General features: G+C 37.7%; 44 protein-coding genes, 1 rRNA gene and 2 riboswitches. Of the genes, 42 read left to right on the top strand and 3 right to left on the bottom strand.

What is annotated here, in order from left to right:
• The 17 genes from rrf to purD form a co-directional block, all read left to right on the top strand.
• Positions 1-107, top strand: a 5S ribosomal RNA gene (gene rrf, locus EDD72_RS09615); the annotation flags it as partial.
• A gap of 398 nt (positions 108-505) precedes the next feature.
• A riboswitch (purine riboswitch) is annotated at positions 506-603 on the top strand.
• 137 nt (positions 604-740) lie between these two features.
• The gene (locus EDD72_RS09610) at positions 741-1,334 is read left to right on the top strand and encodes a xanthine phosphoribosyltransferase (protein WP_207893688.1); all 594 of its coding nucleotides are present in this window, start codon (positions 741-743) and stop codon (positions 1,332-1,334) included.
• Between the two features lie 41 nt (positions 1,335-1,375).
• Positions 1,376-2,680 carry a nucleobase:cation symporter-2 family protein gene (locus EDD72_RS09605; protein ID WP_132769750.1) on the top strand — a complete coding sequence of 435 codons (1,305 nt, stop codon included), beginning with the start codon at positions 1,376-1,378 and terminating at the stop codon, positions 2,678-2,680.
• A 74-nt stretch (positions 2,681-2,754) separates the two neighbouring features.
• On the top strand, positions 2,755-3,927 hold the full coding sequence (locus EDD72_RS09600; RefSeq protein ID WP_132769748.1) for an amidohydrolase: 1,173 nt from the start codon (positions 2,755-2,757) through the stop codon (positions 3,925-3,927).
• 293 nt (positions 3,928-4,220) lie between these two features.
• Positions 4,221-5,093: an NAD(P)-dependent oxidoreductase gene (locus EDD72_RS09595; protein ID WP_132769746.1), complete on the top strand. Its 873-nt coding sequence runs from the start codon at positions 4,221-4,223 to the stop codon at positions 5,091-5,093.
• Between the two features lie 107 nt (positions 5,094-5,200).
• Positions 5,201-5,302: riboswitch (purine riboswitch) on the top strand.
• Positions 5,303-5,516: 214 nt separating this feature from the next.
• Positions 5,517-6,020, top strand: coding sequence for a 5-(carboxyamino)imidazole ribonucleotide mutase (gene purE, locus EDD72_RS09590; protein WP_243643819.1), 504 nt, complete (start codon positions 5,517-5,519; stop codon positions 6,018-6,020).
• Positions 6,008-7,153 carry a 5-(carboxyamino)imidazole ribonucleotide synthase gene (purK, locus tag EDD72_RS09585; RefSeq protein WP_069798900.1) on the top strand — a complete coding sequence of 382 codons (1,146 nt, stop codon included), beginning with the start codon at positions 6,008-6,010 and terminating at the stop codon, positions 7,151-7,153. The genes purE and purK overlap by 13 nt, the downstream gene beginning before the upstream one ends.
• A 51-nt stretch (positions 7,154-7,204) precedes the next feature.
• The gene (purB, locus tag EDD72_RS09580) at positions 7,205-8,503 is read left to right on the top strand and encodes an adenylosuccinate lyase (RefSeq protein ID WP_069798902.1); all 1,299 of its coding nucleotides are present in this window, start codon (positions 7,205-7,207) and stop codon (positions 8,501-8,503) included.
• An 88-nt stretch (positions 8,504-8,591) separates the two neighbouring features.
• Positions 8,592-9,311 carry a phosphoribosylaminoimidazolesuccinocarboxamide synthase gene (gene purC / locus EDD72_RS09575; RefSeq protein WP_069798904.1) on the top strand — a complete coding sequence of 240 codons (720 nt, stop codon included), beginning with the start codon at positions 8,592-8,594 and terminating at the stop codon, positions 9,309-9,311.
• Entirely contained in the window at positions 9,304-9,558 is a 255-nt protein-coding gene (gene purS, locus EDD72_RS09570) for a phosphoribosylformylglycinamidine synthase subunit PurS (RefSeq protein ID WP_132769744.1), read from the top strand. The genes purC and purS overlap by 8 nt, the downstream gene beginning before the upstream one ends.
• Positions 9,555-10,232, top strand: coding sequence for a phosphoribosylformylglycinamidine synthase subunit PurQ (gene purQ / locus EDD72_RS09565; RefSeq protein WP_132769742.1), 678 nt, complete (start codon positions 9,555-9,557; stop codon positions 10,230-10,232). Before purS ends, purQ begins: the two co-directional genes overlap by 4 nt.
• Complete coding sequence (gene purL / locus EDD72_RS09560) at positions 10,222-12,450, top strand: phosphoribosylformylglycinamidine synthase subunit PurL (RefSeq protein WP_132769740.1); 2,229 nt, start codon at positions 10,222-10,224, stop codon at positions 12,448-12,450. Before purQ ends, purL begins: the two co-directional genes overlap by 11 nt.
• Complete coding sequence (gene purF, locus EDD72_RS09555) at positions 12,435-13,874, top strand: amidophosphoribosyltransferase (RefSeq protein ID WP_132769738.1); 1,440 nt, start codon at positions 12,435-12,437, stop codon at positions 13,872-13,874. The genes purL and purF overlap by 16 nt, the downstream gene beginning before the upstream one ends.
• Positions 13,874-14,917: a phosphoribosylformylglycinamidine cyclo-ligase gene (gene purM / locus EDD72_RS09550; protein WP_132769736.1), complete on the top strand. Its 1,044-nt coding sequence runs from the start codon at positions 13,874-13,876 to the stop codon at positions 14,915-14,917. The genes purF and purM overlap by 1 nt, the downstream gene beginning before the upstream one ends.
• Positions 14,914-15,507 carry a phosphoribosylglycinamide formyltransferase gene (purN, locus tag EDD72_RS09545; protein ID WP_132769734.1) on the top strand — a complete coding sequence of 198 codons (594 nt, stop codon included), beginning with the start codon at positions 14,914-14,916 and terminating at the stop codon, positions 15,505-15,507. Before purM ends, purN begins: the two co-directional genes overlap by 4 nt.
• A gap of 19 nt (positions 15,508-15,526) precedes the next feature.
• The gene (gene purH, locus EDD72_RS09540) at positions 15,527-17,062 is read left to right on the top strand and encodes a bifunctional phosphoribosylaminoimidazolecarboxamide formyltransferase/IMP cyclohydrolase (RefSeq protein WP_132769732.1); all 1,536 of its coding nucleotides are present in this window, start codon (positions 15,527-15,529) and stop codon (positions 17,060-17,062) included.
• 91 nt (positions 17,063-17,153) lie between these two features.
• Complete coding sequence (gene purD, locus EDD72_RS09535) at positions 17,154-18,422, top strand: phosphoribosylamine--glycine ligase (RefSeq protein ID WP_132769719.1); 1,269 nt, start codon at positions 17,154-17,156, stop codon at positions 18,420-18,422.
• Between the two features lie 59 nt (positions 18,423-18,481).
• On the opposite strand, the gene EDD72_RS12960 is transcribed toward purD, so the two are convergent.
• Positions 18,482-18,616 carry a hypothetical protein gene (locus EDD72_RS12960; protein ID WP_279388100.1) on the bottom strand — a complete coding sequence of 45 codons (135 nt, stop codon included), beginning with the start codon at positions 18,614-18,616 and terminating at the stop codon, positions 18,482-18,484.
• 221 nt (positions 18,617-18,837) lie between these two features.
• On the opposite strand from EDD72_RS12960, the gene hcp reads away from it, so the two are divergent.
• The 13 genes from hcp (at position 18,838) to EDD72_RS09470 (ending at position 35,952) form a co-directional block, all read left to right on the top strand.
• Entirely contained in the window at positions 18,838-20,499 is a 1,662-nt protein-coding gene (hcp, locus tag EDD72_RS09530) for a hydroxylamine reductase (protein WP_207893690.1), read from the top strand.
• A 274-nt stretch (positions 20,500-20,773) separates the two neighbouring features.
• On the top strand, positions 20,774-21,790 hold the full coding sequence (locus EDD72_RS09525; RefSeq protein ID WP_165895039.1) for a DUF3048 domain-containing protein: 1,017 nt from the start codon (positions 20,774-20,776) through the stop codon (positions 21,788-21,790).
• 151 nt (positions 21,791-21,941) lie between these two features.
• Entirely contained in the window at positions 21,942-22,259 is a 318-nt protein-coding gene (locus EDD72_RS09520; RefSeq protein ID WP_132769713.1) for a YerC/YecD family TrpR-related protein, read from the top strand.
• 157 nt (positions 22,260-22,416) lie between these two features.
• A complete protein-coding gene (pcrB, locus tag EDD72_RS09515) occupies positions 22,417-23,130 on the top strand; it encodes a heptaprenylglyceryl phosphate synthase (protein WP_132769711.1) in 714 nt (237 codons plus the stop codon).
• Positions 23,120-24,358, top strand: a complete 1,239-nt coding sequence (locus EDD72_RS09510; protein WP_243643818.1) for a class I SAM-dependent rRNA methyltransferase — start codon at positions 23,120-23,122, stop codon at positions 24,356-24,358. The genes pcrB and EDD72_RS09510 overlap by 11 nt, the downstream gene beginning before the upstream one ends.
• Positions 24,359-24,858: 500 nt before the next feature.
• Positions 24,859-27,042, top strand: a complete 2,184-nt coding sequence (pcrA, locus tag EDD72_RS09505; RefSeq protein WP_132769754.1) for a DNA helicase PcrA — start codon at positions 24,859-24,861, stop codon at positions 27,040-27,042.
• A gap of 15 nt (positions 27,043-27,057) precedes the next feature.
• On the top strand, positions 27,058-29,076 hold the full coding sequence (gene ligA, locus EDD72_RS09500; protein ID WP_132769709.1) for an NAD-dependent DNA ligase LigA: 2,019 nt from the start codon (positions 27,058-27,060) through the stop codon (positions 29,074-29,076).
• Between the two features lie 205 nt (positions 29,077-29,281).
• Entirely contained in the window at positions 29,282-30,286 is a 1,005-nt protein-coding gene (locus EDD72_RS09495; RefSeq protein ID WP_207893687.1) for a DctP family TRAP transporter solute-binding subunit, read from the top strand.
• Between the two features lie 91 nt (positions 30,287-30,377).
• Complete coding sequence (locus EDD72_RS09490; RefSeq protein ID WP_132769704.1) at positions 30,378-31,424, top strand: TRAP transporter substrate-binding protein; 1,047 nt, start codon at positions 30,378-30,380, stop codon at positions 31,422-31,424.
• 61 nt (positions 31,425-31,485) lie between these two features.
• Positions 31,486-31,992: a TRAP transporter small permease gene (locus EDD72_RS09485; RefSeq protein WP_132769702.1), complete on the top strand. Its 507-nt coding sequence runs from the start codon at positions 31,486-31,488 to the stop codon at positions 31,990-31,992.
• Positions 31,985-33,403: a TRAP transporter large permease gene (locus tag EDD72_RS09480; RefSeq protein WP_207893686.1), complete on the top strand. Its 1,419-nt coding sequence runs from the start codon at positions 31,985-31,987 to the stop codon at positions 33,401-33,403. Before EDD72_RS09485 ends, EDD72_RS09480 begins: the two co-directional genes overlap by 8 nt.
• 242 nt (positions 33,404-33,645) lie before the next feature.
• Positions 33,646-35,253 carry an ATP-binding protein gene (locus tag EDD72_RS09475; RefSeq protein WP_165895038.1) on the top strand — a complete coding sequence of 536 codons (1,608 nt, stop codon included), beginning with the start codon at positions 33,646-33,648 and terminating at the stop codon, positions 35,251-35,253.
• Between the two features lie 24 nt (positions 35,254-35,277).
• Positions 35,278-35,952 carry a response regulator gene (locus tag EDD72_RS09470; protein WP_132769698.1) on the top strand — a complete coding sequence of 225 codons (675 nt, stop codon included), beginning with the start codon at positions 35,278-35,280 and terminating at the stop codon, positions 35,950-35,952.
• A gap of 56 nt (positions 35,953-36,008) precedes the next feature.
• Here EDD72_RS09470 and ytvI read toward each other — a convergent pair whose 3' ends face one another.
• Positions 36,009-37,073 (bottom strand): sporulation integral membrane protein YtvI, encoded by a 1,065-nt coding sequence (gene ytvI, locus EDD72_RS09465; protein WP_132769696.1) that lies wholly within the window; start codon positions 37,071-37,073, stop codon positions 36,009-36,011.
• Positions 37,074-37,173: 100 nt separating this feature from the next.
• On the opposite strand from ytvI, the gene EDD72_RS09460 reads away from it, so the two are divergent.
• Positions 37,174-38,241 carry a CamS family sex pheromone protein gene (locus EDD72_RS09460; RefSeq protein ID WP_165895037.1) on the top strand — a complete coding sequence of 356 codons (1,068 nt, stop codon included), beginning with the start codon at positions 37,174-37,176 and terminating at the stop codon, positions 38,239-38,241.
• A gap of 144 nt (positions 38,242-38,385) precedes the next feature.
• Here the strand turns inward: EDD72_RS09460 and EDD72_RS09455 are convergent, their stop codons facing one another.
• Positions 38,386-39,306, bottom strand: coding sequence for a proline dehydrogenase family protein (locus tag EDD72_RS09455; RefSeq protein WP_132769692.1), 921 nt, complete (start codon positions 39,304-39,306; stop codon positions 38,386-38,388).
• 180 nt (positions 39,307-39,486) lie between these two features.
• Here EDD72_RS09455 and EDD72_RS09450 point away from each other — a divergent pair, with 180 nt between their 5' ends.
• From EDD72_RS09450 to EDD72_RS09395, 11 genes are all read left to right on the top strand, one after another.
• Positions 39,487-41,079 (top strand): sigma-54 interaction domain-containing protein, encoded by a 1,593-nt coding sequence (locus EDD72_RS09450; RefSeq protein WP_132769690.1) that lies wholly within the window; start codon positions 39,487-39,489, stop codon positions 41,077-41,079.
• Between the two features lie 237 nt (positions 41,080-41,316).
• Entirely contained in the window at positions 41,317-42,864 is a 1,548-nt protein-coding gene (pruA, locus tag EDD72_RS09445; protein ID WP_132769688.1) for an L-glutamate gamma-semialdehyde dehydrogenase, read from the top strand.
• Positions 42,865-43,449: 585 nt separating this feature from the next.
• Positions 43,450-44,781, top strand: a complete 1,332-nt coding sequence (locus EDD72_RS09435; protein ID WP_132769686.1) for a TrkH family potassium uptake protein — start codon at positions 43,450-43,452, stop codon at positions 44,779-44,781.
• Between the two features lie 88 nt (positions 44,782-44,869).
• A complete protein-coding gene (gene gatC / locus EDD72_RS09430) occupies positions 44,870-45,160 on the top strand; it encodes an Asp-tRNA(Asn)/Glu-tRNA(Gln) amidotransferase subunit GatC (RefSeq protein WP_132769684.1) in 291 nt (96 codons plus the stop codon).
• A 15-nt stretch (positions 45,161-45,175) separates the two neighbouring features.
• Entirely contained in the window at positions 45,176-46,642 is a 1,467-nt protein-coding gene (gene gatA, locus EDD72_RS09425; RefSeq protein ID WP_132769681.1) for an Asp-tRNA(Asn)/Glu-tRNA(Gln) amidotransferase subunit GatA, read from the top strand.
• Between the two features lie 6 nt (positions 46,643-46,648).
• A complete protein-coding gene (gatB, locus tag EDD72_RS09420; RefSeq protein WP_132769679.1) occupies positions 46,649-48,082 on the top strand; it encodes an Asp-tRNA(Asn)/Glu-tRNA(Gln) amidotransferase subunit GatB in 1,434 nt (477 codons plus the stop codon).
• Between the two features lie 112 nt (positions 48,083-48,194).
• A complete protein-coding gene (locus tag EDD72_RS09415; protein ID WP_165895036.1) occupies positions 48,195-48,914 on the top strand; it encodes a sirohydrochlorin chelatase in 720 nt (239 codons plus the stop codon).
• 9 nt (positions 48,915-48,923) lie between these two features.
• Positions 48,924-49,823 carry a diacylglycerol kinase gene (locus EDD72_RS09410; RefSeq protein ID WP_132769675.1) on the top strand — a complete coding sequence of 300 codons (900 nt, stop codon included), beginning with the start codon at positions 48,924-48,926 and terminating at the stop codon, positions 49,821-49,823.
• Between the two features lie 127 nt (positions 49,824-49,950).
• Complete coding sequence (gene rlmD, locus EDD72_RS09405; RefSeq protein WP_132769673.1) at positions 49,951-51,336, top strand: 23S rRNA (uracil(1939)-C(5))-methyltransferase RlmD; 1,386 nt, start codon at positions 49,951-49,953, stop codon at positions 51,334-51,336.
• Positions 51,337-51,731: 395 nt separating this feature from the next.
• Entirely contained in the window at positions 51,732-52,061 is a 330-nt protein-coding gene (locus EDD72_RS09400; RefSeq protein ID WP_207893689.1) for a PadR family transcriptional regulator, read from the top strand.
• The gene (locus tag EDD72_RS09395; protein ID WP_013297370.1) at positions 52,054-52,716 is read left to right on the top strand and encodes a DUF1129 domain-containing protein; all 663 of its coding nucleotides are present in this window, start codon (positions 52,054-52,056) and stop codon (positions 52,714-52,716) included. Before EDD72_RS09400 ends, EDD72_RS09395 begins: the two co-directional genes overlap by 8 nt.
• The last annotated feature ends 383 nt before the right edge of the window (positions 52,717-53,099 follow it).

Here is a 53,099-nt window from a genome sequence, read left to right as displayed (position 1 = left end):
ATGGCGGAGGGGACACACGCGTACCCATCCCGAACACGACCGTTAAGCCCTCCAGCGCCGATGGTACTTGGACCGAAGGGTCTTGGGAGAGTAGGACGTTGCCAGGCAAATTTCAAATAATGAAAGGACTACCTTTCGGTAGTCCTTTTTTCATATTCAAAAGTAGATAATACCAAGTCGCAGAAGACGATCATTCGAAACAGGAACAAAAAATTAGTTCAATTACTCTAGCTGTTTCTTTGCTATACTGCTTGATTCTGTCTTTTTCATAATATTGCCTCTATATTATTAATACTAAATAATGAAAGAAGATAAATAGCCTTATTGAAGGTATTTAATGAGGATTAACTTTTCACAATACAGGTATATTGAATTGCCTGTATTTTTTTATTAGAATTACAATAATTACGAACATTAACTTATATATTATATAAAATTATTCGCATTTATTATCGAAATAGGAGTTTTCTTTTCTGAAAAAATAAAGTATAATTCGTCTTAAATAAAAAGTTAAATATTATACACTCATATAATTGAAGGATATGGCTTCAAGTTTCTACCGACCACCGTAAATGGTCGACTATGAGTGAGGGGATAAGTTTATCTGAAATTAGTATATTTTCAGGCTTACTTGTCTATTGTCTTCAGTGTAAAACTTGAATGACAGCTCACTCATTTTGCTGTTGTTCAAGTTTTTTGTGTTTATTATCGATCGATTATCGACAATGGGGGGAAAGTCATTGGAAAAGTTAAAGCAAAAAATTTTAAATGACGGTCGCGTATTATCCGAAAATGTCCTAAAAGTCGATTCTTTTCTCAACCATCAAGTAGATCCATTTTTAATGAAGGAAATCGGAGATGAATTTGCAAATAGGTTCAAAAACCAAGTGATAACTAAAGTTTTGACCTTAGAATCTTCAGGGATTGCACCAGCATTGATGACAGCTTTGGCATTAGGAGTACCACTTATTTTTGCAAGAAAAAAGAATTCCTTGACGCTGCAAAACCAAGATGTAGTGACTGCTGAGGTATTCTCTTACACGAAACAAGAGACCAACACGATCGCGGTTTCGAAAAAGTTCGTGAATGCTAATGACAAAGTGTTAATTATTGATGATTTTCTTGCAAACGGCGAGGCATCACTAGGGTTGATTCGACTTATTGAGCAGACAGGGGCAGAAGTGATTGGAGTTGGTATTGTTATCGAAAAGTCATTCCAAATTGGTCGTGAAAAGCTGGAAAATGCGGGATATCACGTTGAATCGTTAGCTCGAATTCTATCGCTAAAAAACCAACAGATTCAATTTGTTACTGAAGAAGTTCTTCAGAGATAACAAAATAATAATAAAAAATCAAATAGAAATGGGGAGAACCAATGAAACAGAATCCGATGAAAATTTTTTCTTTAGGTTTACAACATGTTCTGGCTATGTATGCCGGGGCAGTAATTGTGCCACTGATTGTTGGTGGTGCGTTGGGGCTAGATGGAAAACAATTAACTTATCTTGTCTCCATTGATTTATTAACAAGTGGTATTGCAACCTTATTACAAGTTTGGAAAAATCGCTACTTCGGAATTGGCTTACCTGTTGTTTTGGGTTGTACCTTCACTGCTGTAGGTCCAATGATCGCGATTGGTCAACAATATGGAATCTCAGCAGTTTATGGAGCGATTCTTATTTCTGGTTTATTTGTTATTCTAATCGCCAAATACTTTGGTTCATTTATCAAGTTGTTTCCACCAGTTGTTCAAGGCTCCGTTGTTACGATTATTGGAGTTACGTTAGTCCCTGTTGCCATTAATAATATGGCTGGTGGTGTCGGAAGTAAAGACTTTGGTAGTCCGATCAATTTATTGCTTTCATTTGGGGTTTTACTTTTTATTATTATGATGAACCGATTTTTTACAGGATTTGTTCGGGCGATTTCTATTCTCTTAGGAATTATTGGAGGAACGATCATTGCCTTCTTCCTTGGAATGATCAATTTTCATCCTGTGTATAATTCTGCTTGGTTTCATTTTGTTCAACCTTTTTATTTTGGGATGCCAACTTTTAAGCCGAGTGCTATCATTACGATGATACTCGTAGCGATTGTTAGTATGATTGAATCGACAGGTGTTTTTTTAGCCTTGGGGAAAATTACAGAACAAAAGATTGGTTCAGAAGATTTGGCTCGTGGTTATCGATCGGAGGGCTTGGCGATGATTCTTGGCAGTATTTTTAATGCTTTTCCATACACCACTTATTCTCAAAATGTAGGGCTAGTACAAATAACAGGTGTAAGAAAAAGAAATGTCATCGTCGTGACAGGCCTGATTTTAATTGGTTTAGGTCTCATCCCTAAAATCGGAGCATTAACAACATTGATTCCAACTCCTGTTTTAGGAGGTGCAATGTTACCAATGTTTGGAATGGTGATTGCATCTGGAATTAAAATTTTAAGTGAGGTAGATTTTAGTCGCCAAGAGAATCTATTTATTATCGCTAGCTCAGTTGGGATTGGTTTAGGAGTTACCGTTGTACCGAATTTATTTTCTTCACTACCAGAAGGTTTACGAATCTTAACGGATAATGGGATTGTTGCAGGAAGTCTTAGCGCAGTTTTTCTCAATCTTATCTTCAATATGGGAACAAAAAAATCGAAAGTTGCTTTTAGATCAGAAGTCGATGTTGCTTAATAGAAAGCAGGAATTTTCCCTTCGACAACGAATATATTTAGTAAATCGAAATATTCGTTCTAGGAGGAAACAAGATGATTGCGATTATTAATGCAAGAATTAATACCATTACAAAGGGAATCATTGATCGAGGAAGTATTCTAATTGAAAATGGAAAGATTAAGGCACTTGGTGAATCTTTAGTTATTCCAAATGAGGCAAAGATCATTAATGCAGCTAACAAATGGATAACTCCTGGGATTATCGATGCACATACACATTTAGGAGTTTTTGAAGAGACAATTGGCTGGGCTGGGGCTGATGCGAACGAAATGACCGATCCAGTTACTCCTCATGTTCGCGCACTTGATGCTATCAATCCTTATGACCAAGGCTTTAAAGATGCTCTCCGCGGAGGGGTTACAACGGTACAAATCATGCCTGGTAGTGCCAATGTCATTGGTGGAGAAATGTCCATTGTGAAAACCTATGGCCGGGTTGTTGAAGAAATGATCGTCAAAGAATTATCTGGAGTAAAAATTGCTTTTGGTGAAAATCCAAAACGTGTTTATGGTGAAAAAAAACAAATGCCTTCCACGCGAATGGGAACGGCAGCTATACTTAGAGAAAACTTAGTGAAAGCTCAAAATTATTTACGGAAAATGGAACTGGGAGAAGTTGATCCAGCAAAAGCTCCTGATATTGATTTGAAAATGGAAACTTTAGTAAAAGTATTAAAACGTGAGATCCCAGTTAGAGCTCATGCTCATCGTGCAGATGATATCATGACGGCGATTCGAATAGCGGAGGAATTTAATTTAGATTTAACGCTTGAACATTGTACCGAAGGCCATTTAATTGCTGATATTATTGCGGAAAAGGGATATAAAGCAGCGGTCGGACCAACCATGAGTAACCGATCAAAAATTGAATTAGGAGATCGAGGATGGCATACACTTGTTGCATTAGATCAGGCAGGGGTACCTATTTCCATCATTACTGATCATCCTGTGATTCCGATTGAATATATCACCATCGCTGCAGCGATTGCTGTAAGAGAGGGTTTAAGTGAGGAATCCGCATGGAGAGCATTAACGATTAATCCTGCCTCACATATAGGTATTGAAGATCGTGTTGGTTCCTTAGAAGTAGGAAAAGATGCGGATATTGTCATTTGGTCTGGCAATCCCTTTGATTATATGACAAAGGTTGAAGTGACCATGATTAATGGAAAAATTGTTTATCAGCAGGAAGATAAGAACGTTTAAAAAAGGAGCTCCGGGTCGGAGTTCCTTTTTACTTGTTCCTGATATATTAATTACATCAATGGAAAGAAATAAATATGGTAACACCACCATCCGCGTAAGTATAAGAAATAAAGATCAATAAGAAAGCAACTAGAAAAGAAAGTAGTCAAATATATTAAAAAACTTCTACAAATATTGGATAATCCTGATGTACATCATTATAGACGCTTTTATGGGGCTATATCCTGTTTGATGATCCTTATAGAACTAAGCTATTCTAAAGTAGTAATTATTAACTAAAGGAGAGACTTGAAATGAAACTAGGTTGGATTGGACTTGGCAACATGGGTGTTCCTATGGTAACTAATTTAAAGAAAGCAGGATATGAATTATATATTTATAATCGTACTAAGGAAAAAGCGAAGGAATTGATTGAATTAGGCGCAATTTTTAAAGAAACGCCAAAAGAGCTTACAGAAAGTGTTGATGTTGTGATCACCATGGTATCTGATGACCAAGCAGTAAGAGAAGTATATACAAAAGAGTCAGGGGTATTAGCAGGCCTTACTCCTGGGAAAATTGCGATCGATATGAGTACAATTTCTCCTTATACATCGAAAGAAATTGCTGCATTATGTGCAGAAAAGGGAGTGAAAATGCTAGATGCTCCTGTCTCTGGTAGTGTAGCACCTGCAAAAGCTGGGGAACTCGTTGTTCTTGTCGGTGGGGATAAAGAAACATATCAAACTTGTAAACCTATTTTTAATGTTGTTGGTAAGGCTTCCTTTTATTTAGGTGAAAACGGAGCTGGAAGCAATGCGAAATTAGCAATAAACAGTATGTTGGGTATCTACATTCAAGGTCTGGCTGAGACGGTTCTATTTGCAGAGCGAGCGGGAATTCCGAGAGATACCATGTTAGAAATTGTGAAGTTAAGTGCGGTAGGGGCACCAATTGCAAATATTAAAACAGCGAGTATTATTGAAGATCAATACCCAGCCGCTTTTGCATTAAAACATGCAACAAAAGACCTTCGATTGGCTAATGAAAAGGCAAAAGAAATGGATATCCAGTTCCCTCTCATTGAGAAAACATTTACTACATATAATGGAGCGATACAGTCATGGATGGGTGACTTAGATATAATGGCTGTTTTAACTTATATTGCACATGAATTGAAAAAATAATAACTAAATAAAAGATGATCATCTACACCGAAAATCGAACTTTATTTAATTTTGGTTTAAAATTGTTCGGTTTTTATTGACAGTTTGAACATTGATTGATACACTATGGTTAGAAGTTGAATAGGACTCGTATAATATCGGGGATATGGCCCGAAAGTCTCTACCTAGTAACCGTAAATTACTAGACTACGAGTGAAAGTGAACCTAGGGATCTGCATTTAGAAATGTAAAGACCGAGTGGTTCAAACATGTCTTATGACCATGTTACACCGAAGGGATAAAAGCCCAGGCGGGTAGGTTTCTCTCGTTTTTATTTTGGAAATCTACCCATTTGGGCTTTTTTCTGTTAAAAAAGTTGTAAATGTAAACATGTAACTAGGAAATTAATTAATAATAGTAAATAAAATTAATATGAATGAAAGGATGGCACGAAAAATGGATTTAAATCCACAGGTTGGAATAATAATGGGTAGTCGTTCTGATTGGGACACAATGATTAACACAGCTCAAATTTTGGAAGAATTTGGGGTATCTTATGAGAAAAAGATAGTTTCAGCCCATCGGACTCCAGATCGCCTCTATAAATATGCAGAAGAGGCTGAAAAAAGGGGGTTAAAGGTAATTATTGCAGGAGCAGGTGGAGCTGCTCATTTACCTGGAATGGTAGCAGCAAAGACAATAGTTCCAGTTTTAGGAGTGCCTGTTAAAACTTCAACTTTAAACGGACTCGATTCACTTCTTTCAATAGTTCAAATGCCAGGCGGTATTCCGGTTGGTACACTAGCAATTGGTCAAGCTGGAGCTAAAAATGCTGGTTTACTAGCAGTTTCAATGTTAGCTGTTTATGATAAATCCCTGTCAGAAAAACTGCATAAATTTAGACAAAAACAAGCGGAGGAGGCAATAGTTGAACCGTGGGAAGCTTAGTTCTACCGGGAGCATCAATTGGTATCATTGGTGGGGGTCAATTGGGGAAAATGCTTTCCATTGCTGCTCAATCTTTGGGTTATAAAGTAACAATTTGGAGTGAGGAAGAGGATTGTCCTGCCTGTCGAGTAACAACTTCTGCTGTTATTGGGAAATACACGGATAAAAAAAAGCTATTACAATTTATTGAATTAGTAGATATAGCTACAGTTGAAACAGAACATATACCACTTGACACACTACAAGAAGTTGAAAAAAGTATTCCATTATACCCCAATTCTAATATTATCGGAACTGCCCAAAATCGTAAAAAAGAAAAACTGTGGTTGAAAAATAAGGAATTTCCAGTAGCACCATTTCAATTAATAACTTCAATTGATGATGTAATTGAATTCAAACAAAAACACAATGAGGATATTGTTGTTAAAACAATTACAGGTGGATATGATGGTAAGGGGCAGTTACTGATTACGGGCAATGTATTGAAAGAAATAGAAATAGAACAAATTAAAAAATGGCTTTCTTCAGGGAATGATCTTATTGCAGAGGTTTGGCTTCCTATCAAGGCTGAATTATCCGTAATTGCTGCTAGAAATAAGAATGGTTTTATTCCTTTTCCTGTTGTAGAAAACCAACATCGGCATCACATATTGCATCGTACAATAGCTCCTGCAAGACTTGAAAAAGAGGTAACTTCAGAAGCCATTAAATTAACAGAACAGGTTATGGAACAAATGGATTATAGAGGATTATTATGTGTTGAATTTTTTTATGACAAGAATGGTCATCTATATATAAATGAATTGGCACCACGTCCCCATAATTCTGGACATCATACATTAGAGGCTACTATAACGAGTCAATTTGAACAAACAATCCGTGCTATTTGCGGATTACCTTTAGGAGATACCAGACTAATAACACCTTGCGTTATGACAAATCTGTTGGGAGATTTATGGCATGATCATTTTAAGATAGAGAACATATTAAAAGAACCTTCTACCAAATTGCATTTATATGGAAAAAAAGAAGCACGGCTTAAAAGAAAAATGGGGCATTATACTACTTTGGCTGATACACTTGATGAAGCTTTAGCAATAGCAGAAAAAATATATCTCTCTCTTACAGACTAACAAAGAAAAAATGGCTTAATTTAAAATAAAAGATATTTTTGGAGGGTAAGTATGATTGAACGTTATTCAAGACCGGAAATGCAGGCAATATGGACTGAAGAAAATAAGTATCGCGCTTGGTTAGAAGTTGAAATTTTAGCCGCAGAAGCTTGGGCTGAGTTAGGAGAAATCCCAAAAGAAGATGTTATCAAAATCCGTAAAAATGCCAAAATCAATATCGATCGAATTCATGAAATTGAAATGGATACCAAACATGATGTTGTGGCATTTACAAGAGCAGTCGCTGAAACATTAGGCCCTGAATCAAAATGGGTTCATTATGGCTTAACTTCAACCGATGTCGTTGATACTGCGTTAGGATATTTGCTTAAACAAGCCAACCAAATCTTATTAAAAGACATAGAAAATTTTCTGCAAGTGTTAAAAGAAAAAGCGATAGAACATAAATATACCGTCATGATGGGGCGAACCCATGGCGTTCATGCTGAACCAACAACCTTTGGACTTAAGATGGCCCTATGGTATAGTGAAATGAAGCGAAACTTGGAACGGTTTAAACAGGCAATGGATGAGGTTGGTTATGGGAAAATTTCTGGCGCAGTGGGTACATTTGCGAATATCCCTCCTTTTATTGAGGAGTATGTGTGTAAAAAATTAGGCTTGAAACCTGCACCGATTTCGACCCAAACCTTGCAGCGTGATCGTCATGCGGAATATATGGCGACACTAGCTTTGATTGCTACATCATTAGAGAAGTTCGCTACGGAAATCAGAGGATTACAAAAGTCAGAGACAAGGGAAGTAGAGGAATTCTTTAGCAAAGGACAAAAAGGATCATCGGCAATGCCGCATAAACGAAATCCGGTTGGTTCAGAGAATATCAGCGGGTTAGCACGGGTTTTACGAGGCTATATGGTTTCCGCTTATGAAAATGTCTCATTATGGCATGAACGTGATATATCCCATTCATCGGTCGAACGAATTATTCTTCCCGACGCGACAACATTGTTAAATTATATGCTTCGCCGTTTTAGCAATATCGTGAAAAATCTCACTGTTTTCCCTGAGAATATGAAACGAAACATGGAAAGAACTTTTGGTTTGATCTATTCACAACGGGTTTTACTTAGCTTAATCAATAAAGGATTAAAAAGAGAAGAAGCTTATGATCTCGTACAAAGAAAGGCGATGCAATCCTGGGAAGAACAAAAATCTTTTAAAGAATTACTGAAAGAGGAAAAAAACATCCAAAATCTTTTAACAGAAGAAGAACTGAATGAATGCTTCGACTATCATTACCATCTGAAAAATGTAGACTTCCTTTTTAAACGTGTTGGTATAGGAGAATAGATTGTTCTTAAAAAGAGGGAAGCGATTTAGGGGAGAAACTCTGATCGTTCTCCTCTTTCAAATAAAAAAACGTGAGAGGAGAATTTATATGGAGAAGAAAGAATTGGTCTATGAGGGAAAAGCAAAAAAAATTTTTTATACGGATCACGAAAACTACTATTGGGTTGAATATAAAGATGATGCAACTGCTTTTAATGGTGAAAAACGGGGAACTATTGTAGGAAAAGGAGAGCTAAACAATCGAATTAGTTCCATCTTTTTCACACTATTAGCAGAACAAGGGATTGAAAACCATTTTGTAAAGTTATTGTCTCCTACAGAGCAATTAGTAAGGAAGGTAAGGATCATTCCTATCGAAGTTGTCATCCGCAATCTTGCCGCTGGCTCCCTTGCCAAACGTCTTGGTTTGGAAGAAGGAACACCACTCCGTCACCCAGTTATTGAATTTTATTATAAAGATGATGAGCTAGGAGATCCAATGATCAACTCCTCCCATATCTCTGTCCTTCAACTTGCTACGCAAGAACAATTAGAAGAAATGAAAACGATCAGTCTTCGTGTCAACCAAATCTTAACCCGCTATCTAGAAAAAAGAGAAGTCCTTCTTGTCGATTTCAAATTGGAGTATGGCATAACACCAGATGCAAAGTTATTACTAGCCGATGAAATCTCTCCTGATACCTGTCGTTTCTGGGATGCAAACTCCAAAGAAAAGCTGGATAAAGATCGATTCCGTCGTGATTTAGGGAATGTCGAAGAAGCTTATCAAGAAATTTTAAAACGATTAGGGGGAGAGGTTCATGTTTAATGCCAAAGTGTACATTACCTTAAAAAACGGAATTTTAGATCCCCAAGGGAAGGCGGTAAAAGGTGCATTACAATCATTAGGTTATGATGAAGTGAATGATGTCCGTATCGGTAAATTTATTGAATTACAGTTGAATACAGGTCAGAGAGAAGTTGCCGAGGAACGAATCAAAGAAATGTGTGAGAAACTATTAGCCAATCTAGTGATTGAAGATTACCAATATCAACTAGAAGAGGTGGCATCATGAGATTTGCAGTTATCGTCTTTCCTGGTTCGAATTGTGACTCTGATATGTACCAAGCGATTGAAGATGTGTTAGGTGAACCTGTAGATTATGTCTGGCATGAAGACGATGATCTTCAAGCTTATGATGGGATTCTTCTACCTGGTGGTTTTTCTTATGGAGATTATTTGCGTTCCGGAGCGATCGCCCGCTTTGCTCCGATTATGAAACAAGTGGAAAAGGCGGCGCAAGAAGGGAAACTTGTGTTAGGCGTTTGTAACGGATTTCAAATTCTTTTAGAAGCAGGCCTTTTGCCAGGTGCAATGAAACGAAATGATAGTCTTCAATTTATTTGTTCTACTGAAACCATCATTGTTGAAAATAACCAAACCCCTTTTACTTTAGAATATGAAAAAGGGGAGGAAATTCAAATTCCAATTGCCCATGGCGAAGGAAACTATTATTGCGATGAGAGAGTACTAGAAGAATTACAAGCAAATCAGCAAATTGTATTTCGCTATAAAAAAAATCCAAATGGATCTGTGGATGATATTGCAGGCATTATCAATAAACAGGGGAATGTATTGGGAATGATGCCACACCCTGAACGGGCGGTATCCGAAATATTAGGTACTACGGACGGAAAGCGGTTGTTTCAGTCGATCTTACGTTATTGGAGGGAACACTATGATTCTTGAACCGACTCCAGAGGAAATTGCGAAGGAAAAGGTTTATCTTGATTTGGGCCTGAAGGAAGTAGAATATGAACGAATTATTCGATTAATAGGGAGAAAGCCGAATTATTTAGAACTAGGCTTATTTAGTGTGATGTGGTCTGAGCATTGTAGTTATAAGACATCAAAACCCATCTTGAAGAGGTTTCCAACGGAAGGATCTAGAGTATTGCAAGGTCCTGGTGAAGGTGCAGGAATCGTGGACATTGGAGACAATCAAGCAGTTGTATTTAAAATTGAGAGTCACAACCATCCTTCAGCCATTGAACCTTATCAAGGAGCAGCAACAGGAGTAGGTGGGATCATTCGGGATGTTTTTTCAATGGGAGCGCGGCCAATTGCTCTATTAAATTCTCTACGTTTTGGCCCTTTAACTGATGAACGGGTGAAATACCTTTTTCGTAATGTCGTTGCAGGAATTGCTGGTTACGGTAATAGCATGGGAATTCCAACGGTTGGTGGGGAAACGATCTTTGAGGAATCGTACAAAGGAAATCCTTTGGTAAATGCGATGTGTGTAGGGCTAATCGAACATCGTCAAATAAAAAAAGGACTTGCTAAGGGAATTGGTAACTCTGTGATGTACGTTGGAGCTAGTACGGGGCGAGATGGGATTCACGGAGCAACTTTTGCGTCAGAGGAACTTACAGAAGATTCGGAATCTAAACGTCCAGCAGTTCAAGTAGGGGATCCTTTCATGGAAAAACTACTATTAGAAGCGACGTTAGAATTGCTAGAGTTAGGAATCGTTGAGGGAATCCAAGATATGGGTGCTGCTGGGTTAACCAGCTCTAGCTCTGAAATGGCAAGTAAAGCTGGAAATGGGATCGAACTTGATCTATCAAAAGTTCCAAGACGAGAACCCAATATGACGCCTTATGAGATCATGTTATCAGAATCTCAGGAACGAATGTTAATCGTTGTGAAAAAAGGAAAAGAGGAAGAAGTGAAACGAGTATTTGATAAATGGGGGTTATATTCTGCAGTCATTGGCCGAGTTACAGATGATGGGTTTTATCGTCTAATTGAAGATGGTAAGGTGGTTGCAGAGATTCCTGTGCGAGCATTAGTAGATGAAGCACCTATTTATCATTTGCCAGCGAAAGAGCCGGATTACTACCAACAAAATCAGAAAATAGAACGAATCAATACTCCGACTTTTGATGATCTTAATTCTGTCTTACTAGATCTTCTCTCAACCCCAAATCTTGCGAGTAAGGAATGGGTATACCGCCAATATGATCACATGGTCCGTACGAGTACAGCAGTTCCACCAGGAAGTGATGCAGCTGTGATTACCATTCGAGGAACGGAAAAAGCGTTAGCGATGACAACGGATGGAAATGGTCGATATATTTATCTTGATCCGTATATTGGTGGAGCAATTGCCGTTGCCGAAGCCGCACGGAATGTTGTCTGTTCTGGAGCAGAGCCTTTAGCCATTACAGATGGAATCAATTTCGGGAATCCCGAAAAACCAGAGGTATTTTGGCAATTTCAAAAAGCTGTCGATGGCATGAGCAAAGCTTGTAAGATACTTGGAACTCCAGTAATAGGAGGAAATGTAAGTTTTTATAATGAAACCAATGGGACAGCAATCTATCCTACACCAATCGTTGGAATGGTCGGTTTGATCCATGATACGAAACATATTACAACTCAAGGATTTAAAGAAATTGGAGATCGAATTCTATTGCTAGGCGAGACCTATGATGAATTAGGTGGTTCAGAGTTTCAAAAATATGCGACTGAAAAGATAGAAGGGAAACCACCACGAATCGATTTGTTACAAGAGAAAAAGGTTCAGCAGGTTGTATACCAAGCGATTCAAGAAGGGCTTGTTCACTCTGCCCATGATGTAAGTGATGGTGGTCTCGCTATTGCGATCGCTGAATCTTGTATTGCCGGGAAATTAGGAGCAAAGATTTCTTTACACGGAGAGTTGAAAAAAGAAAGTTACCTATTTAGTGAAAGTCAATCACGCGTCCTCCTTTCGGTTGCGTCGAATGATGTAGAGAAAGTAAGAACTATTGCCCAGGAAATAGGCGTTTCTTGTCAAGATATCGGGAATGTGCAGCCAGCAATCCTTGATATTCGCTATAACGATCAAAAGGTGGTTTACCTCACCATAGATGAGATAACAAAAGTTTGGGAGGAGGCTATTCCATGTTTGATGAGTTAATACTTGATAAGATGAATGAAGAGTGTGGAGTTTTTGGGGTCTACAACCATCCAGGTACACCCCAATTCATCTATTATGGACTCCATGCACTTCAACATCGAGGACAAGAAAGTGCAGGAATTGTAACTTCGAATCGACAATCTTTTACTTTTCATCGTGGAATGGGCCTTGTTACTGAAGTTTTTCAAACGAAGGAATTGGAACAACTGAGAGGAACGATGGGAATCGGACATGTTCGTTATTCAACAACGGGAGCAAGTTCTTTACAAAATGCACAACCCCTTGTATTTAACTACCATGATGGCCAATTAGCGATTGCAACTAATGGCAATCTCGTAAATGCCACACAAATTCGTCGACAGTTAGAAAGACAGGGATCGATTTTTCAGACGACAAGTGATACAGAAGTGATTGCGCATTTAATCGCAAGGTCAATGTATGACAACATCGAAGACGCGGTTAAAGAAGCTTTAGGCATGATTAAGGGAGCTTACGCTTTATTGATTATGACGAATGATAAATTGATCGCTGCTCTTGATCCTAATGGCCTACGTCCACTTGTATTAGGAAAAATTGAGGAAGGGTATGTATTATCATCTGAGACCTGCTCTTTTGATGCCATTGGTGCTGAATATATTCGTGATATCGATCCAGGAGAAATGTTGATTTTTGATCGAGAGGGAATGACGTCGAAACGTTTTACCTTGCAAACACGTAAAGCAATATGCAGTTTTGAATACATCTATTTCGCTAGACCAGATAGTGATATCAACGGGATAAATGTTCATTTAGCAAGAAAACGGTTAGGCAAACGTTTAGCAGAAGAACATCCTGTAGAAGCAGACGTAGTGACTGGAGTTCCTGATTCTAGCATATCTGCTGCCATTGGTTATGCAGAAGCAACGGGGATTCCGTATGAATTAGGACTTATCAAAAATCGTTATGTTGGACGTACCTTTATTCAACCAAGTCAAGAACTTCGCGATAAAGGTGTAAAGATGAAGTTGAGTGCAGTCAGGAAGGTTGTCGAAAATAAACGAGTTGTCATGATCGATGACTCAATCGTTCGTGGGACAACTAGTGGTCGAATCGTTCGGATGCTACGAGAAGCGGGAGCAAAGGAAGTCCATGTACGAATTAGTTCCCCCCCAGTCAAAAATCCTTGTTTTTATGGAATTGATACGTCATCGAGAGAAGAATTAATTGCCGCAACGAAAAATGTTGAAGAGGTTCGTCAATATATTGGTGCTGATTCCTTAGCTTTCCTTAGTATTGAAGGGATGTTAGATGCAATTGGGCGGGAGAGGCTGGATTCTTCTCACGGTTATTGTTTGGCTTGTTTTAATTCGGAATATCCAACAGAGGTTTATGACGGTTTACTAATCGGACAAAATAGAGAAATGATCCAGGTGGGGGAAGAATGATGAGGGACTTGTACAAAGAAGCAGGAGTGGATATTCAAGCAGGTAATGAAACAGTTCGAAGAATCTCTAATCATGTACGAAAAACATTTCGAAAAGAAGTACGAACGGATTTAGGAGGTTTTGGCGGATTATTTGCCTTACCGATTGATAAATATAGGCGACCAATTTTGGTCTCAGGTACAGATGGTGTAGGTACCAAGTTGAAGATTGCCTATGAAATGAATCGACATAATACTATTGGGATTGATGCGGTTGCCATGTGCGTCAATGATATTCTCGTTTACGGCGCTGAACCATTATTTTTCTTAGATTATTTAGCAACAGGCAAGCTTCTTCCTGAACAAGCTGAACAAGTTGTATCGGGAATTGTTGAAGGATGTCTACAAGCAAATTGTTCCCTAATTGGCGGGGAAACGGCGGAAATGCCGGGAATCTATCAAAATAGTGAATATGATGTGGCTGGATTTGTTGTTGGGGTTGTGGAGGAAGATCAAATCATTGATGGAAGTTCAATTAAACATGGGGATGTACTTATTGGTCTTGCTTCAAATGGCCTTCATAGTAATGGTTTTTCTCTTGTTCGTTATCTTTTATTTGAGAAACATCATTACCGTCTTACTGATCTGATTGAGGAGTTAGGAAATCAACAACTTGGAGTAGAGTTGCTTAAGCCTACACGAATTTATGTGAAACCGATCTTAAAAATGTTAGAAGAAGTCTCGATCAAAGGAATGGTTCACATCACTGGTGGAGGTTTTATCGAAAATATTCCCAGAGTAATACCCAAAGGATTACAAGCCAATATACAGTTAGGTTCTTGGGACGTCCCAGCGATTTTTTCGTTTCTTCAAAGATTAGGAGACTTGCGGCAAGAGGAGCTTTATCGAACTTTTAATATGGGAATTGGCTTTATTTTGATTGTATCTAAGGAGGAGCAAGAAAAGGTAATTCAACTTGCGGGAATGTTTGGAGAAAAAGCTTATGTAATTGGTGAAATTATGGAAGGGAATCAAGGAGTAAATCTTCTGGGTGAAAAACAATGAATCAAATTGCTGTATTTGCCTCTGGTAATGGTTCTAACTTTCAAAGCCTTATTGATGCTGAAAAAAGAGGAGAGTTACAAGCTCAGGTCAAGTTATTAGTCACGGATCGACCTGACTCTTATGTAGTTTTTAGAGCAAAACGAGAAGGAATACCTGTATTTGCATTTCGCCCGAAGGAATTTGAAAATAAGTCTCAGTATGAAAAAGTGATCATTCAAAAATTACAAGAATTCCAGATCGATTTTATCGTTTTAGCAGGTTATATGCGAATTGTAGGAAAGGATTTATTAGAGGCATATCCCAATCGAATCATTAACCTCCACCCTTCATTACTTCCAGCTTTTCCAGGGAAAAATGCGATAGAACAAGCCTATCTTTATGGAGTGAAATGGACGGGTGTTACCGTACATTTTGTGGATGCAGGGATTGATACAGGACCTATTCTCTTACAAGAAGTGGTTGAGATTCGAGACGAAGATACGATTGAAACATTAGAAGAACGAATTCATCAAGTCGAACATCAACTTCTGGTGAAGGCCGTGAACCTTGTTTTTGATCCATCTTATCAATTTATTGAAAGAGCAAAATGATTAAGGGAGGACAAGTGAGATGAGCAAAAAAAGAGCGTTAATCAGCGTATCCGATAAAAGTGGAATTATTGACTTTGCAAAGGAACTAGCAACACTAGACTATGAGATTATCTCAACTGGTGGTACCAAAAGAACTTTAGAAGAAGCAGGAATACCTGTACAATCCATTTCAGAAATTACAGGATTTCCAGAAATTATGGACGGTCGGGTGAAAACATTACATCCCAATATTTTTGCTGGCTTACTTGCGATCAGGGAGAATAGCAGCCATATGCAACAAATCAAAGAACAAAATATTCAACCGATTGATCTCGTCGTTGTGAATCTCTATCCATTTAAGGAAACTATTTCAAAACCTAACGTAACATTTGAAGAAGCGATTGAGAACATTGATATTGGTGGACCATCGATGCTACGTGCTGCAGCAAAGAATCATCAAGATGTTGTTGTTATTGTTGACCCTGAAGACTATCAACTGGTTCTAAAAATGATTAAAGAAAATAGAAATGTGGATCTTCGCACGAGAAAACAACTTGCCTTAAAGGTATTCCAACATACTGCTGCTTATGACACGATCATTGCTAAGTACCTTGCTGAACAACTCGAAGTGGATGCACCGGAACAATTAACGCTAACTTTTGAAAAAGTACAAGATTTACGTTATGGTGAAAATCCTCATCAAAAAGCTAGTTTTTATCGCCAAAGTTTAGCGAAGGAAGGACTAGCCTTTGCTAAACAATTACATGGTAAAGAACTATCTTATAACAATATTCAAGATACCAATGCAGCATGGGAGATCGTTAAAGAATTCACTGAGCCAGTGGTTGTTGCGGTGAAACATATGAATCCATGTGGAGTCGGAATCGGAGAGAATCTACTTGAGGCCTTTACACATGCTTATGAAGCCGATCCGGTTTCTATCTTTGGTGGAATCATTGCTACAAATCAGATCATTGATGAAGAAACAGCAAAGAAATTAAAGGAAATTTTCTTAGAAGTCATCATTGCACCTGGTTTTGAAGAAAAAGCGTTAGAGATATTAACGACAAAGAAGAACCTTCGTTTGTTAGAGTTAAAAGAAGAACAATCCAATCCAAAAGCGAAAAAAATGGTATCTGTTTTAGGTGGATTATTGGTTCAGGATCAAGACTTGCGTCCATTAATGGATGAGGATTTAACCGTAGTCACGAAAAAGACACCAACCAAAGAAGAAATGGAGCAATTACGTTTTGCTTGGAAAGTGGTGAAGCATGTGAAGTCCAATGCGATTGTTTTGGTGAAAGGAAAACAAACCATTGGTGTTGGGGCAGGACAGATGAATCGTGTTGGAGCTGCAAAAATTGCAATTGAACAGGCAGGAGAAAAGGCGAAAGGCTCAGTTATGGCTTCAGATGCGTTTTTCCCGATGCCAGACACGGTGGAAGAAGCAGCGAAAGCGGGAATTACTGCCATTATTCAACCTGGTGGATCGATTCGTGATCAGGATTCAATTGATGAAGCAGATAAACATGGGATTGCTATGGTGTTTACAGGAATACGCCATTTTAAACATTAATTTATCTAAAGTGAATGACAAACCTTAGAATAAGACTTAAGAGAATGAAATAAACAAGACATAAAAGATTGGAGAAAGGAGGTATGGGTGGATGAAGGTATTAGTGGTTGGCCAAGGTGGACGGGAACACGCTTTGGTGAAAGCGATCAAACGGAGCAAAAAAGTAGAGAGGATCTACTGTGCACCGGGAAATGGTGGTATTGAGCAAGATGCTATCTGTTTGCCGATCCAAGAAGACGATTTTCCAAGATTAGTTGAGGCCGTACAACAATATCAAATTGATCTCACAGTAGTAGGTCCAGAAAATCCACTTCATGCAGGAATTGTCGACTATTTTCAAGAACGAGGTTTGCCCATTATTGGTCCAAGCAAGGTAGCGGCAAGAATTGAAGCAAGTAAGTCCTTTGCCAAAAAATTAATGGCTAAATATAACATTCCAACAGCAGATTATCAAGTATTCGATCACGCAGAAGCTGCGATAGAGTATGTCAAAGAAAAGGGTGCTCCGATTGTGATTAAAGCGGATGGTCTCGCAGCAGGAAAAGGAGTCGTGGTGGCCAATACTGTGGATGAAGCAATAATAGCGATCCAAAATATGATGGAACAGCAAATTTTTGGAACCGCGGGACAAAAAATTGTAATTGAAGAGTTTCTCGAAGGTGAAGAATTAACAGTGATGTCCTTTGTTGATGGTGAGCACTTCATCATGATGGAACCTGCTCAAGATCATAAACCTATATTCGATGGAGACAAAGGGCCCAACACAGGTGGAATGGGTAGTTATTCTCCTGTTCCGCAAATGGGGCAGGAATTATTGCATCGGGTCCGAGAACAGATAATAAAGCCAATTATTGCTGGCATGGCAAATGAAGGGTATCCATTTAAGGGAATTCTTTACGCAGGCTTAATGATGACAAAAAGTGGCCCAAAAGTCATTGAATTTAATGCACGGTTTGGCGATCCCGAAACTCAGGTCATTTTACCTCGACTGAAAACGGATCTTATCGATATCTTTACGGCGATTCAGAATGGTACATTAGATCAACTTCAACTAGAATGGGATCAGCAAGCAGCGGTGTGTGTCATCATGTCTTCCAAAGGTTATCCAGGAGATTATGAAAAAGGAAAACCAATCAAAATCAACGAAACTCTTCTGCCAAAGCAAACGGAAATCTATCTGGCAGGTGTAAGAAGAGAGCAAGGCCATCTGCTTACAAACGGTGGTAGAGTACTTGGGGTTACGGCACTAGGAACAACGATACAGGAAGCGAAAGAGCGTGCCTATCAAGGAGTCCAAGCAATTTCTTTTGAAGGAGCACATTACCGAACAGATATCGCAAACAAAGCGATATATAAATAGAATTAATAAAGGGGATGACCTTATTAAAGGAAGTTTTCGTTACTTTTGGGTCAGCCCCTTTACTGTTTTCTCCGTTGTTTTTTATCCTCAATCTCTTCATCCTTATAATACGCATAACCAATTGCAAGCAATGAACCTCCAATTAGAATCCATAGAAAAGCGGTATCATATAACCATCCTAAATATGTGGGCATTTTCACTCACCTTTTATTTTTTTTATTTGTGTTGTTATTTTTCAGCAATAACCTGTCATTTATTCCGAAAACATTTTTATCCTATTGTGATATTTTTCACAGATTTTATATTGAAAATTGAATAAAGTAAATGGTGGAGAAAGAGTAAAAATGTATATATGAAAACAACCATATTAAACAATCTTTAAAATTTAGAAAGGGAGAGAAGAGCAGGCATGAGTATGTTTTGTTACCAATGTCAAGAAACAGCTAAGAATGAAGGCTGTACAGTGATTGGAGTATGTGGAAAAACAGATGAAGTGGCCAACTTGCAAGATTTACTCATCTATTTATTAAAAGGAATCTCTATATATGGAGAGAAAGCAAGAGAATTAGGAATTTATGATGAAAAAACTAGTATCTTCATCGCAAAAAGCTTATTCTCCACAATTACGAATGTGAATTTTGATCCAGTTGTGTTTGACAATTTGATCAAAGAAGCTTTAGTCGTTCGTGAAAATATGAGAAATAAATTCTTGGTGGCCTATGAAGCAAAATATGGAAAGGTTTTTGACGAAGAACTACCTGAAATGGCCACATGGTATAGCGATGATGTCGTTGAATTCCGGAAAAAAGGGGAAGAAGTTGGCGTCTTAGAGACAGAAAATGAGGATATTCGTTCCTTAAGGGAGCTTTTAACTTATGGTCTCAAAGGAATTGCAGCCTATGTTGAACATGCGAACGTATTAAATGAAAGAGATCCAGAGATCTTTGCATTTATTCAAGAAGGGTTAGCAGCAACAACTGATGATTCACTATCTGCAGATGATTTGGTGGCTATTGTCATGAAAGCTGGTTCTGTTGCTGTAAAAGCAATGGCGCTTCTTGATAAGGCAAACACAGAAACCTATGGTCATCCTGAGCCAACAAAAGTCAATATTGGAGTTCGAAATCGTCCGGGTATCTTAATTAGTGGTCATGACCTAAAAGACTTAGAAGAACTTCTTGAACAAACAAAAGGGACGGGTGTAGATGTGTACACACATGGTGAAATGCTACCAGCCAACTCCTATCCATTCTTTAAAAAATATGATCATTTCGTAGGAAACTATGGAAATTCTTGGTGGGAGCAAACCCGTGAATTTGAAGCCTTTAATGGTCCAATTCTAATGACCACGAACTGTTTAGTACCTCCAAAAGGAAGCTATTCTGATCGTGTATATACAACAGGTGTTGTTGGCTTCCCAGGATTAAAACATATTCCTGATCGTAAACCGGGTGAGAAAAAAGACTTCTCCGAAATTATTCAACATGCGTTGAAATGTGAACCACCAACACCTATTGAAGAAGGTACGATTATGGGTGGTTTCGCACGAAATGCAGTTTTAAGTGTAGCTGACAAAGTGGTTGACGCTGTACAAACGGGTAAGATTAAACAATTTGTCGTCATGGCAGGTTGTGAAGGTAGACACAAAACGAGAGAATATTATACAAGTTTAGCAAAAGAGTTACCAAATGATACAGTTATTTTAACAGCAGGTTGTGCAAAATATCGTTACAATAAATTAAATCTCGGGGAAATCAATGGAATTCCACGTGTCTTAGATGCAGGACAATGTAATGATTCTTATTCCTTAGTTGTCATTGCTCAAAAATTAGTAGAAGCGACTGGCGTAAAAGATATTAATGAACTTCCACTTTCCTATGATATTGCATGGTATGAGCAAAAAGCGGTGGCAGTATTACTTGCGCTTCTTTACCTCGGTGTAAAAGGGATCCGTTTAGGCCCAACACTACCAGCATTTATTTCACCTGGTGTATTAAAAGTATTAGTTGAAAAATTTGATATTAAACCGATTGGTTCTGTAGAAGAAGATCTAAAAGCGATTATGGCAGGTGTCTAATCGAGCGATTTGCCTCTATTTAAGTCGAGTAGGTTTGCAAACTTACTCGACTTTTTTACCGCATAAGGAAGTTTAACTTCATTTAAATTTAAATTAATAAAGCAAAGTTAAACTTGAACGATCGGCATAAAAAACTTCCGCTAAAGAAGGGCTCGACTACGTCTTCGAAAGGACTTCGATGGAAGTTTTTTTATTTATGTTGATAGAGAAGGAAAATTTTTCTTTAGGGCGAATTGAATTGAAAGGATAGTAAAGGGGAGAGGTGGATATTGCCGTGAAAAAGATCGTGATCGTTATTCTTAGTCTATTACTTTTCGGTTCATTTGTCGGTTGTGCAAAACAATCAACACCCCAAACACAGTCTTCAGAAAATAAGGAACAAGTAGAGCAGATAAATCCTGAACCGGGAAAACCGATTCATTATGCACCGTTGACAGGATTACCCGTAGATCATGAGCTTAATCAAAGATTGATTGGAGTGATGATTAATAATCATTCAAAAGCGAGACCACAAAGTGGATTGAACCAAGCGGATATCGTCTACGAAATCCTTGCTGAAGGAATGATTACTCGTTTTCTAGCAGTCTATCAGAGTCAAGAGCCAGAAATCATTGGCCCTGTTCGAAGTATTCGTCCTTATTATTTAGATATTATGAAAGGATTAGATGCACTGATTGTTCATGCCGGAGCAAGTGATGAAGCCGATGCAATATTAAAAAGAGGATCACTACCTGATGTTGATGGTCTAGTGGGAGAGGGAAGATATTTTTGGCGAGCAAAGTTTCGGAAGGCACCTCACAATTTGTATACAAGTACAGAGAAAATTAAACAATATGCTAGTGATCATGGATATCGCTTAGTAGGAGAGATTCCATCTATTCTATTTTTAAAAGAAGAAGATATTGTAACAGGTCAGCCGGCAAAAAATATCTCAATTGAATACTATCCAAAGTATATTGTTGGCTATCAATATGATGAAGCGACAAAGTTATATAAACGCACCATCAATCAACAACCACATACAGATTTAGAAACAAAAGAACAATTAACTGCAAGAAATGTACTTGTGATCCGAGCAAAACATTGGTCAATTGGCAACACAAAAAGAGGAATTGATATTGATGGTCAAGGTAAAGGATATTTATTCCAAAACGGTGTAGGAAAAGCGATTGATTGGAAAATGCAAAATGGAATGATTCGGGCTTATGTCAATGGTGTGGAACAGGGATTATATCCAGGAAAAACATGGATTATCGTGGTCGAACCACAAACCCATGTCTCCTATCAATAGACAATTTATTGTTTTAGTGTATGAAATTATGTTATAATAGAACAAAGATGTAACCGCTTGCACTTTTTGCCTATAAAGTATAGAAGTCCTCTGGAAACACTATTTTTTTTTACGGGAATGTGGTAATCTATTGACGTGAGGTGAGAGAATCGTGCCATTTGACAAATTGAAAGATAAAACGGTTGATCAGTTATTTGAATCGATCTTAAAATTAGAAACACTTGAAGAGGCCTATCGTTTTTTTGATGATTTAATGACGGTGAATGAGATTCAATCCTTAGCACAACGCCTTGAAGTGGCTCGAATGTTGATGAAAGGTTATACGTATAACCAAATTGAAACAGAGACAGGCGCAAGTACAGCTACAATATCCAGAGTGAAAAGATGCCTCAATTATGGGAACGATGGTTATAAAATGGTTTTAGATCGGTTGACATTTGATAAACCAGAAATCAAACAAATAGACTAATAGACTAAAATTCTGGGGGAGAGTAGTCATATCTACTCTCTTTTTTCATCATAGCTGAAGTTGACCATTTGACCCATTTTATCCCGTTCGCTTTCTGATTTCTACCTTCTGAGAAAAACTTATTAATATGATATATTTTTATTTACAGGAGGAAACAATGAATCATTCATTCTTATCAAGTTTAAAACACATGTTCAAACTAGATCCCAATCGACCGATTACAGAAAATCAAATAGAACAATTATGTCATACAGAAACGGGTGCCATTATAGTTGGTGGTACCCTAGGGGTGACATATGAAGATTCTCAGGCTCTTTTAAAACAGATTCGAATGCACGGTAAAATCGCAATTCAAGAAATCTCCAATTTACAAGCGATTGTACCTGGTTTTGATTACTATTTTATTCCCCTTGTTGTCAATGCTCAAGATCCAAAATGGATTCTAAATGTTCATCATGAAGCCTTAAAGCGTTATGGAGAATGGGTGAACTGGAATCAAGTCTTTGTGGAAGGTTATATTATTCTTAATGAGGATTCGTCCGTAGCAAAATTAACGAAAAGCAAAGTTCCAACTGAATTAGAGGATGTTTTGGCTTATGCTAGAATAGTGGATCAGATGTTGCGACTACCGATACTCTATGTTGAATACAGTGGGAAATATGGTAATCCGGATTGGTTAAAAGCGATTCAACAGATCGTAGAATATTCACAAATCTTTTACGGTGGTGGTATTCATTCGTATGAAAAAGCAGTCGAGATGAGCCAATATGCCCATACGATTATTGTTGGAAATCTGATTTACGAAGACTTTCCTACTGCATTAAAAACAGTACCGGTTAAAGGGGTTTCTTATACACAAATTGAAGAATGAGGTGGAGCAATTGAAATACAATACCAAATTATTCTTACAACGAAAACGAAGAAAGCGGCTGGAACAGGGGCATCCTTGGGTCTTTCAAAGCGAAGTAGAGCGAATTGAAGGAGAACTATCTCAAGGGCAAATTGTCCAGATTGTGAACCATCAAGGTGTATTTCTGGCACTTGGCTATGCCAACCCAAAATCACAGATTATTGCAAGAGTGCTCAGCTATCATCCAGATGAAATGGTTGATGCTTCTTTCTTTATTCGACGAATTCAACAAGCGAAAGAGTATCGTCACCGATTTTTACCCGGTGTTAAATCATACCGAGCTATTTATGGGGAAGCCGATTTCTTACCTGGCCTCATTGTTGATAAGTATGAAGATTATCTTGTCGTTCAGATTCTTTCTTATGGGATGGAACGTTTAAAACCATATATATTAGAAGGCCTTCTCACGGTTTTTAAACCTAAGGGAATCTATCTTCGTAATGATGTACCTGTTCGCGAATTGGAAGGTTTGCAGCAAGAGACAGGTATTTGGTATGGAGAGGTTCCACGACATGTTGAGATCACCGAAAATAATTTACATATCTTGGTTGATGTATATGAAGGTCAAAAGACGGGCTATTTTTTTGACCAACGGGAAAACCGTGCTGCATTAAAGCCGTTAATGAGAGGATGGGGAGAGAAGGGAACGGAAGGAGCAGAAGTTCTCGACTGTTTTTCTCATACTGGAGGTTTTGCCATTCATGCGGCCCATTATGGGGCAAAGGAAGTTACAGCTGTTGATATTTCAGAGCTAGCCATTGAGACAGCAAAACGCAATGCTGAATTAAACGGTTTAGAAGATCGGATTCAATTCGAAGTGGCCAATGTCTTTGACTTTTTACGAGAAAAAGAAAAAGAAGGGCGACAATATGATGTGGTCATTCTAGACCCACCTGCTTTTGCGAAATCGAGATCTGCTGTCAAAGGAGCCTATCGGGGTTATAAAGAGATTAATTTAAGAGGAATGAAGCTACTGAGAGAAGGAGGCTTTCTCATTACGGCAAGTTGTTCTTACCATATGACCCCCGATTTATTTGTACAGATGGTTCAAGATGCCGCTTCCGATGCCCATAAAATTCTACGTCCAGTCACCTTTGTAGGAGCAGGAAAAGATCATCCCGAAATCGCAGGTGTCGATGAAGGGCATTATCTTAAGTTTGCGATTTATGAAGTAAGAAGCAGAGGATAACTGATGTATAGGCTTGTATGTTCTAACGCTACTCCGATTCCTTGCGGTTTTCCGTGAATAAACAGATGGAGGGAAAATTCGCTCGCAAAAGTCGTAGCTTATAGAACATACAAAGATGATATAGGCTTGTATGTTCTAACGCTACTCCGATTCCTTGCGGTTTTCCGTGAATAAACAGATGGAGGGAAAACTCGCTCGCAAAAGTCGTAGCTTATAGAACATACAAAGATGATATAGGCTTGTATGTTCTAACGCTACTCCGATTCCTCGCGGTTTTCCATGAATAAACAGACGGAGGGAAAACTCGCTCGCAAAAGTCGTAGCTTATAGAACATACAAGCCTTTTATTTCAGTATGCTTCGGCATTTATTCTACAAGAAAATCAATCGATTGATTGAACGAATAGGGATGATTCGATATAATTTGAAAAGAGAGATCAGAAACGAACAAATGTGCTTATGATGTTGATTGATTGGAAGAATGAATGGAAGGGTGAAACCATGACACAAACCCAAGCGGCAGATATTTTTGCAGGATTAAATCCTCAACAAAAAAAAGCAGTTGAAACGATAAATGGGCCCATTCTCGTATTAGCGGGAGCAGGTAGTGGGAAAACGAAAGTCTTAACGCACCGAATTGCGAATCTCATTCAAAAAGGAGTATCTCCTTGGAATATATTAGCGATTACCTTTACCAATAAAGCAGCTAGAGAGATGAAAGAAAGGGTTGTTCGCCTGGTTGGGCCGAATGCGGAAGAAATCTGGATCTCTACTTTTCACTCAATGTGTGTTCGCATCTTACGTCGAGATATTCACCGTCTGGATTACTCGAATAACTTCACCATTCTTGATGCAGGGGATCAACTTACCGTTGTCAAACAGATTATGAAGGAATTAAATATCGATACGAAAAAGACCGACCCAAAAGCGGTTCTAGCGACGATTAGTCAAGCCAAAAACGAACTAAAAACACCAGAACAGTATGGTAGATTAGCTGGAGATTATTTTAGTCAAAAGGTCTTATCCATCTATGAAAAATACCAAGAACGTCTGAAAGCCAATCAATCGGTTGACTTTGATGATCTCATCATGTTAACGGTTCAATTATTTCAAAAAAACCCGGAAGTATTGGACTACTATCAACGAAAGTTTCAATATATCCATATCGACGAATATCAAGACACGAACCGAGCTCAATATGTTTTAGTTCGGATGCTGGCTGATTATTATCAAAATATCTTTGTCGTTGGTGATACCGATCAATCGATCTACAAATGGCGAGGAGCCGATATTCAAAATATCTTAAACTTTGAAGAGGACTATCCCAAAGCTCGGTTGATCAAATTGGAACAAAATTATCGCTCAACAAAAAATATCTTAAAAGCAGCCAATGCCGTTATTGAGAATAATACCCAACGAAAGCCCAAAAATCTTTGGACAGAAAACCCAGAAGGAAATAAATTGACCCTTTATGAATCCATGAATGAACATGACGAAGCTTACTTTATTGCCAAAGTGATTCAAGAAGGGATTCACAAAGGGAAAAGTTATCAAGACTATGCGGTTTTATACCGAACCAATGCCCAGACTCGTGTGATTGAGGAAGTGTTTGTAAAATCAAATATTCCTTATAAAATCGTCGGTGGTACCAAATTCTACGATCGAAAAGAGATTAAGGATATCCTTGCCTACTTAAGACTGATCGTGAATCCTGATGACGATATCAGCTTACGAAGAATCATTAATGTACCAAAAAGGGGAATTGGTGCGGCAACGGTGGATAAAATTGCTGAATATGCTGCTAGTCAAGGGATTTCCATGTTTCGAGCGATTGAAGTGATCGATTTCATTGGGATTGCAGCCAAAACCGCCAACAAAATTCACCAATTTGCTGATATGATTCGCGAGTTCAACCAACTGGCTGAATATCTTGGGGTTACAGAATTAACGGAAATGGTATTAGAACGTACTCAATATCGGGAAGAATTAAAAAAGGAGAATTCTATAGAAGCAGAAGGTCGTATTGAAAACATTGAAGAGTTATTATCCGTTACCATGGAATTTGAAAATCAAAACGAAGATCAATCATTGATCGCCTTTTTAACCGATCTTGCTCTTGTTTCTGATGTAGATCAGCTTGATGAAGAAGAAGTAAGTCAGGCGGGAGTTACTTTAATGACCTTGCATAGTGCGAAGGGATTAGAATTTCCTGTCGTTTTCTTAGCAGGATTAGAAGAAGGCATCTTCCCGCATAGTCGGGCGTTGTTTGAAGAAGATGAGATGGAAGAAGAACGCCGTCTCGCCTATGTCGGAATCACTAGAGCCGAACAGGAATTATATCTCACTTATGCGCAGTCTCGGATTTTATTTGGAAAGACACAAGTAAATGCTCCATCCCGTTTTATCCAAGAGATTCCTGAAGAGCTGATCCATGATATTCGCAAAGAGGAAAAGAATCAGCTGAAACAAATGAGAAAAACAACCAGCTACGATCTACAAAAACGCCCTGAACCTCGTGGCGATTGGCAAGTGGGTGATAAAGCGAAACATGGAAAATGGGGAATCGGTGTCGTTGTTTCAATCAAAGGGAACGAAGATGACCTCGAATTACAAATCGCTTTCCCTAATCCGATCGGAATTAAAAAGCTTCTGGCAAGATTTGCTCCTATTGAAAAAGTGGAGTAAGAAAGGAAGATTTGAATGGATTTAAAAGAGATTGAGAAAAAAATTGAGGATTTACGGAAGACGATTAATCAACATAATTACTCCTATTATGTATTGGATCAACCCACTATAACAGACCAAGAATATGATGAGTTAATGAGGGAATTGATTCAATTAGAAGAACAATATCCGCAATTCCAAACACCCGATTCACCGACACAAAAAGTGGGTGGACAACCTTTACCCTATTTTGAAAAAGTAGAGCATAAGGTGCCTTTATTAAGTTTAGGCAATGCTTATAATGAACAAGATCTCTATGAATTTGACCGTCGGGTAAGGCAAGTCGCAGATAACCAAGAAGTTCGCTACATGGTGGAATTAAAAATTGATGGTCTAGCCGTATCCTTAACTTATGAAAATGGCCTTTTCGTCATGGGGGCTACTCGCGGCGACGGGACGACTGGAGAGGATATTACGCAAAATTTAAAAACGATTCGTTCTCTTCCATTACGATTGAATGAACCCGTTACGATTGAGGTAAGGGGAGAAGCATATCTCCCGAAAAAAGAGTTCGAACGAATCAATCGAATACGAGAAGAACGAGGGGAACCTTTATTTGCCAATCCTCGAAATGCAGCAGCAGGATCACTACGTCAATTAGATCCCAAAATCGCTGCCGAAAGAGGTCTTGATATTTTTCTCTATGGGATTGGAACGATCGAAGGAAAAGAATTATCTTCTCATAGTGAAGGACTCAATTATCTTGAACAATTAGGATTCAAAGTAAATAAAGAACGGCGCCTCTTTACGAATATAGATGATGTTATTTCTTTTGTCAAAGAATGGACAACAAAACGTCCGACTCTTCCCTATGAGATCGATGGAATGGTTATCAAAGTGGATTCCTATCCTTTGCAACGTGCACTTGGGTTTACCGCCAAAAGTCCAAGATGGGCGATTGCCTATAAGTTTCCTGCCGAAGAGGTTGTCACGATCTTAGAAGATATTGAAGTGAATGTGGGAAGAACAGGAGTGGTTACTCCTACAGCAATATTAAAACCTGTTCACTTAGCGGGAACAACAGTCAAACGTGCATCCCTTCATAATGAAGATATCATTCGGGAAAAAGGGCTAATGATTGGTGATCATGTAATCGTGAAAAAAGCAGGAGATATCATCCCGGAAGTAGTGGCTGTTTTACCAGAAAGACGGACAGGTGATGAAAAACCTTACCATATGCCAACCCATTGTCCAGCGTGTCAAAGTGAGCTTATTCGGTTGGATGACGAAGTGGCCCTTCGTTGTATCAATCCTTCTTGCCCAGCACAAATCGTGGAAGGGATGATCCATTTCGTTTCTCGTGATGCAATGAATATAGAGGGGCTGGGTGAACGAGTTGTCATTCAGCTTTATGAAAATGGTCTTATTGAGAATGTGACCGATCTTTATACCTTAAAGCGTGAACAATTGCTGGCTCTGGAACGAATGGGAGAAAAATCGGTACAGAATCTACTAACTGCGATCGAAGCAAGCAAAGAAAATTCTTTAGAACGACTCCTTTTTGGTTTAGGAATTCGTTTGGTGGGAGCTAAAGCAGCCAAAGTATTGGCCGCTCGCTTTCAAACGATGGATCAATTGATGAAAGCCACTAAAGAAGAGTTAATGGCCATTGATGAAATTGGTCCGAAAATGGCAGATAGCATCGTGACCTTTTTTGAACAAGAGAATGTCAAGGAAATGATCCAACGCTTAAAAGAACTTGGTGTCAATATGACTTATAAAGGTGTTGAATCAACCGTTAAGCGGGAATCTAGGTTTACTGGTAAAACCGTCGTTCTCACAGGTACCCTTCAACATTTAACAAGAAAAGAAGCCACAGAGAAACTAGAAGCTCTTGGTGCAAAAGTCACAGGAAGTGTGACAAAGAATACTGATTATCTGATTGCTGGGGAAAAGGCGGGATCAAAACAAACAAAAGCACAAGTGTTAGGGATTCCGATATTAACGGAAGAAGATTTACTAAAAGAATTAGAAGTTCCTAATCATCTCGATTAGGGCTTTTTTTTATACAAAAAACTTTCCAAACAATTTTGTTTACTTACTTGAGAGCAAAAAGACCAAAAATAACAAAATGAACAAAATATTAAAAATTTACAAAAGATTAATATAATTAAAAAGTAGATATTTTTAGTAGAGATGAGTGTTTTCGATGAAATCCCCTGTTTCCCAAAACAGAAAATATCGAAAGGTTTTTTGGCTATTGTCAATTCTTATATGGGTATTTTTGACGGTAGGATGTCAAAAATATGCGAAAGATTATGAACAATTCAGCCAAAATGAAAAAATTATTATTCGTTTTTCTCATGTAGTAGGGGAAGATACTCCGAAAGGGCAAGCGGCTCGAAAATTTGCTCAATTAATGAAAGAGAGAAGCAAAGGAAAAGTCGAAGTTCAAGTCTTCGCGAATGGGTCCTTATATCGTGATGGTGAAGAATGGGAAGCTTTACAAAGAAATGATGTCCAAATCATTGCTCCCGCTATGTCGAAGCTGATACAAAAAATCCCCGAATTACAAGTCTTTGATTTGCCTTTTTATTATGAAAATCTAGAACAAATTCATCAATTAGCTGATGGGAAAGTAGGAAAGATGGTATTTGAATCTGCAAAAAAGAATAAAGTACTTCCTTTAGCGATTTGGGACAATGGATTTAAACAGTTTACCAACCGTGATCATTCTTTACATACTCCTAAAGATTTTACCAACCTTAAATTCAGAATTATGCCAAGTCCAATACTAGAAGACCAATTTTCTCTACTTGGCGCAAAGGCAGAAGCAAGAAACTTTAATGATGTTTATCAAGCATTAAAAAATAAAGAAGTTGATGGTCAAGAAAATACAATCAGCAATATTTATACGAAACGTTTTTTTGATGTTCAAGATTACCTCATTCTAAGTAATCATGGGTATTTAGGATACTTGGTTATGATGAACAAGGATTTTTTTAACACTCTTTCACCAGAGATACAAAAGATGATTCAAACAACGATGAACGAAGTTACCATCTGGGAGAGAAAAAAAGCTCAAGAAATTGAACAAAATCAACTTAAACAGATGAGAGAATGTCAATGTATCAAAATTGAGACCTTAACAAGAGAAGAAAAGGATGAATTTAAAAAACTTTATCAACCACTTTATCAAAAAGTTAAGAGAGATTTAGGAAAAGTAATGGATGAAACAGAAATCATTGTAAATCAGAAAAAGTAGATTCGAAAAAAAAAGAGTCATTGTTTTGTCGTCATAATATGACGAGAAAATAATTGATAAAAACAAACAAAAAGAGGGGGAAAGATGAAAGATGAACAAGCGTTGGATAAAAGTTACATTTATTACACTGATGTCTATTTTACTCGTATTTAGTATGGTTGGTTGTTCATCAAAACGTACTGAGCAAGCATCAAGTAATGAAGAAGGAAACAATCAAAAGATCGTGATTAAATTCTCGCACGTTGTTGCAGAGAACACGCCAAAAGGTCAAGCTGCAATCATGTTTGCAAACAAGGTAAAAGAAAAGACAAATGGGAGAGTTGAAGTTCAAGTATTCCCAAACTCACAATTATATAAGGATGAGGATGTATTAAATGCGATTCAACAAGGAAATGTTCAAATGGCAGCACCTGCAACTTCGGTCATAACAAAGTTATATCCCCAGTGGCAAGTTTTTGATTTACCATTTGCTTTTGCTGACCACGAACAAGTACAACAAGCTATGGAAGGAGAAATTGGTAAAAAGTTATTTTCCCTTCTTGAAGAGAAGAACATCAAGGGTTTAGCGATGTGGGATAACGGGTTTAAACAAATGGGCTCAAATAAAAAAGAATTAATTAAGCCGGAAGATTTTGCTGGTCAAAAATTCCGCGTTATGTCTAGTAAGGTATTAGAGGAACAGTTTAAAGCAGTAGGTGCGAATCCAGTACCAATGCCTTTTGGAGAAGTTTATAATGCTTTAGAGCAAGGAGTTATTGACGGTCAAGAGAATACGTTATCCAATATTTATTCACAAAAGATGCATGAGGTGCAAAAATACTTAACCCTTAGTTATCACGGGTATTTAGGGTATGCAGTGATTACAAATAAAAAATTCTGGGATAGCTTACCAGCTGATGTACGTTCACAAATTGAAGCAGCATTAGATGAAACGACACAATGGGTACGTCAAAATGCGAAGGATATTAACGAACAAATGCTACAAAAAATCAAAGCAGAAAATCCTAAAATCAAGATTCATGAGTTAACACCAGAAGAAAAGAAACTATGGATTGCAAAGATGGACCCAATCTATGACAAGTTTAAGAATGAAATTGGCGAGGATCTTATCAACGCCGTACGCGCATTAAGAAAATGAAACCATTGAGGGGGCATTAAAATTATGCCCCCATTTTACAGCTAGAAAGGATGTGAGAATGATGAAATCAGTTAATTTTGTTCTAAATAAACTAGAAGAGATATTTGTCATTTTAGCACTTGCGGTCGCAGTTACTGTAGCATTTATTGAAGTTATTTTGAGACAATTTGGTACAAGTATGGGTTTTTCGTTTGAACTGGTGAATTACTTATTAATTTGGGTAGGTCTTATTGGTGCTTCAATTGGTGTACGAGAGAATGTTCATCTTGGTGTTGATCTCTTAATTAAGAATTTTGAAGCCAAAACGCAAAAAGCAATTTTGATTCTTGGGAACTTAGTCAGTGTATTTTTTTCAGTCCTAATCGCCTATTTAGGGTATTTGCATGTACAGGATGTTCTTCATTTAGGACAATTATCTCCTGAAATGGAAATGCCATTATACATTCCAAGATCACTAATACCAATAGCCTTTGGTTTAATGGGAATTCGTTTTTTACAGCAAACTTATCGCATTTGGAAAACCTCCGCTGAACAACTAGAGCAGAGAGAAGGTGTGATCCATGAATAATGAGGTATCGATTCAAACAACCAAGCAGATCATTCCGAAGAAAACAGTATCAAAAAAACTCATCTCTTTGTTCTTTATTTTTTTAACTGTGGTGGGTGTCATCTATGCGTTCATGATTGATAGCATGGGCTTAGCCGTTTTTTCCTTCTTATTTTTATTTTTAATGGTAGGTCTACCAATAGCCGTATCGATCGGGTTAGCTTCCTTTTTGTCCATTTATTATTTTACACTAGATCCGTTGCCGGATTTGGCACGGCAAATTTATTCGGGCTTAGACTCTTTTCCGCTAATGGCGATCCCGTTATTTGTCTTAGCTGGGAATATTTTTACAACAGGAGGTGTCGCACAGCGGTTAATTAATCTAACCAATACCTTTGTTGGTCATATTCCAGGAGGACTTTCCATTGCAGGAGTCTTTGCAAGTGCACTCTTTGCCGCTATTTCTGGATCGAGTCCTGCAACCGTTGTGGCGATAGGGGGAGTCTTAATCCCAGCTATGGTGAAACAGGGCTATAGTAAGGATTTTGCAGTAGGATCGATGTCAGTGGCTGGAACTTTAGGGATTCTCATTCCACCTAGTATTCCGATGATCGTTTATGGTGTAACGGTTGATCAGTCTGTGGGAAAACTATTTTTAGCAGGAATTGTTCCTGGGATCATGTTAGCTTCCATGCTAGCTTTAGTTAGCTATTTAATTGCGAGAAAAGAGAAATTTCCTTTAATAAAAAAATCGACACCTGCGGAAAAATGGAAAGCGGCCAAAGAGTCAATCTGGAGTTTGTCATTACCGATCATTATTATTGGCGGAATCTATTCGGGACTTTTTACACCGACTGAATCGGCAGCTGTTGCTGTTTTTGTTGGTTTATTTATCGGCTTTTTTATCCACCGAGATTTAAAAGTAAAGGATTTGCCTAAGATTTTAGTAGAATCAGCAAAAACGACAGCAATGCTATTTTTAATTATTTCTATGGCGATGCTTTTTGCTCATGTATTAACCTATGAGAGAATTCCCCATAAAATTGCTGAAATGATTGCCAATTATAATGTTAGTAAAGTTACTTATCTTTTGATTGTTAACTTAATTCTCTTTGTTGCCGGCCAATTTATGGAACCCACTGCGATTTTAACGATCTTTGCCCCGATTCTCTATCCAGTAGCAATGAACCTAGGAATTGATCCTATTCATTTAGGGATCATCATGGTTGTGAATATGGAGGTGGGAATGATTACACCCCCAGTTGGGTTGAATCTCTATGTAGCAAGCGGTATTTCGGGCATGTCAATCATGCAGGTAACCAAATCTTCGCTCCCATGGCTCATTACAACGATATTGGCTCTCTTTATTGTTACTTACGTTCCTGAAGTAAGTTTATGGTTACCCGATTTCTTATACGGCTTATTAAAATGAAAGATAACAAAACAATAGAGTAACTTACAGAAAGAAAAAATCTAGTAGTTTGATAAGCTACTAGATTTTTTCTTTAACGTAATACACGTACAACTGATCGTGTTAGAATATACAAACCTATATCATATTCTAAATATTGGATTTAGCGAAAGAAAGGATTTTTGCAGATGCATATAGAATATAAACGATTCAGAAATATTATATTTTTTAAAATAATGGAGATGGTAAGGAGTAGTAGAATCTTGAATAGAATTAAAAATTGGTTTTCGCTATTGCCCATTCGAACAAGAATTACACTAGTTACTTCTACGATTATCATTATTGCTATTTTAGCAGGTAGTGCATTGTTGATTAAGAATGTATATCAAGCATTAGAAGAAGAACAAGGAAATCGAGTTTTAGCGATTGGACGAACCATTGCTCAACTTGAAACAATTAAAGATAATATAGGAAAACCAAACGGGTGGAAAAAAATCCAGCCAATTGCTGAGAGAGTCCGATTAGCGACTAATGTGGATTATGTTGTTATTTTTGACATGAAGAGAATCCGTTATTCCCATCCTATTGAAGCAAAAATCGGGACAGTATTTCAAGGAGGAGATGAAGGTCCAGCTCTTGGGCAACAAGAATATATGTCTTTAGCAAAAGGGATAGGTGGGATTGCGATTCGTTCATTTGTTCCTATTATGGACCGTGAAGGGGAAAAACAAATCGGGGTGGTAATCGTTGGAACAATTCTCCCAACTGTTTATCAACTGATTTTTGAGCATAAATGGGATTTGATCCTTTCAATCACGTTAGGGGTAGTGGTTGGGTTGTTTGGTGCTTGGTTACTCACAAACAGTATCAAAAGGCAGATTTTTAATTTAGAACCCGTTGAGATTGCTAGACTTCTTGAAGAAAGGGAATCCATTATCAATACGATTGATGAAGGGATTATTGCAATTGATCAGAACAAAAAAATTAAGGTGATGAACGATCGGGCGGCTCAAATTATAGGGACCAATCAAAATGTGATTGGTCATACGATTGAAGAAGTTATTCCAAATACAAAACTACCTATGGTAATGGAATCGAAAAAACCACAATTAAGACAAATGATGGTTTTGAATAAAACCATTGTAATGGTCAATCGACTTCCCATAGTCGTAAAAAATAAGACGGTAGGGGCAGTAGCTACATTTCAAGATCGAACAGAGGTCGTGAGTCTAGCTGAAGAACTAACTGGAATTCGTAAGTTCAGTGATGTTCTACGGGCACAAAACCATGAGTTTATGAACAAATTTCATACGATCGCTGGGCTGATTCAATTAAAAAGATATGATGATGCCCTTAATTTAATCATGAATTATACAGAAGAGAAAGAAGAGTTATCTCGCTTTTTAATGGAACGGATAAAGGATACCAGTATTAGCGGTCTTATATTAGGGAAAATCAGCCATGCAAAAGAATTAGGTGTAGATTTAATCGTTGATCGGCAAAGCTATTTATCTCATCTACCATCATTTCTTTCAACACATGATATTATTCTGATCATCGGAAATTTATTAGAGAATGCAATTGATGCAACCATTGAAAAGAAAGAACAACCTAAATTGGTTCAGTTACGTTTAGAAACGACACCAACACAGTTGATTATTTCTGTAAAAGACAATGGTATTGGAATTCCAGAGGAATTAAAAGAAAAAATATTTGAAATGGGTTATACCACAAAAAAAGGCAAAGGACAGGGAATAGGCTTAACATTAGTCTTACAACATGTAAAAGCATATCAAGGCGATATCGAAGTGATTACCAATATAGAAAAAGGAACGAACGTTATTGTTTCTATTCCATTAAAAGAAAATTAGACGATCATACAAGGAGCGTATAGAATGGAACCAATTCGTCTTTTGATCGTTGAAGATGATGCGATGGTTTTGGAGGTTAATCGACAATTTATTGAGACATTAAGTGGATTTCAGATTATAGGGGCGGCAGCAAATGGAACAGAAGCGATCCAATTGATTATTGAAAAAGATCCCCAATTGGTCATATTGGATTACTATTTACCTGATATGGATGGTTATCAAGTGATAGAAAGGATACGATTACGACAGAAAGATACTGATTTTATTATGGTTACAGCGGCCAAAGATGTAGAGACAATCCAAAAGATTTTTCGCTTTGGTGCGATAGATTATATTATTAAACCCTTTCGCTTTGAACGATTAAAAATAGCATTAGAAAGATATCAACAAATGCTTTATCGATTTAGAAAAGAGGATGAGTTGACACAAAAATATCTTGACGAATGGGTCTATACAGAAAGAAAAAAGATAGAAAACAAACCGTTGCCAAAAGGGTTAAATGAAGTAACCATGAAACAAATCTTACAATATATGATGAAAGTAAAAAAGCCTCAATCTGCAGAAGAAGTGGCAAAAGGAATAGGCTTGGCTCGTGTAACGGTTCGCCGATATCTTGAATATTTGGTTCAAACGAATCGACTCAAGCTCGATGTTCAGTATGGATCTGTTGGCAGACCGATTAATCGTTATTCCATCTAAAAAAGGTAATAGCATTGTATATTTCCATGATATATACAATGCTATTTATTTGTGTCCTAGATTTTCATTTGTCTAGGAATAATCTCCGCTTTCACGAATGCTTTATAGAGAATAATAATAAGCGGTCCAAGAAAAACACCTAGAACACCTAATACCTTAAAGCCAACCCATATACTAATTAAGGTAGACAAGGCACTTAACCCAATTTGCTCCCCGAGTATCTTCGGTTCTACAATACGACGCACGATGGTCATGACCAGAAAGAGGACAATCAGACCAATGGCTAAATAGGTGTTTCCTTGAGTTAAAGCATAGATCGCCCATGGGACGAGTACTGAACCTGTACCGAGAATAGGAAGTACGTCAACAATCACGATAAAAAAGGCGATGATTAACGCATAATTAACCCCTAAGATAAATAAACCGATCGAGCTAACGAGAAAAGTGATGGTACTTAAAATAAGTTGACCCTGAAGAAAACCAATGGTAGCATTGCGAATATCGTTTAACACTACTTGTACTTTTTGACGCGATGAATCCTTAAAATATTGATAAAATTGATTTTTTAAACCTGGAAGATGTAAAGTAAAAAAATAAAGGGAAATGAGGATAATTAAAACGATAAAAAATAGATTGGGAATTGCCGTTGTGATTCCATAAATGCCACTCCAAATCGTGGATAGCAAGTTCAAATTGGCTAATTGGTCAACAAATTTCATAAAGGATTGGTTAATGCGTGCTGATGTTTCCGGTGGAAGCATTTGAATGATATTTTGAATTTTTAGATACAGCTCATAAAACCATTTTTGGATGAAAGAAATATTTTTTTGTACGAATGTAGTAAAATTCACCAGTTCAATTATGATCTTGGTTACGGTAAAATAAAAGATTAAGGCGATGGATCCAAGAAACAAAAAGTAGGTTAGATGGACGGCTAATTTTCGTTTTATCTTTGTATTACGGATGAGCCACTCGTTTAATGGTTCAAGCATGATGGCTAATAATAAAGCAATGATAAAAGGGATGAAATGGGGGAAAACAAAGTAAAATAAAATGGGAAGAAGGAGAATACTGATGACGATTCCGATGGTAATGAAAACTTTTTTAATATAACCTTCCATACTCATTTCCTTTCTACATCTATATAATAGGAATTGTATTGAAAAATTTGTGGGAATGCAAATCGCATTTATGATAAAAAAGCGGAAAAGGGGAACAAGGATGAAAAAATATCGAACAAAATGGATACGATTCGCCGGAGTAGGGATTCTATCATTTTCACTCTTGTTTAGTGGATGTGATCTTTCCAAAAAAACAGAACAAAAGACAGAAGAATCTTCATCTTCGATTATCTCTCCGACTGTAAAAGTAAATGAAGAATATTATCGAGGAGTCCTTCCATATAAAAGAAGCTTAATTAACGGCCGTTTAAACTCATTACCCACACGCTTAGATGCAAATCGCTTTGAATTAGGATTAATTGAATTAGCAAAAACAGAATTTGATCCAGCAGATTATGTTTTTCAAGAGGGGCAAGTATTAAAAGATATTGAATGGTTATCTCAGGAGGACTCATTAATCACAGTTGCAGAGCATGACTACTTGAAAGAAGATGGGAGTTATGGCGGGATTGTAATTGGATTAGCACTATCGCCAAAATATTATCTACGCGACGATAAAGGAAAAATTTTACGAGATCCTAAGACCAATATAGCTATGTTCAAAATGTATACAGATGACCAATTAAAAGAGAAAGCGAAAAAAATTGCAAATGAAATCGTAGGAAGAATTCACAAAACACTTCCGAATCCGCCGATTCTCATTGGTGTCATGAAATTACAAACAGAAAAAGGGAATTTGCCAGGGAATTTTATTCTAAATGGCAAAGTTGGTAGTGGCCAATCTTCGATTGATTGGAAAGACATCAATGAAAGCTATCTCTTCTTGCCTACGAATACCACAGGTTTAAAAGATAAATATGGTGATCTTGTTTTAGGATTTAATCGGTTTAAAGATGAGATGGATCGGTACCTCCCAGGTTTTGCAGGAGTAACAGGATTAGCACGGATTGTCAACGATGAGGTTGTGGAGCTCACGGTTCATGTAAATGCGGAATTTGATTCTACTGTTGAAGTGATTCAATTCACTCAATTTGCTATTTCGATGAGCAATGAATCTTTTCCTAAAGATGCTCAATTAAACATATACATTAATACGATTGATCAGCCAAAAGCCATTTATGTCAGACAATCGAATGGTGACGACTTTATGCATGTGTACCGGAATTAAAGGAATATAAAATGGCTAGTATGTTTTAACGCTGCCCCTAACCTTACTGCTTTCTCTGAATAAACGGTCGCCAGGAAAGCTCACTCGCGAAAGTCGCAGTTTATAGAACATACTAGCCAGTAATACAAACCTATTTATATTATTCTAAGACTTAAACATACTCTTTAGAATGAAGAAGGCATTAGCTGGACGTTCAGCAATTCGACGAGAGAAATATGGATACCAATGTTTTCCATATGGTGTATAGACACGGACCCTATACCCTTCTTTGACAAGTTCCCTTTGAAGACCATTTCTTACACCATAGAGCATCTGAAATTCAAACTTGTCATTTGGAATATTATTTTCTTTTACATAACGTTTAATTTCACGAATAATATTTTCATCATGGGAAGCAACAGCGATATAATTCCCACTTTGCATATGAAGTTTTACCATTTTAATGTAATTGTCATCTACATCTTGTTTTCTAGGGAAAGCCACTTCTTTTGGTTCTTTATAAGCTCCTTTTACCATTCGAATATTTGCACCTAATTTCCCCATCTCGATCATGTCTTTTTCCGTACGGTATAGATAGGATTGAAGAACTAAACCGATATGATCTTTTCCATACTTTTCAAACAATTTTTTAAAGATATCAATCGTGATTTGTGTTACAGTAGAATCTTCAATATCAATTCGTACGAAGTTATTATGTTCCTTAGCTGCTTTTGCGATTCGGTCCATGTTTTCATACGCGAATTCTGGATCTAACCCTAATCCTAACTGGGTTAGTTTTACAGATACGTTCGAATTTAATTTTTCTTTTTTTATGATTTCCAAGATTCGGATGGCTTCATTCGTAGCCTCAATGGCTTCTTGTTTAGTTGAAACGCTTTCGCCAACATGATCAAGGGTAACCATTAACCCTTCTTTATTGAGCGCTTTGACAATTTCTGCTGCTTGTTGCAAACTTTCTCCTGCAATAAATCGTTTTGCACCTAATTTCATTCCATGTTTGGTTACAAAGTTCGTAACCGTTTTGTTTGCAGCTATACCTAAAACGATACTACGTCCTATCCCCATTTTTGTCACCTCATTTTATTTATTTCCTTACTCTGATTACAAGCAAAATTCATGCCAATATTTCAAAAAGATAAAATTTGAGAAAAAAACAAAATATTTTGAATGATGTATAGTTATTTTAGACAAAGTTGTTTAAAATAGTTGTAAAATAAACAAATTTGTATAATGAGGTTGAAGGATATGCCGCAAAAAATTATTTATCTCAAAGATTTAGCTGAACCGTGGAGAAAAGAGTTAGAAAAACACGACATGATTGAGTACCCGTATTATGCCACTTTGGCTGATGTAAGCAAGATCGAGGAAGGAAAAGATATCTTATTAAAGGACAGCGAAGGAAATAAAGTATCTTATATACCTTATCATCGATTGATCGAAACAGTTTTTCAATCCTGGAGGGAAGTATCGGCCTACTATGATGCGTTGCTTTCTGCGATTGGTGATGCGGTTACAGGAGTGAACCAAAACGGAGAGATCGTGACTTGGAATCAAGCTTCTGAAGAATTTTATGGTTATTCGTGGAAGGAAGTTATGGGACAATCGATTACGCAATTTTTCAAAGAGGAAGCAATCGTTCTTAAACAGATTATAAGAAATGGAGAGCCTATTGAACGAAAATACAATCAGCCTATGACCGATGTACATGTCATTATTAATGCTACTCCCGTATATTCAAATGGAAGATTAATCGGAGGAATTTCCGTAGAAAGAGATATTAGTGATGTCGTGCGCTTAAATGAGGAGTTATCAAATACTAAAGCGTATATTTTTAATTTAGAAAATAAATATGAAAGGAATCGGATTTATGATCCTTTTGACAAGATCAAAGGGAAAAGTCGGATCATACGGGAAACAATTGCGATCGCGAAAAAAGTAGCAAAAACAGATGCGACAATCCTCATTACTGGTGAAAGTGGTGTTGGAAAAGAATTATTTGCAGAGGCGATTCATAATGCAAGTCATCGGTCAAGGAGCCCATTTATCGCTATCAACTGTGGGGCAATTCCAGCCTCTTTATTCGAGAGTGAATTATTTGGTTATGAAAAAGGAACTTTTACTGGGGCTAGTAAAGAAGGGAAAAAAGGAAAAATCGATTTGGCTGAAGGGGGGACCTTATTTTTAGATGAGGTAGGAGAATTACCATTAGATTTACAGGTGAAACTCCTACGTGTTCTTCAAGAAAAACGTTTTTATCGTTTAGGAGGAAACACGCCAATTCCTGTTGACGTGAGAATCATTACAGCAACGAATCGTAATTTAGAAGAAATGATCGAACAAGGGAAGTTTCGAGAAGATTTGTACTATCGTCTGAATGTGATCTCTCTGCAAATCCCTCCTCTTCGGGAAAGAAGAGAAGATATACCTGAACTTCTTTCGCTTTTTTTAGAGGAGTTTTCTATAAAATATGGATCTCCTATACCAAAGATTTCTTCGAAAGTAATGTCGCTATTTCTTCAATATGAATGGCGAGGGAATATCCGCCAACTTCGAAATATGGCTGAACGTTTGATTATTCTGTCTGGAGGAGAAGAGATCGAACCTCGTCATTTACCTTCATTATTTTTTCAAAAGGGTTTAGAAGAAAGGAAAAAAGAAGTATTTTCTCCATCTGATTCTTCAGGGAATAAGGAAGAAGAGAAAATACGTGATGCTTTAAAGAAAACCTTCAATAATAAAAGTGCTGCGGCAAAATTACTAGGAATTTCCCGTGCGACACTCTATAACAAGATGCAAAAATTCGGAATTCAATCAACGGTTGAATCATTTGAACGATAAATGACTAAACATACTTGTAAAATATTAGACAATTCCGTCTGTTTTAAATTTAAATATACTTAGCTAATGTTTTTTATATGTTTTACCTACTCTGATTTTCACGGCATTCCTTGAATGAATGGTTATTAGGAAAGCTTGCGAATTTTATAGATTAATTTTAAAATTGGCATTATTCTTGCATAGATAATTTAGTGTGAATAAATTTCATTATACAAAAAAAGCAAAGGGGATGATCTAATGATTAAAGAGTATGCGCCAGAGCCATTGACAGACTTTTCAAAAGAAGAAAATAAACGTGCGTTCGAACAAGCGTTAGAACTAGTAAAATCTCAATTTGGCAAAGAGTATCCACTAATTATTAATGGAGAAAGAATTTTTACGGAGAAAAAGATTGTATCTTATAATCCATCCAAAAAAGATGAAGTGGTAGGGGTTGTATCGAAAGCGACTCAAGAGTTAGCAGATCGAGCGATTAAAGAAGCTGCCGAAGTTTTTGAAGAGTGGAAAAACTGGGCTCCAGATGCTCGTGCTCGTCTACTCTTTAAAGCTGCAGCCATTATGCGCCGTCGCAAACATGAAATGTCCGCTACAATGGTTTATGAAGCAGGTAAAAGCTGGGTAGAAGCAGATGCGGATACTGCTGAAGCCATCGATTTTATGGAATATTACGGTCGTCAAATGATCCGTTTAGGTGGTTCAATGCCTGTTACTCCAATTCCAGGAGAGACCAACGACAACTACTATATTCCATTAGGAGTAGGAATCATCATTCCACCATGGAACTTCCCACTTGCAATCTTGACAGGGATGACAACCGGTGCTGTTGTTGCTGGGAATACGGTCATTTTAAAACCTGCTAGTGCGACACCAGTGATCGCAGCGAAATTCATGGAGATCATGGAAGAAGCAGGAATGCCAAAGGGTGTCATTAATTTCTTACCGGGAAGTGGTGGAGAAGTAGGAGATTTCCTTGTCGAGCATCCATTAACTCGTTTTATTAGCTTCACTGGTTCAAAAGAAGTAGGACTTCGGATTTTCCAAAAAGCGTCACAAATTGCACCTGGACAAAAATGGATCAAACGCGTTGTTGCTGAAATGGGTGGTAAGGATGCCGTTCTTGTTCATAAGGATGCTGATTTAGAAGCAGCGGCTCAGGCAATTGTTGTTTCTGCCTTTGGATACCAAGGCCAAAAATGCTCTGCTGGTTCTCGCGCCATCATTCATAAAGATGTCTATGATGTAGTATTAGAGAAAGTTGTAGAGAAAACGAAGGCTTTGAAAAAAGGAAACCCAGAGGACGGAAGCGTATTCTTAGGTCCTGTTGTTGATAAGAACGCATTTGATAATATTAATCGCTATATTGAAATCGGTAAGAATGAAGCACGATTAGTTCTTGGTGGAAATAGCGATGATTCTGTAGGTTATTTCATTGAACCTACGATTTTTGCAGATGTAGATTCTCGAGCTGTGATAGGCCAAGAAGAAATCTTTGGACCTGTACTCTCTGTGATTAAAGCAGAAGATATTGATGATGGAATTCGCATCTTTAATGATACAGAGTATGGTCTAACTGGTTCTTTATTTGCAAAGGATCGTGCGATTATTGAAAGATGTAGAAAAGAATTACATTGCGGAAATCTTTACTTTAACCGTAAATCCACAGGTGCAATCGTCGGAGCACATCCATTTGGTGGATTTAATATGTCAGGTACAGATTCGAAAACTGGTAGTGAAGATTACCTATTATTATTCATGCAAGCGAAATCAATTTCTGAAGTATTATAAAAATAGTTGAAAACAAAGAGGGGCTTTCCAAAAAGTTCATTTAAGTTGAAAAATTCGCCAAAATTAAACCCCAAAAAATGTTGATTTTACAGCATTCTTTGGGGTTGCTTTTTTTAGATTTCGGGGTTAAAAACTACTTTTTGGACAGCCCCTTCTTTTTTTGTCCAAATTCTTGAAAGACTTGTTCCTTTCGATTGGTTTTCGGGTATAATGATATTTAGTGAACCACTCACCACTTAGCTATCGCTTGAAGTGGGAGCTTCTCAGCTCCACGACGAAAGCAACCTTTCGTCTCCCTGAGCGTGACTTCGGGTCGTTCCAACCCTAGATGTCCGACAATTCGGAGTTCTTTTGTACCTTGGATATTTTACGCATGGAAGGATCAGCTTGGTTTTCGCATTTTATTTTCTCCATGCAACCCCATATATCCAGTTATCAAAGAACGTGTGTTCTTATTCATTATAACATATGTTCGTGTGTTTTTCAAGATGGCAACAATTCATCTCCCACCTAAAGAGGATAGGGGACTTCTTGTTGCATTAGGTTAAAGATTTTAACCTCTACCTTGATAGCTTGGAGGAAAGTATGAAAAAAGGAATACAGTTAAGTCCACCCCAAATCCTAGTAATTGGGTTCCTTTCAGTTATTTTATTTGGAGCCATTTTATTATCTATGCCTTTTTCATTAGAAAGAGGGGTACATTTACGCTTTCTTGATGCCTTATTTACCGCTACTTCAGCGGTTACGGTTACAGGGTTAAATGTGATTGACCCAGGAACAACCTTTAATCGATTTGGTGAAATCATTATCATGTTATTGATTCAAGTTGGCGGTATTGGATTTATGGCTTTTGCGATCACGATTTTCGTTTTATTAGGGAAAAAAATCGGCTTGAAACAACGCCTTTTAATGCAAGAAGGGAGTAACCAATTGCAAATGGCAGGAGTTGTAAGATTAGCCTTATATATTCTCCAAATTACCGTCGGATTTGAACTCATTGGAGCAATCTTATTAGCACTCTCTTGGCACCAACAATTTGGTTGGGGGGAAGCATTTTATCTTGGAATTTTTCACTCCATTGCCGCTTTTAACAATGCAGGTTTTAGTCTATTTACGACGAGTTTAATGAATGATGTTGGAAACCCTTTGGTTAACTTTGTCATTACGAGTCTCATTATTATTGGCGGCTTAGGATTTGTCGTTTTAATGGAATTATGGAACAAAAAGTTTCAGTTTAGAAGGTTAAGTTTACACAGTAAAGTAACATTAACCGTAAATTTAATTTTAATATCTTTCGGTACGATCATCACCTTTCTATTAGAGTATGGAAATAGCAAAACACTTGGTCCGTTAAGTATTGATAATAAATTGCTGGCCTCTTATTTTCAAACAGTAACAACAAGAACGGCAGGATTTAATACGCTAGATATTGGTTCACTTACACAGGCTACGCTTTTTATTTATATCTTGTATATGTTCATCGGGGCAGCGTCAGGGTCGACAGGTGGCGGAATTAAAGTAACGACAATGGCAGTATTACTTGGTTCTGTAAAATCCCTATTAAGAGGAAAAAGAAATATGGAATTGTTTAAAAGAACGCTTAGTGTGGAACAAGTTTTACGTTCACTTACGATTATCATTTTATCATTAGGTATTGTGATCCTCTCGACGCTGATCTTAGATATTACAGAACGAGGGGTTTCCTTTTTAAATATTGTATTTGAAGTAGTATCCGCTTTTGGTACTGTCGGATTAAGTATGGGGATAACCCCACATCTTTCCATTATTGGTCGAATTGTGATTATTACAACGATGTTTGTTGGTAAACTTGGGCCTTTAACGATTGGCTACGCACTCGCTAGAAAAGAAGAAAAAGAATATTTCCGCTATCCAGAAGAAAAGATGATGATTGGTTAAGAATTTAATGCTTTTGTGCAGTAAATGATTTTATAGTATGATGAAGTTGTTATGTCATTTCGCTGATTTGAATAAGGAGGGATAAGAAATGAGGCTATCTAAAAAAGAGGTAGAACATGTTGCTAACTTAGCACGTCTAACATTAACCGAGGAAGAAGTAGCTCTTTTCACTGAACAGTTAAGTTCGATTCTAGATTTCGCTCAGAAGTTAAATGAACTAGATACGGAACATGTAAAGCCAACAAGCCATGCATTAAACATTACCAATGTATTTCGCGAAGATGAGGTTATTGAATCGATATCAAGAGAATACGCATTAAAGAATGCTCCTGATCAAAAGGATGGCCAATTTAAGGTACCATCCATACTGGAAGGTTAGAAAGGAGGGCTTCATTTGTCATTATTTGATCTGCCAATTACTGAGATACATAAACGCTTAAGCAACAAAGAGTTAACTGCAAGCGATATGGTTGAAGAATCTTTAAAAAGAATTGCTGAAGTAGAAAAAGATGTGCAAGCCTTTTTGCTCGTTGATGAGGAACAGGCAAGAGAGAGAGCAAAGGCGATCGATCAGGATATTGCAGTCTCCGAAGATTTAGGAATTCTTGCCGGGCTACCTATGGGAGTCAAGGATAATATTGTAACGGAAGGAATTCGGACGACCTGTGCCAGTCGGATTCTAGCAAACTATGAACCCATTTATAGTGCAACTGTATATAAAAGAATGCTAGCTGGACAAGCGATCATGATCGGAAAAACGAATATGGATGAATTTGCGATGGGGTCTTCAACAGAGCATTCTGCTTTTCATCCTTCTTACAATCCATGGAATTTAGATTATGTACCAGGGGGATCAAGTGGTGGGTCTGCTGCTGCTGTCGCAGCTCGCGAAGTCTATTTTGCGCTTGGATCTGATACAGGTGGATCGATTCGCCAACCTGCTTCATTTACAGGCGTTGTTGGCCTAAAACCAACGTATGGTCTAGTCTCCCGTTTTGGCTTAGTGGCTTTCGCGTCCTCTTTAGATCAAATTGGACCAATCACGAAAAATGTTGAGGATGCTGCCTATGTATTACAAACTTTAGCAGGGTATGATGAACTTGATTCGACTTCTGCAAATGTTTCCATTCCTGACTATATTACACCATTAACTGGAGAGATCAAAGGACTCCGTATTGCTGTTCCCAAAGAGTATATGGGTGAAGGTGTCGATCCAGCAGTTAAGGAAAAAATGCTAGAAGCACTAAAAGTTTTTGAGAATTTAGGGGCAGTATGGGAAGAAGTTTCTTTGCCACATACTGAATACGCTGTCGCCACCTATTATATTCTAGCACCTTCAGAGGCCTCCTCTAACCTAGCTCGGTATGATGGGGTTCGTTATGGCGTACGTACTGACTCTGCTGAGAATCTAATCGAAATGTATAAGAAAACGAGAAGTGAAGGTTTCGGTTCAGAAGTGAAACGAAGGATCATGCTAGGAACATATGCCTTAAGTTCAGGATATTATGATGCTTATTATCGAAAAGCACAAAAAGTACGAACGCTAATTAAACAAGATTTTGAACAGATTTTTGCAAAATATGATTTAATCTTTGGGCCAACTGTTCCGACGACTGCTTTTCGAATTGGCGAGAAAATAAGTGATCCATTACAAATGTATGTAAATGATATTCTTACCATCCCTGTTAATTTAGCAGGGCTACCTGCAATCAGTATTCCAGCAGGACTGGTTAATGGTTTACCAGTGGGCTTGCAATTGATCGGCAAACATTTTGATGAAGTTACGATTTTAAGAGCCGCTTATGCGTTTGAACAACATACGGAGCATCATAAATTACGACCAATGGTAAAAAGGGGGTAGGGAAGAATGGAATATGAGACAGTGATTGGTTTAGAAGTCCATGCCGAACTTTCAACAAAAACGAAAATCTTTTGTAATTGTTCAACCGAATTTGGAGCACCACCCAATACGCATACCTGTCCTATTTGCCTTGGACATCCTGGAGTCTTACCTGTCGTGAACAAACAAGCGGTGGAATTCGCGATTAAAGCTGCCCTAGCGTTAAATTGTGAAATTTCTCAGGTCACGAAATTCGATCGAAAAAATTACTTTTACCCTGATTTGCCAAAAGCATATCAAATCTCTCAATATGATCAACCCATCGGGAAAAATGGTTGGATCGAGATTGACGTTAATGGTCAGAAAAAGAAAATCCGGATCAATCGTCTTCATCTAGAAGAGGACGCAGGGAAATTGACCCATCTGGGAAATGAGGAAGGTTCACTTGTGGATTTTAACCGTACTGGCGTTCCATTAATTGAGATTGTATCAGAAGCTGATCTTCGTTCGCCAGCGGAAGCAAAGGCTTATTTAGAAAAATTAAAAAGTATTATTCAATACACGGGCGTATCCGATGTGAAAATGGAAGAAGGATCCTTACGTTGCGATGCGAATATTAGTTTGCGTCCGGTTGGTCAAAAGGAATTTGGTACGAAAACGGAATTAAAAAATATGAACTCTTTCCGCGGTGTAGAGCGGGCACTAGAATATGAAGAAAGAAGACAAGCTGAAATTTTAGGTGCAGGTGGAATAATTGTTCAAGAAACACTCCGTTGGGATGAAGAAAAAGGAATCACCGTTTCCATGCGTGGAAAAGAAGAAGCCCATGATTACCGTTACTTTCCTGATCCTGATCTTGTTGAGATGATCATTGATGAAGAGTGGATCAGTCGGATTAAGGCGGAGCTCCCAGAACTACCTGATGTTCGGAAAGAACGTTATATGAATCAATATGGTTTACCTGCATATGATGCAGAGATCTTAACATCATCGAAGGACTTCGCAGATTTCTTTGAGGCAACTTTGGAGTATACCCAAGATGCCAAAGCTGTTTCCAACTGGATCATGGGGGAATTATTAAAATATCTCAATGCAGAAAATTTAGCGATTAAAGATAGTAAAGTGACACCGCAAGGTTTAGGGGAACTGATTCAACTCATTGAAAAAGGAACTATTAGTATTAAGATTGGTAAGACAGTATTTCGCGAAATGCTCGAATCAGGAAAAGCTCCAAAGACGATTGTCGAGGAAAAAGGATTGGTGCAAATCACCGATGAAAGCGCAATTGCGGCTATCGTTGACCAAGTGATTGCCAATAACCCACAATCGGTAGAAGATTACCGCAATGGAAAAGAAAAAGCCATAGGATTCTTGGTCGGCCAAGTGATGAAGGAAACAAAAGGGAAAGCAAACCCGGGAATGGTCAATAAGTTGATCATGGAGCGATTGAAACAAGAATAGTAGAGTTTGTATGGGAAGCAGTAGGTCAATTTGATCTGCTGCTTTTTCAATTGACTTTGTTAAGTGCTTCCATTAATATGAATGTACAAATATGGTAAAGGAAAGATTTAACATGGGTAAAAGAGGGGTTTGGATCATTGGCCATGGTTCCAGTAATCCGAGATGGTTAGACTATGTTGATCAGATGATCGCAAAGTTAGAGTCTCCTAGTCCAATTGTTCTTTCATTTTTGGAAAAGGCAGAAGGGAGACTGATTGAAGATGGCATCCGACAACTACGGGGGTTTGGAATTAAAGAAGTTTTTGTCATCCCTTTATTTGTTTCTTCAGGAAGTACTCATATTGCCGAAATTCAAGAAATATTATCTCAATATAGACAAGAATTTACTTTTATTTTTGGATCTTGTATGAATGATCACCCTCTCGTTGTTCAACATATTATCGACCAAGCAAAGGAACTTTCTGATAACTGCAACCAAGAATCGCTACTGATGATTGCACATGGCAGTGATGAAGATGATTTTCAACAGAAGTGGAAGGAAATTCTCGAGAGTTTAACGAAACAAATAAAAGAGAAGACAAATTTTCTTCGAGTCGATTATGCTACCTTTTTACCCAATACCATTTTAAAGCGATTAGAAGGATTAAAAAATACTTCGAAGCAGATTCTCATCGTTCCGCTTTTTCTAAGTAAAGGGATTTTTACTGAGGAAAGAATACCTGCAATGATTCAATGGTATCCTGTAAAGTATAATGGAAAGGCTTACTTACCGAATGATTGGATCACGGAGTGGATTCAGGAACAGATTGATCAATATTATGTTAAGGAATAGGTGATTCCAATGAAACGTGCTCGTTTCATTTATAATCCTTCAGCAGGGAGAGAGGATTTAAAAAAACAACTAGCGGACATCTTAGATATTCTGGACAGTTACGAATTAGAAACTTCATGCTATGCGACAAAAGGTGAATTTGATGCGACAAAAGCTGCAAGGGATGCAGTAGAGCGCAATTTTGATATCGTGATTGCAGCAGGTGGGGATGGAACCCTTTATGAGGTGATAAATGGTCTGAGCACCTATGAAAAACGCCCAAAACTAGGCATTATCCCTGCAGGAACAACGAACGATTTTGCAAGGGCTCTAGGCATTCCTAAAGACTATAAAAAAGCGGCTACGATTATTGGCGAACAATTTAGTATACCAATTGACATTGGGAAATATAACGATAAATATTTTATTAATATTGCCGGCGGGGGAACATTAACGGAACTCACCTATGAAGTTCCAAGCAAATTAAAAACGATCTTAGGACAATTAGCGTACTATGTTCGCGGAATTGAAAAACTTCCCTTTTTGAAACCGATCCCTATTACAATCGAAACAGAAGATATGGTTTATCGGGAAGAAGTCATGCTGTTCCTCATTGCGAATAGTAACTCTGTCGGTGGCTTTGAGAAGCTAGCACCTTATGCAGATTTAAGAGACGGGCTATTTGATGTCATTGTCATAAAGAAAACCAATTTACCAGACTTTGTTCGTCTTGCTTCCTTAGCATTGAAAGGGGAACATCTCAATGATCCCAAAGTTCTTCATTTTAAAACCCGATCTCTTCAAGTTTATTCTTATGGTCCTGACCCCGTTCTCGTCAATTTAGATGGTGAACTAGGGGGGCAATTACCGGGGAAATATGAAATTCTTCCAAAGCATTTAGAAGTGTTTGCTGACGAGAAACTTCTATAAATGGAAGTTTGGCTAAAGTGATGGAAATCATGTAGAAAGAGCAGAGCGTCCTTTATGTTCTGCTTTTTTCTATGTGGGCGTAAATATGTTAAAATGGGCAATAATGCAAAAAAAAAGGAGATTTATCATGGCAAAGAAAAAAGCAAAAGTACAAACACCCGTACAAAAAAATCAAATCATTGAAATGGATTTTACCGATTTAGGCCATGATGGGGAAGGAATTGGTAAATATGAAGGATATACCTTGTTCGTTCCCGGAGTACTTCCTAGAGAAAGAGCAAAAGTAAAGGTAACAAAGGTGAACAAAAACTATGGTTATGGCCAGTTAATAGAAATCTTACGAAAAAGTCCTGATCGGGTAGAACCTAGGTGTTCGATTTACAAACAATGCGGTGGTTGCCAACTTCAACACCTATCATATCAAGCTCAATTAGAACAAAAACGAAAAATTGTGAAAGATAACTTAGAACGGATCAGCAAAATTAACGATGTGATCATTCATCCAACGCTGGGGATGGATAACCCGTGGAATTATCGAAATAAATCCCAAGTTCCATTTGAACAGCGAGAAGCAGGCTTGATTGCAGGCTTTTATGCGAAAGGAACCCATGATGTCATCGATATGAAAGAGTGTGTGATTCAGCAAGAAAAAAGTGACATCATGGTGCAAACGGTCCGCAAAATCGCCAGTGAATTAGGAATTCCCGCATACAATGAAGTCGAACATCGAGGGATTCTACGTCATGTGGTTTCGAGAGTGGCTGTGAATACTGGGGAACTCATGTTGATTCTCGTTACCAATGGAAAAGACTTCCCAAACAAGGACAAGCTTATTGAACAAATAGTTGAAAAAATCCCCAACCTAACCAGCTTAGTTCAAAATATCAACGAAGAACGAACCAATGTGATTTTAGGATTCAAATCCATTACATTATGGGGAAGAGATGTGATTTACGATACCATCGGCGATGTGAAATTTGCGATTTCGCCAAGGTCTTTTTATCAAGTTAATCCAGAACAGACCAAAGTCCTTTATGAAAAAGCTTTAGAATATGCAGCGCTTACTGGAAATGAAAACGTGATTGATGCTTATTGCGGAATTGGCACCATTTCACTCTTTCTCGCCCAAAAAGCCAAGCATGTCTATGGTGTTGAAATCGTCCCAGAGGCGATAAAAGATGCATGGAATAATGCTAGGATAAATGGGATTAAGAATGTGACATTTGAAGTAGGGGCGGCAGAAAAAGTGATACCTGAATGGGCAAAAAAAGGAATCAACGTTGATGTCGTTGTTGTCGATCCACCGCGAAAAGGCTGCGATGAAGCCCTGCTACAAACGATTATAGACTTGAAGCCAAAACGGATGGTGTATGTATCCTGTAATCCAAGCACCTTGGCAAGGGATCTGAGAGTGTTAGAGGATGGTGGTTTCAAGACGATCGAGGTACAGCCAGTGGATATGTTCCCACAGACGAATCATGTGGAATGCGTAACATTGATGTCAAGGGTGTAAGCCTTGAACTTACTGGGTTTGCAGGATTATACTTATCTTGTCTACTCGACGTATAGTTTTAAATGCGTCCGCGGGAACATATCGATGGATAGAAAAAGAACCGAAAAATGAAGTAGGGTCGAGTTGATAGAATAGATAACGTCATAGAGTTGTGGAGATAGGATAGATGTAAAAATTGGTGATATTGAATTTAATATATTGAGCTGACCGCTGATCAGGAGATGAATTCTCTTGATTGGCGGTTTCGTTTTATTAATAGCTCATAAAAAATCAATTTATTGAGAATGATGTTATCATTTAGAGTGAGCAAAAAGAAACTTGACAAAGTTAGTATCTTGCAATACAATATACCTGTATATTGCATTGCAAGATACTAAATGGGAGGTTTTATTATGATTCCTTCACAAATGTTAAAAGGTGTGTTAGAAGGATGCATTTTAGAGATAATCCGAAAACAAGAGACTTATGCATATGAAATCTCGAAACAGTTAGAGCGATATGGATTTGGAGAGATATCTGAAGGAACAATATATCCTATTATTTTGCGCCTACAGAAAAGTGAACTTGTGAAAGCTACTTTACAAGACTCTAATAGCGGACCGAAGCGCAAATATTATCATTTAACTGAGAAGGGGGTTATTAGTCTAAGTGAATTTAAAGTTAACTGGCAAGAACTAGATCATGCGGTTAATCAATTATTTATGGGAGGAAAAGAACATGAATAAATTAGCAAAGGAATTATTAAAGAAAAATAATAATAGGGAAAAAGCGATATTTGATGAAAACAAAGAAATTTATACAAATATGATTGTCTACTTACGGGGTTCTGATTTATCAGAGTACAATCAAGAAGTTGTAAGAGGAGATATTATTGAACTAATTATTGATGGTCAGCAACGAGGCGATAATATTAAAAAAGTCATGGGAGGCAGATATAAGGAAATCTGTGATCAGATTATCGAAGCTATGCCTAAGAAGACAAAAAAAGATAAGGTGATGGATTTTTTAGATATGTCTCTTCATGCACTATGGGTTTTAGGTGTTATTTCTTTAGCTAAAAACTTTATAATTAGCTTAATTTCAAATAAAGCTGGGTTTGAGTTTATCTTAACCGTTGGGGATATTATAAATGGACTTGCAATTATCCTTATAGCAAATGTGATTGTATTGTATATTACTAAAACAGCATTTGGTGCAAAGAAAGAAAAAAAAGTAGTTTCTTTTTTAAAAGCGTGGTTTATTGCTGCAGCTGTTTTGGCAGCTATGATATTGAGTAATGTATACTTTAGAACCATTGCAGTGAATATTTCTTTATGGTTAGCAGCAATAACTGTCATATTGATTTTTGTTATTTGGAAAATTATAAGTGAAAGAGCGTAAATGAGATTTTCTTAATTTGATTTTGCTAAGTCGACGCGTTCCCGTCTACCGTAAGTGCAAAATTTGCGATAGATATGTTTCCGAGAACGGACATATCTCAAATGACATTTATTCTGTCCTCTCGTGCCACATCGAGGTTGTAGTATCGCTCAAAAGAAAACACAGCCCATAAAGCCTTGCGCGGCAGGGCATTATGGGTTTTTGGGAGGAATTGGATATGTTCCCGTGGACGGGGGGGAGAAAACAGGAGAGGTTTACACATGTAATAAAAAATCATAAATATTCTGCATATGCGTAAAATATTTCTCGAGGAGATTGGTAGAAAATACTAGCAAAAAAAGAGAAGGCGTTCTATCGTAAATGTATGCTTTAGCAGGCAAATA

The organism is Tepidibacillus fermentans (assembly GCF_004342885.1).
Taxonomy (GTDB): Bacteria; Bacillota; Bacilli; order Tepidibacillales; family Tepidibacillaceae; genus Tepidibacillus; species Tepidibacillus fermentans.
This window is presented reverse-complemented; position numbering and strand designations above follow the sequence as displayed.

Coding starts and splice junctions, on each gene's coding strand:
- EDD72_RS09605 (WP_132769750.1), top strand. CDS start 1,376: ATGAAACAGAATCCGATGAAAATTTTTTCTTTAGGTTTACAACATGTT.
- EDD72_RS09600 (WP_132769748.1), top strand. CDS start 2,755: ATGATTGCGATTATTAATGCAAGAATTAATACCATTACAAAGGGAATC.
- EDD72_RS09595 (WP_132769746.1), top strand. CDS start 4,221: ATGAAACTAGGTTGGATTGGACTTGGCAACATGGGTGTTCCTATGGTA.
- purE (WP_243643819.1), top strand. CDS start 5,517: ATGGCACGAAAAATGGATTTAAATCCACAGGTTGGAATAATAATGGGT.
- purB (WP_069798902.1), top strand. CDS start 7,205: ATGATTGAACGTTATTCAAGACCGGAAATGCAGGCAATATGGACTGAA.
- purC (WP_069798904.1), top strand. CDS start 8,592: ATGGAGAAGAAAGAATTGGTCTATGAGGGAAAAGCAAAAAAAATTTTT.
- purS (WP_132769744.1), top strand. CDS start 9,304: ATGTTTAATGCCAAAGTGTACATTACCTTAAAAAACGGAATTTTAGAT.
- purQ (WP_132769742.1), top strand. CDS start 9,555: ATGAGATTTGCAGTTATCGTCTTTCCTGGTTCGAATTGTGACTCTGAT.
- purL (WP_132769740.1), top strand. CDS start 10,222: ATGATTCTTGAACCGACTCCAGAGGAAATTGCGAAGGAAAAGGTTTAT.
- purF (WP_132769738.1), top strand. CDS start 12,435: ATGTTTGATGAGTTAATACTTGATAAGATGAATGAAGAGTGTGGAGTT.
- purM (WP_132769736.1), top strand. CDS start 13,874: ATGAGGGACTTGTACAAAGAAGCAGGAGTGGATATTCAAGCAGGTAAT.
- purN (WP_132769734.1), top strand. CDS start 14,914: ATGAATCAAATTGCTGTATTTGCCTCTGGTAATGGTTCTAACTTTCAA.
- purH (WP_132769732.1), top strand. CDS start 15,527: ATGAGCAAAAAAAGAGCGTTAATCAGCGTATCCGATAAAAGTGGAATT.
- purD (WP_132769719.1), top strand. CDS start 17,154: ATGAAGGTATTAGTGGTTGGCCAAGGTGGACGGGAACACGCTTTGGTG.
- EDD72_RS12960 (WP_279388100.1), bottom strand. CDS start 18,616: ATGCCCACATATTTAGGATGGTTATATGATACCGCTTTTCTATGGATT.
- hcp (WP_207893690.1), top strand. CDS start 18,838: ATGTTTTGTTACCAATGTCAAGAAACAGCTAAGAATGAAGGCTGTACA.
- pcrB (WP_132769711.1), top strand. CDS start 22,417: ATGAATCATTCATTCTTATCAAGTTTAAAACACATGTTCAAACTAGAT.
- pcrA (WP_132769754.1), top strand. CDS start 24,859: ATGACACAAACCCAAGCGGCAGATATTTTTGCAGGATTAAATCCTCAA.
- ligA (WP_132769709.1), top strand. CDS start 27,058: ATGGATTTAAAAGAGATTGAGAAAAAAATTGAGGATTTACGGAAGACG.
- EDD72_RS09490 (WP_132769704.1), top strand. CDS start 30,378: ATGAACAAGCGTTGGATAAAAGTTACATTTATTACACTGATGTCTATT.
- EDD72_RS09485 (WP_132769702.1), top strand. CDS start 31,486: ATGAAATCAGTTAATTTTGTTCTAAATAAACTAGAAGAGATATTTGTC.
- EDD72_RS09480 (WP_207893686.1), top strand. CDS start 31,985: ATGAATAATGAGGTATCGATTCAAACAACCAAGCAGATCATTCCGAAG.
- EDD72_RS09470 (WP_132769698.1), top strand. CDS start 35,278: ATGGAACCAATTCGTCTTTTGATCGTTGAAGATGATGCGATGGTTTTG.
- ytvI (WP_132769696.1), bottom strand. CDS start 37,073: ATGGAAGGTTATATTAAAAAAGTTTTCATTACCATCGGAATCGTCATC.
- EDD72_RS09460 (WP_165895037.1), top strand. CDS start 37,174: ATGAAAAAATATCGAACAAAATGGATACGATTCGCCGGAGTAGGGATT.
- EDD72_RS09455 (WP_132769692.1), bottom strand. CDS start 39,306: ATGGGGATAGGACGTAGTATCGTTTTAGGTATAGCTGCAAACAAAACG.
- EDD72_RS09450 (WP_132769690.1), top strand. CDS start 39,487: ATGCCGCAAAAAATTATTTATCTCAAAGATTTAGCTGAACCGTGGAGA.
- pruA (WP_132769688.1), top strand. CDS start 41,317: ATGATTAAAGAGTATGCGCCAGAGCCATTGACAGACTTTTCAAAAGAA.
- EDD72_RS09435 (WP_132769686.1), top strand. CDS start 43,450: ATGAAAAAAGGAATACAGTTAAGTCCACCCCAAATCCTAGTAATTGGG.
- gatC (WP_132769684.1), top strand. CDS start 44,870: ATGAGGCTATCTAAAAAAGAGGTAGAACATGTTGCTAACTTAGCACGT.
- gatB (WP_132769679.1), top strand. CDS start 46,649: ATGGAATATGAGACAGTGATTGGTTTAGAAGTCCATGCCGAACTTTCA.
- EDD72_RS09415 (WP_165895036.1), top strand. CDS start 48,195: ATGGGTAAAAGAGGGGTTTGGATCATTGGCCATGGTTCCAGTAATCCG.
- EDD72_RS09410 (WP_132769675.1), top strand. CDS start 48,924: ATGAAACGTGCTCGTTTCATTTATAATCCTTCAGCAGGGAGAGAGGAT.
- rlmD (WP_132769673.1), top strand. CDS start 49,951: ATGGCAAAGAAAAAAGCAAAAGTACAAACACCCGTACAAAAAAATCAA.
- EDD72_RS09395 (WP_013297370.1), top strand. CDS start 52,054: ATGAATAAATTAGCAAAGGAATTATTAAAGAAAAATAATAATAGGGAA.